The 51,402-nt window shown below is 46.6% G+C and carries 48 protein-coding genes and 1 pseudogene; 36 read left to right on the top strand and 13 right to left on the bottom strand.

Going from position 1 to position 51,402, the window contains the following annotated elements; all coding sequences use genetic code 11:
- Positions 1-479 (top strand): annotated as a pseudogene (locus ACUVJL_RS03355) (hypothetical protein); the annotation flags it as partial.
- Positions 480-630: 151 nt separating this feature from the next.
- On the top strand, positions 631-3,189 hold the full coding sequence (gene glgP, locus ACUVJL_RS03350; RefSeq protein WP_445244551.1) for an alpha-glucan family phosphorylase: 2,559 nt from the start codon (positions 631-633) through the stop codon (positions 3,187-3,189).
- A gap of 106 nt (positions 3,190-3,295) precedes the next feature.
- Here glgP and ACUVJL_RS03345 read toward each other — a convergent pair whose 3' ends face one another.
- Together ACUVJL_RS03345 and ACUVJL_RS03340 are read right to left on the bottom strand one after the other, a co-directional pair.
- Complete coding sequence (locus tag ACUVJL_RS03345; RefSeq protein ID WP_445244546.1) at positions 3,296-4,159, bottom strand: DUF429 domain-containing protein; 864 nt, start codon at positions 4,157-4,159, stop codon at positions 3,296-3,298.
- Positions 4,160-4,280: 121 nt separating this feature from the next.
- Complete coding sequence (locus ACUVJL_RS03340) at positions 4,281-4,466, bottom strand: ribbon-helix-helix domain-containing protein (protein ID WP_445244545.1); 186 nt, start codon at positions 4,464-4,466, stop codon at positions 4,281-4,283.
- A 39-nt stretch (positions 4,467-4,505) separates the two neighbouring features.
- Between ACUVJL_RS03340 and ACUVJL_RS03335 the strand changes: the two genes are divergently transcribed.
- On the top strand, positions 4,506-5,150 hold the full coding sequence (locus tag ACUVJL_RS03335; RefSeq protein ID WP_445244544.1) for a hypothetical protein: 645 nt from the start codon (positions 4,506-4,508) through the stop codon (positions 5,148-5,150).
- Positions 5,151-5,277: 127 nt separating this feature from the next.
- Here ACUVJL_RS03335 and ACUVJL_RS03330 read toward each other — a convergent pair whose 3' ends face one another.
- Positions 5,278-6,243: a hypothetical protein gene (locus ACUVJL_RS03330; RefSeq protein ID WP_445244543.1), complete on the bottom strand. Its 966-nt coding sequence runs from the start codon at positions 6,241-6,243 to the stop codon at positions 5,278-5,280.
- 83 nt (positions 6,244-6,326) lie between these two features.
- On the opposite strand from ACUVJL_RS03330, the gene ACUVJL_RS03325 reads away from it, so the two are divergent.
- The 6 genes from ACUVJL_RS03325 to ACUVJL_RS03300 all read left to right on the top strand — a co-directional run bounded on the left by ACUVJL_RS03325 (position 6,327) and on the right by ACUVJL_RS03300 (position 11,886).
- The gene (locus ACUVJL_RS03325; protein WP_445244542.1) at positions 6,327-6,929 is read left to right on the top strand and encodes a hypothetical protein; all 603 of its coding nucleotides are present in this window, start codon (positions 6,327-6,329) and stop codon (positions 6,927-6,929) included.
- 320 nt (positions 6,930-7,249) lie between these two features.
- Positions 7,250-7,768: a hypothetical protein gene (locus tag ACUVJL_RS03320; RefSeq protein ID WP_445244541.1), complete on the top strand. Its 519-nt coding sequence runs from the start codon at positions 7,250-7,252 to the stop codon at positions 7,766-7,768.
- Positions 7,769-7,831: 63 nt separating this feature from the next.
- Positions 7,832-8,080: a hypothetical protein gene (locus ACUVJL_RS03315; protein ID WP_445244540.1), complete on the top strand. Its 249-nt coding sequence runs from the start codon at positions 7,832-7,834 to the stop codon at positions 8,078-8,080.
- A 13-nt stretch (positions 8,081-8,093) separates the two neighbouring features.
- The gene (locus ACUVJL_RS03310; protein WP_445244539.1) at positions 8,094-8,486 is read left to right on the top strand and encodes a type II toxin-antitoxin system VapC family toxin; all 393 of its coding nucleotides are present in this window, start codon (positions 8,094-8,096) and stop codon (positions 8,484-8,486) included.
- A gap of 21 nt (positions 8,487-8,507) precedes the next feature.
- Positions 8,508-11,363, top strand: coding sequence for a CHAT domain-containing protein (locus tag ACUVJL_RS03305; protein ID WP_445244538.1), 2,856 nt, complete (start codon positions 8,508-8,510; stop codon positions 11,361-11,363).
- Between the two features lie 181 nt (positions 11,364-11,544).
- A complete protein-coding gene (locus ACUVJL_RS03300; protein WP_445244537.1) occupies positions 11,545-11,886 on the top strand; it encodes a XisI protein in 342 nt (113 codons plus the stop codon).
- A 280-nt stretch (positions 11,887-12,166) separates the two neighbouring features.
- On the opposite strand, the gene ACUVJL_RS03295 is transcribed toward ACUVJL_RS03300, so the two are convergent.
- Positions 12,167-12,754 (bottom strand): hypothetical protein, encoded by a 588-nt coding sequence (locus ACUVJL_RS03295; protein WP_445244536.1) that lies wholly within the window; start codon positions 12,752-12,754, stop codon positions 12,167-12,169.
- A gap of 291 nt (positions 12,755-13,045) precedes the next feature.
- Here ACUVJL_RS03295 and ACUVJL_RS03290 point away from each other — a divergent pair, with 291 nt between their 5' ends.
- Positions 13,046-14,599 (top strand): phytoene desaturase family protein, encoded by a 1,554-nt coding sequence (locus tag ACUVJL_RS03290; protein ID WP_445244550.1) that lies wholly within the window; start codon positions 13,046-13,048, stop codon positions 14,597-14,599.
- 727 nt (positions 14,600-15,326) lie between these two features.
- Positions 15,327-17,153 (top strand): Rqc2 family fibronectin-binding protein, encoded by a 1,827-nt coding sequence (locus ACUVJL_RS03285; protein WP_445244535.1) that lies wholly within the window; start codon positions 15,327-15,329, stop codon positions 17,151-17,153.
- Positions 17,154-17,539: 386 nt separating this feature from the next.
- Here the strand turns inward: ACUVJL_RS03285 and ACUVJL_RS03280 are convergent, their stop codons facing one another.
- Together ACUVJL_RS03280 and ACUVJL_RS03275 are read right to left on the bottom strand one after the other, a co-directional pair.
- A complete protein-coding gene (locus ACUVJL_RS03280; RefSeq protein ID WP_445244534.1) occupies positions 17,540-19,627 on the bottom strand; it encodes an iron uptake porin in 2,088 nt (695 codons plus the stop codon).
- Positions 19,628-19,719: 92 nt separating this feature from the next.
- Complete coding sequence (locus ACUVJL_RS03275) at positions 19,720-19,887, bottom strand: hypothetical protein (protein WP_445244533.1); 168 nt, start codon at positions 19,885-19,887, stop codon at positions 19,720-19,722.
- Positions 19,888-20,050: 163 nt separating this feature from the next.
- On the opposite strand from ACUVJL_RS03275, the gene ACUVJL_RS03270 reads away from it, so the two are divergent.
- From ACUVJL_RS03270 to ACUVJL_RS03235, 8 genes are all read left to right on the top strand, one after another.
- Entirely contained in the window at positions 20,051-21,247 is a 1,197-nt protein-coding gene (locus ACUVJL_RS03270) for a glycosyltransferase (RefSeq protein ID WP_445244549.1), read from the top strand.
- A 290-nt stretch (positions 21,248-21,537) separates the two neighbouring features.
- Positions 21,538-22,269, top strand: coding sequence for a sugar transferase (locus ACUVJL_RS03265; RefSeq protein ID WP_445244532.1), 732 nt, complete (start codon positions 21,538-21,540; stop codon positions 22,267-22,269).
- Between the two features lie 226 nt (positions 22,270-22,495).
- Complete coding sequence (gene gmd, locus ACUVJL_RS03260) at positions 22,496-23,527, top strand: GDP-mannose 4,6-dehydratase (protein ID WP_445244531.1); 1,032 nt, start codon at positions 22,496-22,498, stop codon at positions 23,525-23,527.
- Positions 23,528-24,365: 838 nt separating this feature from the next.
- Positions 24,366-25,310: a GDP-L-fucose synthase family protein gene (locus ACUVJL_RS03255; RefSeq protein ID WP_445244530.1), complete on the top strand. Its 945-nt coding sequence runs from the start codon at positions 24,366-24,368 to the stop codon at positions 25,308-25,310.
- Positions 25,311-25,644: 334 nt separating this feature from the next.
- Positions 25,645-26,139 (top strand): DUF4365 domain-containing protein, encoded by a 495-nt coding sequence (locus ACUVJL_RS03250; protein ID WP_445244529.1) that lies wholly within the window; start codon positions 25,645-25,647, stop codon positions 26,137-26,139.
- Entirely contained in the window at positions 26,136-26,681 is a 546-nt protein-coding gene (locus ACUVJL_RS03245) for a hypothetical protein (protein WP_445244528.1), read from the top strand. Before ACUVJL_RS03250 ends, ACUVJL_RS03245 begins: the two co-directional genes overlap by 4 nt.
- A gap of 321 nt (positions 26,682-27,002) precedes the next feature.
- Entirely contained in the window at positions 27,003-27,614 is a 612-nt protein-coding gene (locus ACUVJL_RS03240) for a Uma2 family endonuclease (protein ID WP_445244527.1), read from the top strand.
- Positions 27,615-27,648: 34 nt separating this feature from the next.
- Positions 27,649-27,906, top strand: a complete 258-nt coding sequence (locus ACUVJL_RS03235; RefSeq protein ID WP_445244526.1) for a hypothetical protein — start codon at positions 27,649-27,651, stop codon at positions 27,904-27,906.
- A 176-nt stretch (positions 27,907-28,082) separates the two neighbouring features.
- On the opposite strand, the gene ACUVJL_RS03230 is transcribed toward ACUVJL_RS03235, so the two are convergent.
- Together ACUVJL_RS03230 and ACUVJL_RS03225 are read right to left on the bottom strand one after the other, a co-directional pair.
- The gene (locus tag ACUVJL_RS03230) at positions 28,083-28,430 is read right to left on the bottom strand and encodes a hypothetical protein (protein WP_445244525.1); all 348 of its coding nucleotides are present in this window, start codon (positions 28,428-28,430) and stop codon (positions 28,083-28,085) included.
- The gene (locus tag ACUVJL_RS03225) at positions 28,427-28,882 is read right to left on the bottom strand and encodes a type IV pilin protein (protein ID WP_445244524.1); all 456 of its coding nucleotides are present in this window, start codon (positions 28,880-28,882) and stop codon (positions 28,427-28,429) included. The genes ACUVJL_RS03230 and ACUVJL_RS03225 overlap by 4 nt, the downstream gene beginning before the upstream one ends.
- Positions 28,883-29,092: 210 nt before the next feature.
- Here ACUVJL_RS03225 and ACUVJL_RS03220 point away from each other — a divergent pair, with 210 nt between their 5' ends.
- From ACUVJL_RS03220 to ACUVJL_RS03210, 3 genes are all read left to right on the top strand, one after another.
- Positions 29,093-30,490 carry an NB-ARC domain-containing protein gene (locus ACUVJL_RS03220; RefSeq protein WP_445244523.1) on the top strand — a complete coding sequence of 466 codons (1,398 nt, stop codon included), beginning with the start codon at positions 29,093-29,095 and terminating at the stop codon, positions 30,488-30,490.
- A 312-nt stretch (positions 30,491-30,802) separates the two neighbouring features.
- The gene (locus tag ACUVJL_RS03215) at positions 30,803-31,477 is read left to right on the top strand and encodes a 5-formyltetrahydrofolate cyclo-ligase (protein ID WP_445244522.1); all 675 of its coding nucleotides are present in this window, start codon (positions 30,803-30,805) and stop codon (positions 31,475-31,477) included.
- Positions 31,478-31,586: 109 nt separating this feature from the next.
- Complete coding sequence (locus tag ACUVJL_RS03210) at positions 31,587-32,366, top strand: fumarylacetoacetate hydrolase family protein (protein ID WP_445244521.1); 780 nt, start codon at positions 31,587-31,589, stop codon at positions 32,364-32,366.
- A 38-nt stretch (positions 32,367-32,404) separates the two neighbouring features.
- Here ACUVJL_RS03210 and ACUVJL_RS03205 read toward each other — a convergent pair whose 3' ends face one another.
- Together ACUVJL_RS03205 and ACUVJL_RS03200 are read right to left on the bottom strand one after the other, a co-directional pair.
- Positions 32,405-32,878 carry a Tic20 family protein gene (locus tag ACUVJL_RS03205; RefSeq protein WP_445244520.1) on the bottom strand — a complete coding sequence of 158 codons (474 nt, stop codon included), beginning with the start codon at positions 32,876-32,878 and terminating at the stop codon, positions 32,405-32,407.
- A gap of 142 nt (positions 32,879-33,020) precedes the next feature.
- Complete coding sequence (locus ACUVJL_RS03200) at positions 33,021-33,218, bottom strand: hypothetical protein (RefSeq protein WP_190739976.1); 198 nt, start codon at positions 33,216-33,218, stop codon at positions 33,021-33,023.
- 168 nt (positions 33,219-33,386) lie between these two features.
- Here ACUVJL_RS03200 and glyA point away from each other — a divergent pair, with 168 nt between their 5' ends.
- The 8 genes from glyA to ACUVJL_RS03160 all read left to right on the top strand — a co-directional run bounded on the left by glyA (position 33,387) and on the right by ACUVJL_RS03160 (position 44,230).
- Positions 33,387-34,670: a serine hydroxymethyltransferase gene (glyA, locus tag ACUVJL_RS03195; protein ID WP_445244519.1), complete on the top strand. Its 1,284-nt coding sequence runs from the start codon at positions 33,387-33,389 to the stop codon at positions 34,668-34,670.
- 455 nt (positions 34,671-35,125) lie between these two features.
- Positions 35,126-36,181, top strand: a complete 1,056-nt coding sequence (locus ACUVJL_RS03190) for a glycosyltransferase family 4 protein (RefSeq protein WP_445244518.1) — start codon at positions 35,126-35,128, stop codon at positions 36,179-36,181.
- 168 nt (positions 36,182-36,349) lie between these two features.
- A complete protein-coding gene (locus ACUVJL_RS03185; RefSeq protein WP_445244517.1) occupies positions 36,350-37,603 on the top strand; it encodes a competence/damage-inducible protein A in 1,254 nt (417 codons plus the stop codon).
- A gap of 298 nt (positions 37,604-37,901) precedes the next feature.
- Positions 37,902-38,039, top strand: a complete 138-nt coding sequence (locus ACUVJL_RS03180) for a hypothetical protein (protein WP_445244516.1) — start codon at positions 37,902-37,904, stop codon at positions 38,037-38,039.
- Between the two features lie 112 nt (positions 38,040-38,151).
- Positions 38,152-38,592, top strand: a complete 441-nt coding sequence (aroQ, locus tag ACUVJL_RS03175) for a type II 3-dehydroquinate dehydratase (RefSeq protein WP_445244515.1) — start codon at positions 38,152-38,154, stop codon at positions 38,590-38,592.
- 190 nt (positions 38,593-38,782) lie between these two features.
- Positions 38,783-39,931, top strand: coding sequence for an ADP-ribosylglycohydrolase family protein (locus ACUVJL_RS03170; protein WP_445244514.1), 1,149 nt, complete (start codon positions 38,783-38,785; stop codon positions 39,929-39,931).
- 408 nt (positions 39,932-40,339) lie between these two features.
- On the top strand, positions 40,340-41,452 hold the full coding sequence (locus tag ACUVJL_RS03165) for an RNA-guided endonuclease InsQ/TnpB family protein (RefSeq protein ID WP_445244513.1): 1,113 nt from the start codon (positions 40,340-40,342) through the stop codon (positions 41,450-41,452).
- A gap of 246 nt (positions 41,453-41,698) precedes the next feature.
- Positions 41,699-44,230 carry an HD family phosphohydrolase gene (locus tag ACUVJL_RS03160; protein WP_445244548.1) on the top strand — a complete coding sequence of 844 codons (2,532 nt, stop codon included), beginning with the start codon at positions 41,699-41,701 and terminating at the stop codon, positions 44,228-44,230.
- A 54-nt stretch (positions 44,231-44,284) separates the two neighbouring features.
- Here the strand turns inward: ACUVJL_RS03160 and ACUVJL_RS03155 are convergent, their stop codons facing one another.
- Both ACUVJL_RS03155 and ACUVJL_RS03150 read right to left on the bottom strand, forming a co-directional pair.
- Positions 44,285-44,761, bottom strand: coding sequence for a nuclear transport factor 2 family protein (locus tag ACUVJL_RS03155; protein ID WP_445244512.1), 477 nt, complete (start codon positions 44,759-44,761; stop codon positions 44,285-44,287).
- Positions 44,762-44,851: 90 nt separating this feature from the next.
- Complete coding sequence (locus ACUVJL_RS03150) at positions 44,852-45,769, bottom strand: carbohydrate ABC transporter permease (RefSeq protein ID WP_445244511.1); 918 nt, start codon at positions 45,767-45,769, stop codon at positions 44,852-44,854.
- Between the two features lie 15 nt (positions 45,770-45,784).
- On the opposite strand from ACUVJL_RS03150, the gene rpsF reads away from it, so the two are divergent.
- From rpsF to argJ, 6 genes are all read left to right on the top strand, one after another.
- Complete coding sequence (gene rpsF, locus ACUVJL_RS03145) at positions 45,785-46,120, top strand: 30S ribosomal protein S6 (RefSeq protein WP_015176119.1); 336 nt, start codon at positions 45,785-45,787, stop codon at positions 46,118-46,120.
- Between the two features lie 538 nt (positions 46,121-46,658).
- Positions 46,659-48,191, top strand: coding sequence for a right-handed parallel beta-helix repeat-containing protein (locus tag ACUVJL_RS03140; protein ID WP_445244510.1), 1,533 nt, complete (start codon positions 46,659-46,661; stop codon positions 48,189-48,191).
- Positions 48,192-48,673: 482 nt separating this feature from the next.
- Positions 48,674-48,802 carry a hypothetical protein gene (locus ACUVJL_RS03135; RefSeq protein WP_445244509.1) on the top strand — a complete coding sequence of 43 codons (129 nt, stop codon included), beginning with the start codon at positions 48,674-48,676 and terminating at the stop codon, positions 48,800-48,802.
- A 104-nt stretch (positions 48,803-48,906) separates the two neighbouring features.
- On the top strand, positions 48,907-49,101 hold the full coding sequence (locus ACUVJL_RS03130; protein ID WP_445244508.1) for a hypothetical protein: 195 nt from the start codon (positions 48,907-48,909) through the stop codon (positions 49,099-49,101).
- A 60-nt stretch (positions 49,102-49,161) separates the two neighbouring features.
- The gene (locus ACUVJL_RS03125; protein ID WP_333303770.1) at positions 49,162-49,302 is read left to right on the top strand and encodes a hypothetical protein; all 141 of its coding nucleotides are present in this window, start codon (positions 49,162-49,164) and stop codon (positions 49,300-49,302) included.
- A gap of 312 nt (positions 49,303-49,614) precedes the next feature.
- Entirely contained in the window at positions 49,615-50,856 is a 1,242-nt protein-coding gene (argJ, locus tag ACUVJL_RS03120; RefSeq protein ID WP_445244547.1) for a bifunctional ornithine acetyltransferase/N-acetylglutamate synthase, read from the top strand.
- Positions 50,857-50,936: 80 nt separating this feature from the next.
- On the opposite strand, the gene ACUVJL_RS03115 is transcribed toward argJ, so the two are convergent.
- Positions 50,937-51,101 carry a hypothetical protein gene (locus ACUVJL_RS03115; RefSeq protein ID WP_445244507.1) on the bottom strand — a complete coding sequence of 55 codons (165 nt, stop codon included), beginning with the start codon at positions 51,099-51,101 and terminating at the stop codon, positions 50,937-50,939.
- Positions 51,102-51,402 lie beyond the last annotated feature (301 nt).

The following is a 51,402-nucleotide window of genomic DNA, read 5'->3' as shown; positions in this document are numbered from 1 at the left end:
TTGTGGGATGGGCGTCCCGCCCGTCCTTTTTGGACGGGCGGGACGCCCATCCCACAATAACAATTAAAATTGTAAGTTATTTAATTCGCGATCCTTACGACTGCGTGAGGTTGCAACTAGGAGGGCAATTCCTGCGAACGTTACACGTAAAAAGTCGTGCGACCACCGCCGAAACCCGCATAGGTCCCGCCGCAGCAGCCGTCGCACGAGCAGCCACTGTAGGAAAACTCGTTGCCGCACTCAAGACAGATCGCCGTCGAGTCGTGATGGTCTGGTGGCGAGGCCTTCTTGCGACAGTTATCGCAGCCGAAAACGGCCAGTTGGCTCACATCGAAGGACCTGCGCTTCCGTTTCGTCTGCTTGATGGCATCGTCCTACTTTCCGTGGGAAAAGCCGTTTTAGGGGCGATTCCCTACGGGATAGCTCCGCTTCACGGCATTTGCACAGGGCCACCGCAGTTAAAAGCTGAGCTGGGGTAGGGACACGGCACGGCTTCGTTCCGATACAGATGGTCGATACAGTCGATCGCGATCGCCCCCGCTGATTAAAACTTAAAATAGTGTGCAGAATAACGGACTTGCGGCTAAAGACAGAGGAAAATATCGCTACTCCAACATAAAAGCTTTGTCTATGCAGCCGATTCGCACATTTAACGTTTCCCCGTCCCTACCTCCAATCCTCGAACCTCTGCGCAAGCTGGCCTACAACTTGCACTGGGACTGGAACGTCGATACCAAAGACCTCTTCCGCCGCCTCGATCGAGACCTCTGGGACTCGAGCAACCAAAACCCGGTGCTGATGCTCGGAACCATATCTCAAGAGCGACTGCAAGAAATGGCAGAAGACGAAGGCTTCATTGCCCAAATGAACCGAGCCGCCCAGCAGTTAGACGATTATCTCAAAAATCGCGATTGGTACCGCAAACAGCGCGGCACCGAGCTGCAGGAATGCTACGCTTACTTTTCGATGGAATTCGGCTTAGTTAAAGCCCTACCCATCTATTCCGGCGGTTTGGGCGTGCTCGCAGGGGACCACCTCAAATCAGCTAGCGATTTGGGATTGCCCTTAGTCGGCGTTGGTTTGCTTTACCAAGAAGGCTATTTCTCGCAGTATCTCAACGCCGACGGGTGGCAGCAAGAACGCTATCCGCTCAACGATTTCTACAATATGCCGCTGCACCCAGAACGCAATCCCGACGGTTCGGAATTGCGGATTGAGGTAGACTATCCCGGCCGCAAGGTGTACGCCCGGATTTGGCGGGTACAAGTGGGAACGGTTCCTTTGTACCTGATGGATACAAATATTGAACCTAACAGTCGCTACGACCAAGATATTAGCGACCAACTGTACGGCGGTGACAAAACCCTGCGGATGCACCAAGAAATCATGCTGGGCATCGGCGGGGTGAAAATGCTCAAGGCCTTGGGGCTGACAGTTACGGCTTATCACATGAATGAAGGCCACGCGGCTTTCATGGCTTTGGAACGCATACGGATGCTGATGGAGGAATATCACCTGAGTTTTGTGGAAGCGGAACAGGTGGTGATATCCAGCAGTATGTTTACGACTCACACGCCGGTGCCTGCTGGGTTTGACTTGTTCGAGCCGGATATGGTGATGCACTATCTCGGTCAGTATCCCAAGATGTTTGGCTTGTCGCAAGATCAGTTTTTGGGATTGGGCCGGGAGAATACTAGCGATTTGTCCGCACCTCTGAATATGGCAATTTTGGCAATTAAAATGTCGAGTTTTGTCAACGGGGTGGCGGCTTTGCACGGTGTGGTGTCGCGCCCGATGTTTCAGGGGTTGTGGCCGGGTTTGCCCCAGGAAGAAGTGCCGATTACTTCGATTACCAACGGGGTGCACGCTCGCAGTTGTGTGGCGAAGTCTACTCAGGAGTTGTACGATCGATACCTCGGCCCAGACTGGGAAATGACCGGTAAGGAAGATCGACTCTGGGACAGGCTGTCGTCGATTCCTGATGAGGAATTGTGGCGGAATCACGAACGCTGTCGCTCGGAGTTGGTGGTGTTCGCGCGGGAGTGGCTCGAAAAGACTTTGCGCGAGCGCGGTGCGGCCCAAACGGAAATCGATCGGGCGCGGGAGGCTCTTAATCCGAAGGTGCTGACGATCGGGTTTGCCCGCCGCTTTGCTACTTACAAGCGGGCTACACTGTTTTTGCGCGATGTCGAGCGAATTATGCGGATCATGCGGGACAGCCACCGTCCGGTGCAGTTTGTGATTGCTGGGAAGGCTCACCCGATGGATATTCCGGGTAAGGAATTGATTCGGGATATCGTTCACTTCATCCGCGAACACGACACGATGAGCTCGATGGTCTTTTTGCCAAACTACGACATTAACGTCGCTCGGATGATGGTGTCGGGCTGCGATGTGTGGCTGAATACGCCGCGCCGCCCCCGGGAAGCTTCCGGGACTTCGGGGATGAAAGCTTCGATGAATGGTTTACCGAATCTCAGCATCCTCGACGGATGGTGGGATGAGGCTGATTATGTTCGTACCGGTTGGCCGATCGGACATGGCGAGTTTTACGAAGATACTAAGTATCAGGATGATGTCGAGGCGAATGCTTTGTACGACTTGATGGAAAAGGAAGTTGTACCGCTGTTTTACAACCGGGATGCTGATGGCATTCCCCGCGGTTGGACGGAGAAAATGAAGGATTCGATTCGCTTGAACTGTCCTTTATTCAATACTGCTCGGATGGTGAAGGATTACGCGCGGCGGGCTTATTTCCCGGTGAGCGATCGCTTCCACACCATGACTTCGGATAATTGTGCTCCGGCGAAGGAGTTGTCTCACTGGAAGAAGCACGTTCTCGCGAAGTGGCACGATATTAAGATTGAGGCTGTTGATATTTCCCAGGATAAGGAAGTTAAGGTCAATGAGTCGATCGGTGTTAAATCTCGGATTAATCTGATGGGATTGACGCCTGCAGACGTGCAAGTCGAACTTTATCAAGGTTCGGTTGATGCTAACGGAAATATTGTCGGCGGTGTGCCGGTGGTGATGGAGTATTTGGGAGAAGATTCTCACAATGCTAGCCTTTATACGGCTGACATTACTTATACTTCTAGCGGTTTGCAAGGTTTGTCGTTGCGGGTTTTGCCCAAGCACGATAATCTCAGCAGTCCTTATGAAGCTGGCGTAATTCTCTGGGCACATTAGTCAGTTGGCAGTTGGCAGTTGGCAGTTGGCAGTTGACTGTTGACTGTTGACTGTTTGTTGTCAGGCCCAATGCTCAATGCCCGATTCTGCCATTGTTCCTGTCTCCTTATTTCCCTTGGGGAATGACTATGTAGCCGGTTGTGCGATCGCCCAATACCAAATTCCGCTCTCTTCCCCAGTACCACCAGTGCGCGCCGATATAAGCGCACAGCAAGGCATCTAGCTTGTCTTCTAAGGCTTTGAGGGTGGCGAGGCTGGTGGGGATTTCGGGGAGGTTTGAACTGCTCACAGGCAAGATGCCTGTGCCACTGCTCACAGGCAAGATGCCTGTGTCACAGTTCACAGGCAAGATGCCTGTGCCACCACTGCTCACAGGCAAGATGCCTGTGCCACTGCTCACAGGCAAGATGCCTGTGCCACAAGACAGATTTAGAGAGGGTTCGAGGCTCGGTAAAATATCTACAATATACTGGCAGAGTTTCATCAATTCTAGTTGACGCTCGGCCAGTTTTCCTTTTTTGTATTTGATGATTCTGTCTAATTTAAATAAGTTTATTGTGGCTGGATGGGGATAGACTTCTATTTGATATCTGCCTAGTTTTTGAGTTTCTATTATCGGTGCGTGGGCAAATCCTCTGGCTTCTAAACTGAGGCCAAATTCTACGGTTTTTTGGGCGAAGGGGCGGGAAAGGTTGGCGGGATAGCAGCCGGCGTGGTAGCGCCCGAAGTGTTTATGGGTGAGTTTGTCTGCTTCGCGCATTCCGGTTGGATTGGCGATGATTGTGGGGGCGTCTACGGCGACGATTGCTGGTTCGGTTGGGGAGATTTGGGTGTCGAGCCAGGTGAGAATGTCGTTAAGGGATTGTTGGCGATCGCACTCTATTAATTCTAATTGGTTATTTTGCCAATTCAAACAGCACAAGCCGCTTGCTCCTGAGCTCCAACCTAAGTCTATGCCGATAAATTTCATTTAGTATTATTGAACCGCGAAGACGCGAAGGACACGAAGGAAGAATCAGGAAGAAGAAGAAGCAACAAGTAGATACTCTTCTACCGGGAAGAAAGTAAAAGATCGATCGCACAAACTGCACTCAACTTTTATCTTGTTTCTCATCGGATGGTGGGGACTGTTTTTGCATTTGTTTTTGGCGTTCTCTCACCGCTTGTTCCACAATGAATGCCACTAAGCTGCTGACTGAACGGCGTTCATCATTTGCCCACTCCTCAAGTAGGTCATAAATTCCATCAGCGATAGAGGTTGAAAAGCGTTTGGTCATCAGAAATTCAATATTTTTTTATTTAGGCCGATCGTAATTGTGCTGTATCTAGACCATTCTGTCGAATGTGCTGCATATTTTTTAGTAAATATGCAGCACATGGGATATACTCTTAGAGAGTCAAAAGCCAGCGCTGAACTTTCGTCGGGCCCGCGCTGGCTGATGGCTCCCCACATATACAAGGAGACAATTTCTATGGTAAAGCCTGTGAGCGACGGCAGCGAATATAACCGCGGCTATCAACAAGCTTTGAATGATTTTGGCATCACGCAACTGCTGTCGGGTATCCGCAGCTACTCTGATGAGGATTTTGATGCCGATCGCGCGCGCATGACTGGGCCAGAGCTCGAAAGCTTTGCGGTGTTTCTGATTCTGCGCGTGGGGGCGAATCTGAAAGGAAGTACGATCGCCCGCTACCTCAACACTCTCAGAAAAGCAAATTCTCCGACGATCGCCGATCGCCCTGCGATCGAACTCAACTCAAATTCGCGAGGGAAAACACCTGAAAAGTCAAAGGCGGGCGATCGCACTTCTTGGGCGATCGTCCGAATTTTACCGAATGCTGAGCACTATACAATTGCCCGTTTTGTCAACCGCCAAGATGCGGACGATCGGCGGAGGGCTTTGTGTCGGTTTATTCCTGATGGAGTGTTTGAGGTTGTTTGGGTGCGATCGGCTGTTTAAAGATACCAGGATAGGACTTACGCGCTGGTAGTCAGAAACCGGGTTTTTTACGAAAATCTTTGGTTGTAGCCAACAGATGAGGTAAAAACCCGGTTTCTTTGGTTTTGGCGATCGACCCGCGCCGACTTTATTTCGACGGTTGAGAAGGTTCGGGACTTACAATTAACAATTGATCGCCGGATTGACTTTGTTGAATGGCAATCACTGGCGGGCGAGCTTTAGGTTTTTTTTGCTGTTCTTTTGTTAAAGCAGGAAACAGATAAATCCAGTTTCCTCTCTCCAAAAGTAACCGCCAAACTAAAGGTTCTTTAGACTTCTCCAACAACTGTTCTGGGGTATTTTTCTTGCCTTCCTCGGTTGACTGGATTTTCTGGAGTTTTTCTTTGGATATCTTGGTATGATTGTAGTCTGTTTGACTCAAATCTGCAAATAAACCTAAATCGCCAATCGCCTTAAATCCTTTGCCGGCCGATCGAAGCGTGTCGTCATCTAGTTTTCTGCCTAATGAAATGTTGTCTTGTTTGGCGATTAAGGCAACTGCGGGTAAAGACGAATTTTCCCCGGCATCGCGTCGGGCATCGGCAATACCTTGGTGGTATGCTGACCAAAACAACACTAGCAATACCCAACCGACGATGATAATTTCGTCAACGAGCGATCGCAATAATTTGATTGAGTTCAATCTATTGATATTAAATCGCTGCCAAGATTTCAGGAAGCCATGAAGCAACCCTAATCTTCTTCTGCGAGCAGAGAAACGCCAACGTCTAGCTATGCGATTAATTTTAACAGCAACTGTCTTGTTTATACTATTAACCAGCCACAAACTGAGGTAAATCGCCAGGGCTGTCAGCAGAAGGGCGATCGTACTTTTGACGATAGTCCAGCCATCACCTAAAAATACCTGAAGCGGTACTAGGAAAAACGATTCTACTGGTAAATCGAGGGTAATTACATTTAGCTGAAAGCAGTAAAAATAAGACCAGCGATAAATCCAGCCTGTGAAAAACAAAGCGACACCAAGCAAGCCAACAACGCTGGCAAAGTGGCCTAAAATATTAGATTCGGGAGTAGGTTGGGGAGAAGCAGTCACGGAATCACCTTCAAGGGATGTGGAGTACAACTTTAGGACATTAGCACGGGTAACGCTTATCCTTGAAGGGGGTTTAGGGGACGATGAAACGCAAAGCACTTTCATTTCTAGTTGTAGCACTTTTTACGGTAACAGCGGGTATGGCAGCACAAGTTAATGCGGCCAGTCAGGAAGTTCAGAAGCAGAATTTGCCATCCGTACAAGCACAGGCTAACGCTAGCTGGCCGATACCCCTAGCGTTGCCGACGCAAGCGGAAATTGTGATGAAAGGGGGCGGAAAAAGAGATGGTCTAGTTGTGCAGATTGATGAGAAAGAGCAAAAAGTATTGATACAGCTAGGACAGGAAAAGCGACCGATCCCGTTGGGTCAAATTGATAAAATCGTGTTTCCCAAAAGTGCGGACGCTTATCGCCAGAATGGAGGGCCGATTCTTCGGGGCTATCGCACTCCAGCGAAAGGCCGTCCCGAGACTTGGCGCGGTATTCCCATGAACGCTTTTCGCTTGCTAGATCCGAATAAAGGTCAAGCGGATGTGAAGCTAGAGTCTGTTCTTTCTCCTGACAAGTTGGACAGTATCAGGTCAGTTATGGTTGGAGATGGGAAAAATAAACGACAATTTGTCGTGGATGAAATGCAGTTTGATGTGCAGAAAAAAACGATGACAATTGCAGCGACTCCGTATTGAGTCCGTCGGGGGTTTAAACCTTTGCATCATCGCAAAAGTCCGTCGGGGGTTAAAACCCCCGCCTCATAGCGAAAGTCCTCTTAAGAGGACTGAAGAGTAGAATTTGGGGGGCCAGAAACCGGGTTTTTTTACGAAAATATTTCGTTGTAGCCCGCAGATTCGCTAAAAAACCCGGTTTCTTTAGTCGGAGTGCGTAATTCCTGTCTATTTCAATTCAAATCTTGCATCCTTCTCGATCTTGCAGTCCTCTTTAGAGGACTTAAGCTTTGAGGCAGGGGTTTTAACCCTTGCCGGACTGTTGCAACAAATGTAAAATATTAGTGGCACTAGAATTAAAATCCCAACTCTATTTACTAAAACCGATGGAAACCATAAATCTTAAAGAAGAAGTCCGCAGCTTAATCGATAAATTACCTGAAAACTTTACTTGGTCTGACCTGATAGCTGCAATTTATCTCAGAAAAAGGATGCCATCTCAATCAATTCACGTTAAAGATATCACAGAAACAGTTGAAGCAGAAACTTTGCAGGAAGTTGAAGAATCTTCGCCTACACCTAGCCGATTTGGGAGCGATCGAGGACTAATTACAATTTCTGATGACTTTGATGAACCGCTGGAGTTATTGCCATCACCGTTAGTCGATCGCTTGCTTGAAAAAGCTAAAGAATTGACTAAAGTATCTGCTGAATTAACTGAAATCATTGCTAATCTTGAGAAAGAACGCCAGATTGAGCAACCTCAAAATTTTTGGGAAGCAATCCAAAAGTTTCGTCAAGATAATAATCTAGAAGCAGCAGGAATTGAGCCAGAAGTTTTTGAGGGACTCAGGGATAAATAGTAGATATTGGCGAGGCTCATAGTGATACAATTTGTAAAAGTTGGTTAAGAAGGACATATAACTATGCAAATCAAAGGCATAAAACGGGGTAATATTATCGAAATTTCAGAAAACCTGAACATTCCTGATGGTTCAGAAGTTCTGATAGAGGTGCCGGAATCTCCGCGAATAAGCAATGAGGAAAGGCTGAAACGTCTACATCAAGTATTTGGACTTTGGAAATACGAGACTGAACTGGGGGAAATTTTTGCCGAAATTGACCGAGAGCGGCATAGTTATTTAGGCAGAGAAATAGACTTTTTTAACGATTAGTAGGAAATAAACTGTGTATTTGTTGGATACTAATATTTGTGTAGCACTGATGCAGGGCAATCCCGCTACTATTGTTGAATTTGATGCTAAGTCTTTGGAGTGTTACCTACCGACAATTGTATTGGCTGAACTCTATAAGGGAGTTTATTGTTCGCGGCAAATTGAAAGAAATTTGAGCGCTCTAAATCTATTTGTTAGGGAAATGGAAATTTTACCGTTTGACGGAGATGCGGCGGTAGAGTTTGGGATAATTCAAGGCGAGTTAAGACGGATCGGCAGACCTACTGGGGAATTAGATGCTTTAATTGCGGCGGTTGCTAGAGCACGTGGAGATATTTTGGTGACTCACAATACTCGTGATTTTATCAATATTCCAGGGTTGCAATTAGAGGATTGGTTAATTTGATGAGGAAAAGTAGGTAAGATTATGAAACGATTTATTAGCAGTGTTTTGGTTTTGGGTGTGTGTCTGACTCCTCTGACTGTGCCGGTGATGGTTCAACCTAGTTGGGGGCAAAGTCAAAATTCGCAGGTTGAAGAAGTACAGAGACTTATACAGCAAGCAAGGCAACAGGAAAGGCAAGGACAACCCCGACAAGCAATAGAGACATTTCAACAGGCTTTTACTATTGCAAGAGAACTTCTTGATGGAAATAAGGCAATAATTATACTTCTTGGAATTGGCAGCAGTTACCACCAGCTTAGTCAGTATCACCAAGCTTTGGATTACCATAACCAGGCTCTTTCGATAGCAAGACAAATCAAAGATCGCTTTGGAGAAGCTGCTGCTCTCAATAATATCGGTTTAGTCTCTGATAGCATCGGAAAACCGCAAGAAGCTTTGCAATACTACAACCAAGCTTTATCGATTATGCAGGAATTAAAAAACCGCGCAGGGGAAGCTAATATTCTAAATAATATCGGTGCAGTCTATAAAAGTATTGGACAGCCGCAAGAAGCTTTGAAATACATTAACCAAGCTTTACCCATTATCCAGGAAGTGGGCGATCGTGCAGGAGAAGCTTCTCTATTAAATGGTCTTGGTACAGTTTATGGCAGTATCGGACAACAACAAGAAGCTTTGAAAAACTATAACAAAGCTTTACTCATTACGCGGGAAGTGAGGGCTCATGGGGAGGAAGCTAATACTTTGGGTAATATGGGTGCAGCCTACGGCGAAATGTCCCAGCCGCAAGAGGCATTAAACTACTTTAACCAAGCTTTATTAATTTGGCAAGAGATAGGTAATCGTAGTAGAGAATCTAATATTTTGCGTAATATTGGTGCAGTTTACGACAGGGTAAGACAGCCACAAGAGGCTTTAAAATACTATAATAAAGCTTTACTAATCTACCGGGAAATAAGCGAGCAGGCGGGTGAAGCTATTACTCTAAATCATCTCGGTCTAATCTATGACAGAATTGGACAGCCGCAAGAAGCATTGAACTACTATAACCAAGCTTTACGGATGCTGCGGGAAATGGGATATCGCGCTGAGGAAGCAGATACTCTCAATAATATCGGTGCAGTCTACGACAGCATTTCTCAGCCCCAAGAGGCATTAAAATACTTCAACCAAGCTTTGCCAATTATGCGGGAAATGGGGGCTCGCTCTCGGGAAGCTACTACTTTGAGTAATATTGGTGCAGTCTACAACAGCATTTCTCAGCCCCAAGAGGCATTAAAATACTACAACCAAGCTTTGCCAATTACGCGGGAAGTGGGCGATCGCGCGGGGGAAGCTACTACGTTGAGTAATGTTGGTGCAGTGTACCGAGATACGAAACAACCGACTCAAGCGATCAAATATTGGGAGCAATCCGTCAATATTACCTTAGAAATACGAAGTGGTTTGCAGCAAGAAAATCGCCAAAAGTTTTTAGAAGCTGAAAGGGGACCAGCAAAAGCCCTCACCTCCCTACTCATCGATCAAAACCAAGCCGATCGCGCTTTCCAATGGATCAACATCACCACCACAGCCGATCTCGCCGACTACACCCGCTTAATTGACGCCAAAGTAGCCAACCCCCAAGCACAAAAAACCCTTGACGAGTGGAATCAAAAAAATCTACAACTCCAATACCTCCGCCGCCAACTCCAAGACAAATTCTCAGAAAATCTCTCCCGACAAATGCGGGAATTAGACACAGAAGTCAACCGCAAAGCAGAAGAAATCTCCCGCCAATTCCCAGAAGTCGCCGAACTCTTTGAAACCACACCCAAAGACATCGCCCAACTGAAAGCAAGTATCGCACCAGATACCGTTGTCATTCAACCCGTCTTGCTGACAAATGTCAAAAATGTCCCCAACACCGTCGCCCTATTTGTCTTGACAAAAGACAGTTTAAGTGTTAAAAAAATTCCCCTCGACCCCGCAGAATTCGACAAACTCCTCACCGAACACCGCGAACAAATATCAAGCGAACTCACTTCAGATTACAGAGAAACGGGTGGCAAACTATACGATATCTTGATTCGCCCTCTCGAAGACCAAATACAGGCATTATCTCCCAAACAATTGAGCATCATCGCCACAGGAAAATTGCGTTACATCCCTTTTGAAACCCTTTGGGACACGAAAAATCGCCAATTCCTCATCCAGAAATATCCCGTCAACTATCTCACCCGCCTTTCCACAAGGTCAATTCCCAATTCTACTTTACAAGCCGGAGTTTTAGCATTAGGAAATCCAGTCACTCGTGACCCTTACAATTTACCAGATTCACCACAGGAAGTTCAGACCATCACCCAAATTTTTCCCGGTAGTTTATCCTATATCGGCAATGCTGCCACCCTCGACCAATTCAAAACTCAAGCACCTCGGTTTCCCTTTTTGCACTTATCAACTCACGGATGTTTCCAACCAGAAGGCTGCTGCTTGCCTAACTCTCCAAATTGTAGGAAACCCGACCGAGTGGATTTACAGCCGAATACTATTCTTTTTGCCGATCGCGAATTCAATATTGCCGATGCCGCGTTATTAGGATTGCAAAACACCAGACTCCTCACCTTAAGCGCGTGTCAAACTGCTATGCAAGCGAATTCTAACGGTGAAGAAATATCGGGAGTTGCCTATGTATTTGAGCGTGCGGGTGCCCAAGCCGTAATGGCGAGTTTGTGGAGTGTTTCTGATTCAGCTACTAAAGATTTGATGGTTGAATTTTATCAAAATATCAATAAGGGGATGAGTAAAAATGAAGCATTGCGGCAAGCTAAGTTGAGTCAAATTGGTCGCCATCCGTTTTATTGGTCGCCGTTTATTTTAATTGGCGATGCGCGGTAGTCACCCGGCGGTTGAAACCGATGGGGAGTCGGGAGTCGGGCGTCGGAAGTGGGGGAATGTGGAATTATTGACCTTGACTTTATCATTCCCCTGCAACGGGAAACGAGATCACTCAGGAAGCTATCAGACAGTATCAAGTGAAGTTAATCGTCTATGAACCGATTCAGGAGGTAATCATCGAATGGAAAGAATAGACCAGTACCGCCAATTTATCCGCAAACTCTTAACCTCTCATGCCAATCTTGATAATAATTCAGAGTTGGATGTTGAATGTCAGCTTTTGTTCGATACAGAACAAGACCATTACCAAATTTTAGATGTGGGCTGGGAGGGATACAAGCGGATTTATAACTGTTTCATTCACTTAGTAGATATCAAAGATGGTAAAATCTGGATTCAACGCAACATGACCGAAGCCGATCTCGGTCAAGAATTAGTGGAGATGGGAGTACCCAAAGAGGACATTGTTTTAGGGCTGCATCCACCTTACAAGCGTCCCTATACTGGCTATGGAGTTGCTTAGGAAATGCGTAGGGTGCGTCAGATCGTAAAAACCTGTTGAAATCGAAACAATCGATGTCTGACGCACCTTACAAGGTTATTTAACTGTTTAACTATTAGCTCTGATCCCCCCTAACCCCCCTTAATAAGGGGGGGACAAGAGTATTCAAAGTCTCCGTTAAGAAGGGGGGACAAGAGCATTCAAAGTCCCCCTTCTTAAGGGGGATTTAGGGGGATCTAGACTTCGATACAAACGAGAGATACAGAATAAATACTGTTGTCTCCCGATCGCACATTTTCACCTAAACTCTCCCCCACAAAGCCAAGCCGCCGCCCCTTCCCCTAGCCGCAATTATCCCATCTTCTACCAGAAAATATGCAAAAAATGCCTGCTTCCCCACACTCAAAATAAAAAATTCCGCCTCCCGCGCTTCTCCACCGCGAATAAATCCTTGATACACAGTTTTACCCAACAATTTCACCGTAATTCTGGTAAAATCAAAAGCTAAAATATTTTTATTAACCAAAAACTTAGTCGGCCCCGAAAGAGTTAGTACGATCGCCCCAACTTGCACCGAATTCTCCACCCTGCCGATTTCGCTATTCTCTTCCCCTTCAGGAACAGGTTCGGCCGAATAAGCAATTTGAATTTTCGCCACCCACTGAGGGATGTAACGTCCCGCACCCAACACAATCCCCGCTTTTTGTCGATTCTTTTTCGTGCCGGTGATAAAGCAGAGTTGCCAGTTGCCGATTAATTGCTCGAAAGCATAGCGAATTTTATTTTTTTTCGCGTTTTTCTCAGCTTCTAGGAGGGCGGCGACTACAGCGTTGGAAGATGGTTTAGAATTAGATTTTGCAGCTTGTTCTAGAATAGATATATTTTCCATTTAATAATATAGAGATTTGTATTTTAAGGGTGGTAGCTGAGTCTAGATCCCCCTAAATCCCCCTTAAAAAGGGGGACTTTGAAGGCTTCTGAACCCGCCATTTTTAACAAGGACTTTGACTGCTTCTTGTCCCCCCCTTATTAAGGGGGGCTAGGGGGGATCGACCCTACAGTCAACTGCTTGCTTCTTCCCCTTGTGTTTTGGAGGGCTAGGGACGATCGCATCTGTTAAATGCCTAAGTCCTAAAGCTGCAAGACATTGATAATATTAGCTGAAGTAGCGGAGAAAAACATGGTTGCGATCGCCCCCACAGACACAGAAATCATCATCATCGGCAGCGGGATAGGCGGCTTGACTTGCGCTGCAATGCTCGCCCGCTATGGCTTTGAGGTTGTGGTTTGCGAAAGCCATTCGATCGCGGGCGGGGCCGCACACGGTTTTGAACGCGGCGGATTTAGCTTCGACTCCGGGCCCTCCCTGTACTCAGGATTATCCTACAGCCCCTCTGCCAACCCGCTGCGGCAAGTTTTGGATGCGATCGGCGAAAAACTCCCCTGCATCACCTACGATACCTGGGGTTGCTGTTTGCCAGAAGGCGATTTCGACACATCCGTTGGTGCGAGTCAATTTGCCCAAGTGCTCGCACAACTGCGCGGCGCCGAAGCAGTCGCCGAATGGCGGCAACTCCAGCGCATCATGGAACCCTACGCCAAAGCTGCCACAGCCTTACCCTCCCTGGCTTTGCGCTTCGATTTGGGCAGTGTTTTTACCCTCGGCCAATTTGCGCCGGCTTTCCTGCAAACTGCTGGCGAGGCGATCGCACTTGCAGGCCCTTTCAGCAAAATAATGGACAAAAATGTCAAAGATCCCTTTGTCCGAAATTGGCTGAATTTGTTGTGCTTCCTACTGTCTGGACTTCCCGCCGACGGAACGATCGCAGCCGAAGTCGCATTCATGTTCGCCGACTGGTATCGCCCCAATGCAGTTTTAGACTATCCGATCGGCGGTAGTGCAGCTTTGGTAAATGCCCTGGTACGCGGTTTAGAGCGCCACGGAGGGCAGTTGCTGCTAAATTCCCACGTTGCAGAAGTTTTGGTGGAAAACAACCGGGCTGCAGGCGTGCGGCTGCGATCGGGCAAAATTATTCGATCGCACAAAGCCGTCGTCTCCAACGCATCCGTTTGGGATACCCTGAAACTGTTGCCTGAAACCTCAGTCCCGCAAAGGTTTCGGCAACAGCGGCAGGCGACGCCCGAGTGCGACAGCTTCATGCACCTGCATCTGGGAATTGATGCTGCCGGAGTGCGATCGGACTTAGCTTGTCACTACATCTTCGTCAAAGACTGGTCCATGGGCGTTTCAGCCCCTCAGAACGTCGTTCTAGTCTCGATTCCCTCCCTCCTCGACCCCCACCTCGCGCCTCCGGGAAAGCACGTCATTCACGCATATACCCCCGGAAACGAGCCTTACGATTTGTGGCAAAAGCTCGATCGCACCAGCGAAGAGTACAAGCTACAAAAACAAGCGCGCGCCGAGGTAATGTGGTTCGCCTTAGAGAGAATTATCCCCGATATTCGATCGCGCTGCGAAGTCACCTTAGTTGGGACACCCCTCACCCACGAACGGTTTTTGCGCCGCCATCGCGGTTCCTACGGGCCCGGGATTCGGGCGGGTAGCGGCTTGTTTCCCGGGCCGACAACACCTTTAGCGGGGCTGTTTTGCTGCGGAGATTCGACATTTCCGGGAATTGGTTTGCCCGCTGTTGCTGCTAGCGGGGCGATCGCCGCCAATACGATCGCACCTTTGTACAAACATTTGGAATTGATTCGGGAAGTTATTAGTTAGTTGTTATATAGCCTTTCTCAGTAACATGAGGTGTTCATAGGGCATAGGGCATTGGGCATTGGGCATTGGGCATTGGGCATTGGGCATTGGGCATTGGGCATTGGGCATAGGCATAGGACTCGCCCCCATACCTCACCACGCGATCGAACCGCTATATCGATTCCGGTTGCACCGTCCGTGCTTGTTGACTGTTGACTAATGACTAATGACTAATGACTAATGACTAATGACTAATGACTAATGATTAATGATATCATTTCGCCGCAGCCGGAATTGATATTATTAGACATCTCCCATAATTATTGTGGAACAGGCACCGTTCCTGTTCAAAACCTGCTTTTTAGGAGATGTTGATTAGTTATTTGTTATATCAAATCCGTTAGCATCATCCTGTATTCATCTCTCTGTTCTCGAACTCTGCGTTCTCTGCGTACTCTGCGGTTTAATCATTCCAATGCAACCGGAATTAATATTATTTGTTAACGGAATTAGGGAAGCGCTTTCCTAGCGTAGGACGCGAAGCAAGAGTAAACAAGAATTGTAAATACAGCAGTTCTCAATAAAGTGAGGTATGCCCTATGCCCACGGAGGCCTATGCCCTATGCCCTATGCCCTATGCCCGCTTATCAAGCGTACACCTCATGTTCCTGAGAAAGGCTATAGTTAGTAAAATGTGACCGATATCTGTCAGCATAGAAATAGATAGTTCGATCGCAAAGAGGCCACCGTGCAACCCGTAGACTTTACAACTTTAACCGCAGCTTGCAGCGAACTGCGAGCCCAATGGCTGCCAGCGCGCTTAGAACAAGTCTACCAGCGCGATCGCTTCACCGTGTCCCTAGCCCTCCGCACCATGAAAGGGCGTGGCTGGATAGACCTTTCCTGGCATCCTGTGGCCGCCCGCATCTGCGTCGGCGACCCCCCGCCCCGGATTCCCGACACCTTCACCTTCAGCGAACAACTGCGGCATCAACTCAGCGGTTTAGCCTTAGTTTCCATCGCCCCTGTTTCATCCTGGGAAAGAGTCATCGACTTGCAATTCGCCAAACGCCCCGGAGAACCCGCCCTCTGGCACCTGTACGCCGAAATCATGGGCAAGTACAGCAACGTCATCCTCACCGCCCAAGACAACCTCGTTGTCACCTGCGCCCACCAAGTCAGCGCCAAACAATCCACCGTCCGTCCCATCCAAACCGGGCAACCCTACGAAATGCCCCCGTCTTTGACCGATGCAGTGCCTAGTCTGAGCGAATCTCAAAACCGCTGGCAAGAACGAATTAGCCTGGTTCCTGGACAATTACACCGCAATCTGTTAAAGAATTACCGAGGGTTGAGTAAAGCCTTAATTTTTTCAATGATTCGATCGGCTTCCTTAGATCCCGAACAATCCACCGACAGCCTCAATCCCGACCAATGGCAGCAACTATTCCAGCGCTGGCTATACTGGCTGCAATGCCTAGAAAACTCCAAATTTCACCCGAGTTTTACCCCCGAAGGCTACACCGTCATCGATTGGCCCCCACCAGAAAATCACAATGTAGGGGCGATGCCCCCGTACCTGCCCTCTGATTCTTCCCCTCTTGCTTCTTCCTCCTTCCTGACATCCGTTAAATCCGTTACAGAATCCGTTGCCGAACTTGCTTCTTCCGTTCAAGAATTACTTAACAGCTACTACACAGGCCAAATCAATCAAGAAGTATTCGCCCAACTGCGGCATCAGCTTACCCAAAAACTCAACAACGTCCTGGCAAAACTGCGCCTCAAAGCCAACACATTTAAAGAACGCTTGCAGCAATCCGCAGACGCAGACACCCACAAATCCCAAGCCGACTTGCTGATGGCTTCTTTGCAGCATTGGGAACCAGGAATGAAATCAATTTCTCTCCCCGACTTTGAAACCGAGAAACCAGTTATCATTCCCCTAAACCCGGAAAAAAACGCCGTTCAAAACGCTCAAGCAATCTACAAAAAACACCAAAAACTTAAAAGAGCCCGCATTGCAGTAGAACCTTTGTTAGCCGCCGTACAGGAAGAAATCGACTATTTAGAACAAGTAGAAGTCGCACTTTCAGTATTGGAAACCTACCGCAACACCCAAGATTTGCAAACCCTCGCCGAAATCCGCGAAGAACTGATCCAGCAAAAATATCTAGACGTACCAGATTACCGCAGTACAGACAAAAATGCTGCGATCGAATTTCACCGCTACCAAACCCCCAGCGGCTTTGAATTATTAATCGGGCGCAACAACCGCCAAAACGACCAACTGACTTTTCGCACCGCCAACGACTACGACTTGTGGTTCCACACCCTAGAGATTCCCGGAAGCCACGCTTTGCTGCGTCTCAAACCCGGTACTGTGGCTGAAGAAACCGATTTGCAATTTGCCGCCGACATGACTGCTTACTACAGTCGCGCCCGCCACAGCGAACAAGTCCCCGTGGTTTATACAGAACCGAAATATGTATACAAGCCCAAAGGCGCGAAACCTGGTATGGTTGTATACAAGCAGGAGCGGATTGTCTGGGGTAGACCGCAGCAAGCCCCGGCATAAATTATACAAAGTTAGTAAAATGGTTGATCGGCAATCGAAACTTGGTTTTTAGGCACAATAATCGGTTTGGTAGCCATAAACCTACGCAGAAACCGGGTTTTTGAAACTTTGTTGGATTATACAAAGTAACCGAGACTGCGATCGCCCCCTCACAATTATATTCGCCGGTAATGTAAAGTTTTATTAAAAAATTTTAATTTTTGTTGTTAAAATACCGCTTAAGAGAGATGATATTTCTTTGAGAGCCCGGTGCAAAGAAACGTGCAACTTGGGTTTCCTCCCTCACTGTGAGAAAAACACTGTGGGAACACAACGGATTTAACTATTTGTGCAGACCAGCTTTTGCTAAAGCTGGTCGTTTCTGTTGAAACCTTAAACCCAAGCCCCTAGAAAGTAAACGTCGTTCTGACCACCCCAATCAGCAAATCAGAATTATTCTTATTGTGGTCGGGAGCAGTCAGCAAAATCAGACCAGGAGTGATAGAAATATTGTCGCTCAACTTAAACTGATAGAAACCTTCAACGTGCAGCGAAGTATCCTTATCTTCCGGCAAAGTCCGATTAGTAGAACTCGTTACCCGCGGCTCCATACCTACCAAAATCCCCGCCACATTTCCTTCTTTCAACAAATCGGGAAAAGCCAAAGTAACTGCCCAGTTCCAGATTTTTTGGTCACCCCGCTGCACAGAACCCGTAGGAGTAGCCAAGTTCGATAAAATGCGCTGATTAGTGTAACCCGCCCAACCGCCAATTGCAAATCCCCGGTTCAACCGCCACGAAGCTTGCGCGCCGTAGGAATTGCTAGAAACTGGCAGATTGCTATCGCTGTCGAGCCCGAAGGAACCGAGACGCCCCGGGAAATTAGAAGCATTGCTGCCGGTATTCGTGACGAAATTGTAGGAATTAACGTAAGTTAAACCTAAAACCATGCTGTCGCTCGGTTTGAAAGTCAACTGAGCCAAACCGCCGTAAGAACCGTTGAACAAACCGTTACCCTGCGTCGGGTTCGCAGCATTGCCGACCAAATATCCCAAACTCAGTTCGAGTTTGTCCCCAAACTGATGTCGCATAGCGATGCCAGAACCACCAATCAAATAGTAAATCGGGTTGCGAGTACCGAAGTTAGAAAGAGCGCCGTAGCTGCCGTCTCCGTCAAAGTAAGGGTTGCCAGTGTTAGCAAAATCATCAGCAGCGCCGGCGTTGGCTTCTAGAATTACAGTAGTGCTTTTGCCCAGAGGGAATTGGTAAAGCAGCGCATCTAAACCTACAGTATTGCTAGCCTCCGCAAAAGGCCCAGCATTAAACCGCAATTCCCCTTCAGCAGTTTTCGTATTATTAGTAGAAAACGAACCCAAATTTAAAACTTGCAATCGAGTTCTCAGCAAATCTTTTCCAGAAAAACTCGTGTCAAAATTGAGACGAACCCTGCTGCCAAAAGCCGTCGTTTTATCAGCTTCGCGCCCCTCGGCATCATCTCCCCTGGCGATACCCGTCAAACCAAATATCACTTCGCCGTTGAGTTTAGTCGTAGTTGAAAACTGATTTGCTTCTAATTCAGAGGCGCGCGCTTCCAAAACATCGACGCGGCCGCGCAAAGTTGCCAATTCCGCCGCAAATTCTTCTTGCAACCTTTGCATAGAAGCTAAATCTTCTCGCATCACCCGAGTTCTCGAACCTTGAATAAACTGGCTCACCTTATCCAAACACGCATTTAAACCCGCTGCAAACTCGTAGCGAGTCATCGCCCGGTTGCCGCGGAAAGTGCCGTCAGGATAGCCAGCTATGCACCCGTAGCGCTCTACTAGAGACTGCAAAGCTTGGAAGGCCCAATCGGTCGGTCGAACGTCGGAAAGTTGCGAAACAGAGGTTACTTGGCCAACCGCATCTTCGCTGCCGCTGCCTTCTGTGCTGTATTCGTTGATTTGTTCTAAAACATTTGACTCTGCTTGAGGTTGGGCACTTGGAGCACTCGATTGGGAAATCTCCTCGGGTTGTGCGGCCGCTTTTTCTGCGTTTAAATTAGTCGGTGCTACGGCGGGTTGCGTTTCGCTTAAGTTTGCGGGCGCGACTGCGGGGATTTGCTCCGCGACAGGTTGTTCGACACTTAAATTTGCGGGCGCGACTGCAGGTTTGGTTTCGCTTAAATCTGCTGCAACTGCGTTGGACGGTGCTTTTGCCTGTTCGGCAACTGGGGCAATCGGCTCGTTAACGAAGCCCTCGTAAAGGTTCGCACTTTCTTTCTCAATAGTTTCAACAGTCAAGTTGCTAGCTAGTGACACTGGTTCGGCAGTCTCAGGCTTTGCCGTCTCAGGCTTTGCCGCCTCGGTTGCAGCACCTGCTAATTGCAGATTAGCTTGAGCTGCCGCAGCAATTTCTACAGGTTGCTCTGCTGCTAGCGCGGTCGAAGATACGACCAAACTTGCTGCCAATACTGCGGGACTAAGTAAAAGTCCCTTCCACAAAAATTTGGACATTTTTTCCTCACACCACATTGAGCCCCGCGCCCGTTCCGAAGATTTAGGCGCTCGCAAATCACCTTCAGTATTCCGCCTAATAGTATTTCTTGTCAACAATTGGGGAAATCACTGCCCGAGAGTGCAGTTTTGCTGTCGCTGATTTCACAAAAACCCCGTTTATTCCCAAAATCCTTGGTTTGACTCACATCTTGCACCATTCTCAAGAACAGGCAAGATGCCTGTTCCACAAAGAGTGAATTTTCTTGTGGAACAGGCATCTTGCCTGTTCCTAAACAAGTAATTGAGAATGGTGCAACATCTCAGTTTGAAGATACCTACATAGAAACCTGGTTGATGGCCCGATATTGCGTAAGTGATTCCTCAGTAAGACTAATATTGACAGAACAGGCGCTAACAAATCGTTCGATCGGCTACATACAAGTGAAAAAACTCAAATACGCCCTAGTTCACGAATGGTTGACGCCCTTAGCTACTGGCGGTTCCGAACTCGTAGTGCAGGAAATCCTCAAACACGTAGACGAGGCAGATGTCTATGCCCTCATCGACTTTGAATCAGCCAATCCCGAAAGCTATCTTTTCGGGCGACAGATTGGCACAACATTTTTGCAGCACTTTCCCAAGGCCCGCAGTGGCGTCCAAAAATATTTGCCTTTTCTGCCGATGGCGATCGAACAACTAGATCTGCGAGAATACGATATCATCCTCTCATCCTCCCACGCCGTCGCCAAAGGCATCCTCAGCAGTCCCCAGCAACTGCACGTCTGCTACTGCCACACACCCATGCGCTACGCTTGGGACTTAACTTTTGACTATTTGCGCAGCAGCAAAGCCGGACGGGGCATCCCGGGGCTGCTGACGCGATATTTGTTGCATCGACTGCGACAGTGGGACGTAATTTCCGCCAACCGCGTTGATTATTTCATCGCCAACTCCCAACACACGGCGCGCCGAATTTGGCGGTGCTACCGGCGGCGGGCCGAGGTGATTTATCCGCCGGTAGATATCGAGAGATTTTCCTTGATGCGGCAAAAACAAGACTTTTACGTCACAGTTTGCCGATTGGTAAGTTACAAAAACGTTAGTGCGATCGTCCAAGCATTCAATCAACTCGGGCATACTCTAATTGTCATCGGCACCGGGCCAGAATTAGAAATGATTCGGCTTCTCGCCAAACCCAACGTGCAAGTGCTCGGCTGGCAGCCCGCCTCCATAGTTGAAAAGTACATGGCAGAGGCGAAAGCCTTTGTCTATGCAGCTTGCGAAGATTTTGGCATAGCTTTAGTAGAAGCTCAAGCTTGCGGAACACCGATAATTTCCTATGCAGCAGGGGGCGCTTTGGAGACAGTGCTCGACATTCGGCAACACCCAGAGACAGGGACAGGTTTATTTTTTTCCTCCCAAACCGCAGCAGCATTAGTCGAAGCTGTCGAAGAATTTGAGCAGTTGCAAGACAAATTTGAACCAGAAAGCTGCAGGTTGCGCGCTCAACAGTTTGCCCCCGAAGTCTTTGGGCAGCGCTATCTAGCTTTTGTCGAACGCTGCTATCAGGAATTTCAATCCCGCGATTTTTTTACCGCGTCTGGGAGTGGAGAGAGTGTCCGAGGGTCCGAGTGGTAGAAGGCCACCAGGCCACAAGGCCACAAAGGAAAAATCTTTCTTTTGCATAAGTGCCTTCAGAAGCCCTCTGCATAAGTGCCTTGTCCCCTCTTGACGCTTGACGGCTTCCATCGGACTTCTTTCTTCAGAAGCCTTATGCCTTAAGCTTCCGCTGGCTTCAACATAGCTGCATTCTGCCGAATCAAGTATTCAGAATGCAGAAAATTGAGTATTGGAAACATAATTGAGAGAACAAAGCGTCTTGAGGCTTTATGATCAGGACTGTGTGTGGTGTGAAGTGAAGGAGTAAGATGACTGCCGACAGCCAACTAATCTCCGGCAAGGTAATTCGAGCGATCGCAAGACGCGGTTTTGGGCCTGTCCTGCAAGGAGATAGACTCATAAGTCGTTCTCTACAGAGCCTCGACGGAGAACTTTTCAAGCGGTTATTTGACATCCTGTTTTCCTTATCGGTTCTGATCCTGTTTGCTCCCGTTTACCTGCTTTTGGCTTTCTTGATCGCCTTAAGCTCGTCCGGGCCTATTTTTTACGTACAGGAACGAGTAGGCAAAAACCGTAAAAGGTTTTATTGCCTTAAATTCAGAACGATGGTGGAAAATGCGGACGACATATTGCTGGAAATCATGGAAAATTCTCCGCATTTGCGTCAAGAGTTTGAGGACAATTTCAAACTAAAACAAGACCCTCGAATTACCGGGATTGGAAGATTTTTACGAATGACCAGTTTAGACGAGTTTCCCCAGTTTTGGAATGTTTTAAAAGGAGATATGAGCGTCGTCGGGCCGAGACCTTTAGTTGAAGAAGAACTGCCGAGATACGGCCGTCACATCAACAAAATTCTTACCATAAGACCTGGAATTACAGGCTTGTGGCAAGTGTCCGGTCGCAACGACATTCCCTATCCCCGCCGAGTCCAAATCGACCTCTATTACGCAAATGACAAAAACCTTTGGATGGATATGTGGATTCTTTTCAAAACAATTGGAGTTGTGATTTTTCCCAAAAATAACGGCGCATATTAAATTTGGTCCGCAGTCAGCAATCAGTAGTTAGTTTTGTTTGTTACTGGCCACTGATGCTGACTACTGACAGCAAGCGACCAACTCTTTGTCAAAACTAAACAGTTCCTTGGTACCCATCGAAGAATTGTGAGTTAACGTAGAGTTTGAGAATAGACCTGGCAGGCAACAACAGCCTCTGCCCGGAAACTCCGAAGTGAATTAAAACAGCCTGTCAAAGGAAAATCAGATGACGCAACGCAAGCGAGCGCTAATAACAGGTATTACAGGTCAAGACGGATCCTACTTGAGCGAATTACTGTTAGAGAAAGGATATGAAGTTCACGGCATTATCCGGCGCAGTTCTAGTTTCAATACCGATCGAATTGACCACATTTATGTCGATCCTCACAGCGAGGGCGCGCAGTTGTTTCTGCACTACGGCGACTTAACCGACGGCACTACTCTGCGCCGGATATTGGAAGAAGTTGAGCCGGTAGAAATTTATAACTTAGGGGCTCAATCTCACGTTCGAGTCAGTTTTGACTCGCCGGAATATACGGTTGACACAGTAGGCATGGGAGTATTGCGCCTGCTAGAAGCAATTCGGGACTATCAGCGCCGCACCGGCATAGAAGTGCGGTTCTATCAAGCAGGTTCTTCGGAAATGTACGGTTTGGTGCAGGAAGTTCCGCAGAAGGAAACAACTCCTTTTTATCCCAGAAGTCCCTACGCCTGCGCCAAAGTTTATGGTCACTGGCAAACAGTAAATTATCGCGAATCTTACGGACTTTTTGCCTGCAACGGCATCTTGTTCAATCACGAATCTCCCCGCCGCGGCGAAACTTTTGTAACTCGCAAAATTACTCGCGCCCTTGCCAGAATAGTTGCCGGCAAGCAGAAAAAGATTTACTTGGGCAATCTCGAGTCTAAGCGGGACTGGGGCTATGCTAAAGACTACGTGCGGGCGATGTGGCTGATGCTGCAACAAGACAAGCCTGACGATTATGTCATTGCTACTAACGAGACCCATTCCATTAAGGAATTTCTCGATTTGGCTTTTACTTACGTCAATTTAGATTGGCAAAAATATGTGGAGTTTGACGAACGCTACTTGCGTCCTGCCGAAGTGGAACTGTTGATTGGCGATTCGACTAAGGCGCGCCAGCAATTAAATTGGGAACCTTCTGTAACTTTTCAGGAGTTAGTACATTTAATGGTAGATGCTGACATGAAAGCTTTAGACCAGCAAGCTCGGGGTTCGGGCAACGGATTTGATTAAGTCGCTAAGCAAAGCCGTCAGCGCGAACAATTTCTAGGGGTAGTACCCCGTGTCTACCCCCGCGAAAGGCTCGCACCGGGGGATTGCCCCTACACAGAGTTCATAAATGATCAGAGGATTGTTACAGATACATTTAAGCCGGTAAATCTAGGAATTCTCCCAAATTTACTGTGTAGGGCCGATCGGGTCTTGCCCTAAGCTCGACCCATCGGGAGGTATCTCTCAAAGCTTTCAACAAAATATTGAAAGCGCTATTCAACACATTGTCTTTCGGGTGACTATTGCGTTACGTTTACTACAAAACTTCTGTAAGAAGCCTGATGCTTCAACGCTAGTTTTAAACGGTAGCTTATGTAAACACACCTATTACTACCTGATTATTGAGGGAATTTACAAGAATTCATATTCTCTACGGGTTCAGCTAACTAGGTGGCGACAAATAAACATTACATGGGAGGGCGGGTGAACTCACTGCTCTACTCGCTTGTATCTGGCGACTTGTATCTAGCGATCTGAACCGGCACCCGCCCCAACAAGATACTATGGTTTTTTTTCGCTCATCTAATCATGAGCGTGCTGGGCATTCAAAGAACCAGCTTAATTGAGCGCCAAATTTTCGGGTGTGCGGACTAACAAAAACATTAAAATGATAGTTGAGGACTCGCGGCTCATAAATCTAACTTTCGGGTGTGCAGGGATCACATTCTCCCTATCTGCGGCAGCTAAAACAGATTTGTGGGCAAGCGGGTTCTGTAGCTGAAAGCTTTTTTTGCTAAAGCAACAACTTTAGAATTGAAATTGTCGATCGACCCTTATTCAAAATCCCGAGGCTAAAATTATGACCAGCTTGGATTTAAGCAGCAAACGCATTCTAGTCACGGGCGGCGCCGGTTTCTTGGGCCGTCAGGTAATCGATCAGTTAGTGAAAGCAGGGGCCGATGCTGATAAAATTTCGGTGACTCGATCGCGCGACTGCGACCTCCGCGTCATGGAAAACTGCAAGCGCGCCGCCGGCCAACAAGATATGATCATTCACCTCGCCGCCCACGTCGGCGGCATCGGCTTAAACCAACTCAAACCCGCTGAATTATTTTACGATAATTTGATGATGGGCGTGCAACTAATCCACGCCGCCTACGAAGCAGGAGTCGAAAAATTTGTCTGCGTCGGCACGATTTGCGCTTATCCCAACTTCACCCCAGTTCCTTTCAAAGAAGACGACCTGTGGAACGGCTATCCAGAGGTAACTAACGCACCTTACGGAATTGCCAAAAAAGCCTTATTAGTGCAACTGCAATCCTACCGCCAGCAGTACGGATTCAACGGTATCTACTTGCTACCAGTAAATCTGTACGGCCCGGAAGATAACTTTGACCCGAAAAGTTCCCACGTCATCCCCGCATTAATTCGCAAAGTCCACGAAGCCCAAGAAAGGGGAGACAAAACACTGCCAGTTTGGGGCGACGGCAGCCCTAGCCGCGAGTTTTTGTATTCCACAGATGCCGCGCGGGGAATTGTGATGGCGGCTCAATCTTACAGTGAATCTGACCCGGTTAATTTGGGAACCAATAGCGAAGTTAAAATTCGCGATTTAGTGGAAATGATTTGCGAATTGATGGGATTTGAGGGAGAAATTGTTTGGGAAACAGACAAACCGAACGGTCAGCCGCGCCGCTGTTTGGATACGCAAAGGGCTAAGGAAAGGTTTGGTTTTGTTGCGGAGGTGCAGTTTAAGGATGGGTTGAAAAATACGATTGATTGGTATCGAAAACACGCAGCGTAAGTGTGAAAAACCCGGTTTCTTGAAGAAACCGGGTTTTTTTAGGAATAATACCAAATCCTGGTGAGAAACTTCATTTATAATAGTCGGCAGTTGAAACCTCTCCTACACAAACGAAGTCTCTCTATAAGTGACTAAGAAAGTATACAAATTAAGGTTAAAATTCACTGATAATATTCGGCGATTGAAACCGCTACTACACAAACTAATTCCTAGCATAGAGGGACTAATAAATCATATCAATCGAGCGGCATCAGGGGCGAGTTCTCCGGTCAAAATTACTTTTGCAACAGGTTTATTGTAAAATAAATTATTTTCGCAACAGGTTTATTGTAGGATGGAACTGAACCAGCAGAAAGAACTTTTTAGCAAAGCTTATGTACGTGCCGTTGCAGCAGTAGGGGGTTTTTCTGTCAGTCAGCCAGAGGTAGATGACGACAGCATTGATTTGAAGATCGTGGCAAGGGGCGGTGAGGGAATAGTTTTTTCCCCTGAGCTTAACTTACAGTTAAAATGTACCTCAAGGGATGTACTCGACGGGCAGTTCATCCGATATCCGGTGAGGATAAAAAACTACAGGGATTTGATAATCAATTCCCAGGTACCGCGCCTGTTAGTTGTAGTTTTAGTGCCGGAAAATTTAGAAAACTGGTTGCAGCAGTCTGAAGACGAAATGTGCATGAGGTATTGTGCCTACTGGGTGTCGCTGCGGGGACAGCCAGAAAGACTCAATACAGCGAATGTAACAGTTGAGTTACCCCGCTCTAATCAGTTCACTGTAGAGGCTCTTAAGTCTATTATGCAGCGTCTTAGTCAAGGAGGTTTACCGTGAAAGTAACTGTAAAAGACAATGAAATTTTCCAAACTATAGATCCAAATGTGCTAGGGGCACACTTAGAGACCAATGGCTGGCAAAAAGTTGCTTTAGTGTATGAAAATACTTGGATTTGGCACAAAAAGGATGATGCTGGTGAGCTTTTTGAAATCAAGCAGCCTTTGAGACAAGAATTTGATGCCCCTCAGCTTATGGGTGAAGCTTTCAAGACGCTAGAAGTTGTAGAAAATCGTTCTCAATTAGATATTCTCAGCGATTTAATCACTTCATTGCCTAATGTTGCAATCCAAGGATGGATTAATAAAGTGCACGGGGAAGAATCGGCGATCGGCAAAATTACATTAATGGGGTTTGTGGTGGGGAAGCTGAGAAAGATTAATCTGGAATTGAGCGGATCTGATTATCACTTGGCTGTCAAGGCTTATGAAGAGCGATCGCCCGTAACCTGTTTGGGCGATTTAATTAAAGAAAATGACTGTTTTGTGTTAAAAAATCCGCGCGATTTTGTGCTGCTGACTGAGGCCGAATTAATCAAATAGTTGGGGAAATTATTGTTTTGGTATAATTGGAAGCAAAAATTAATTTGCCGATAGTATCAAAGGAAAACAGGTTGTGCAAATTTTAAAATTAGGTGCTTCGGGTTCCGATGTTGTTAAACTTCAAAAACGGTTGCTGGAATTGGGGCTGTGTAGGTATGATATATAGCATTTCTCAGTTGAGTGAACTACAGATATAGGGTAGGGACACGGCACTGCCGTGTCCTGTATTTCAGCCGTGTCCTGTATTTCCTAGAATTGAAAAGTGCTATAATAAGAGTACCTCGACTGAAATCATCGAAAACTGAAATTCACAGAAAGCCCATGATTGCCGATCGCACGCACAATTATATCTCGCCGGAAGAGTATCTGAAGTTAGAAGAACTCAGTCCGCTCAAACATGAGTATATTCAGGGCGAAGTCTATGCAATGGCAGGTGCAAATGACGCTCATGTAACTGTTACTGTCAACTTAGTTACCTTGTTGAGAAACCATGTTCGGGGTAGTGGCTGTCGTGTTTATATGTCTGACATGAAAGCTAGGATTGAATCTAAGAATATTTACTACTATCCTGACGTGATGGTAACGTGCGATGAACGGGACAAGGCCTTTCAATCTTTTAAAAGATATCCTTGTTTAATTGTCGAGGTTTTGTCAAATGGTACTGAAGGATTCGATCGGGGCGATAAGTTTGCTGACTATCAAGAATTAGAAACGCTTCAAGAGTATGTGTTAATTAGCCAAAAACGTGAGCGGGTAGAGTGTTTTCGCCGTAATGCTGAAGGCTTGTGGGTTTTGTATTCCTATACTCAAGGAAGCGAACTTCACTTGGCTAGTGTAGATTTTCGCACAGGTATTGATGCTATTTATGAGGATGTAATTTTTACTAAGGAAGATTCAGAAGCAGAATTTGATGAACTTCGATCTAGGGGATAAATAATTAAAATCATCAAAAAAACTAATAATTACCATGTTATCCCCCGCACAAAACCTCGTCGAACAAATCAATGATTGGGAATTTATCGAGTTGTGGGTAGATCCGATTGTTTTCCCGCCTCGAATTCTGATGTTAGTGGGTGGCAAAAATAGTAAGTGTTGTATTTACGAGCCATCGGCGAATTATAAACCGCTGTTTTTAAGTTCAAGTTACGATGAGGCTCACTCGTGGCTACTGGAAGATGAATATGAGCGAGTTGATGGTAGGCTTTTAGCCTCGGAAATAGTTTGAGACTGTGATATTATGAAGGCGATCGCACCTCAGTGAAGGAAGGGCGATCGCTTGACGGGATGAGGGAAAAGAAAGGGCGATCGTACTTTAGGAATCGAAGGGCGATCGCTCTTGATTTTCTTACTTATTCCTCACAAACCCCTAGTCATCTCTGGGATGGCGTGAGACAAAAACTCTTAATTGACGCGACACCGCCATGAATACGGGCTTTGCCAATTAGTTGTTTCAGCAAATGCTCTACTATTATTGTATTGACTTCTACAAGCCCGCGTCATATCGACTGAAGATTCCCACAAAGTCGGCCAGTTCAATGGAGTGGCGTAGACACGACAACGCCATGAGTAAGCGTTTGGATTATTTCCCACTAATACAGCGCCGAAATAGGCGACAAGAGTTTGTTGTTGGCAGGCTCTTGCCATATTAATACCGCCAAGCACTCCTGCTTGTGCATTGCTTGGTAAAGACAGAGAAAAAATACTTGATGCGAGAACAGCAGCAGTGAGATTTGGTAATTTTTTAATCATGGCTTGACAGATGCAACTTGGTCGCAAGTTGTTGAAACTACTTGATTTGTATTGGTATAAACCAAAGCTTGTGCATAGGAAGAATCACCTTCCTTTCTCGAAGTTGCTACACAGCATATAACAGCTTGAACTAACTCCTCTGGATTTTGAGATTTGTACAAAGTAGCATTGACTGTGTATTTGTTGTTTGTGCTAAAAACTTGTTCTTCTAATTGTGCATTTTCTTCTCCTGCAATATTTCCATATCCTTCATAAGATGCTTGTTGTACTCGCAAGCAACTTGCTGTGTATATTTTGGGCTCAACCTGCTTGGCTTTTTGGATTTGCCACAAATATATAGGCAGAGCAATTGCCGATAAAATGCCAATTATTGCGATAACAACAAGCAGTTCAACTAAGGTAAATCCCTCGCTGAATTTATTGTGCAATTCAGGCTCTTTAGTATTAACCATTTTGGCAAAACTATGGTTCGCATTTAAATTGCTAGGGGTTTGATTATGTATTATCCGTTATTTTTTTGTTTTGTAAAATCATAAAATATCACTATTTATTAAAATTTTTAGTTAAAATAATGTCAGAAAATGTCAGAAAATGTCACTGACAGCAGAAAATGTCATAAAAAATATGATAAAATAGCCAAGACCTCCATACATACTTAACCAATGGACGTTAAAGAAGTCTTGAGATTTGCCGACGAAATGGTTTTCGCCAAAACAGGAGAGCACTTGGACGATCTGCAAAAAGCTATCCTGCGGGGTGTATGGGAAGGTCAAAAATACTCTCAAATCGCAAAAACATCATATTGTAGTGAAGGTCACGTCAGAAATATCGCCTCAAAATTATGGAAGCGTTTATCAAATGTATTAGGTGAAGAAGTTACTCCATCGAATTTACGCTCGGCACTTGAGAGACGACAATTATTCATCGTATCATCAAATTTTGGCAATGATTTTCTACACATTGGTAACGTCAATGTTTGTACAGATACCCAATCTTCAGAAGTTCCAAAAGATCGATCGCCCTCAACCCCCACCTCAGACACATCCCAACCCCAAACCCGACTAGACTTAGCAGACGCACCTCATATTTCATCATTGTCCGATCGCACATCCGAACTCGCCACCCTGGAAAAATGGATCGTCCAAGAAAAGTGCACCCTTGCAACAATATCAGGACTCAGCGGTATCGGCAAAACCGCACTTTCCCTCCACCTCATCCCACAAATTCAGCATAACTTTGAATACGTCATCTGGCGAAGTCTCCGCCACTCCCCACCCTTAGAAACAACCCTAAAAAATCTCCTAGAATTTCTTTTAAATCAACCCGAAATCGAAATCCCTAGCAGCATCCCCGAGCGACTTTCCCTGTTAATGGAGTTTCTGCGAAAAAACCGCTGTCTTATTATCCTCGACGACGTGCAAACCATTCTCAGCAGCGGACAATTAGCAGGAAATTACCGCCCAGAATGCGAAAATTATAGCATTTTATTCAGACAAATCGGAGAAACAACCCACAACAGTTGTTTAATCCTCAATAGTTGGGAACCACCCAGAGAAATTACCGCTTTAAAAGGAAAAAAATCACCAGTTCGCACCTTGAAACTCAAAGGCATAGGTGCAGCAGCAGCCGAAATTTTCCGACAAAAAAGTTTACTCAATCCCGAACAATGGGAAAACTTAATTAACGCCTACCGAGGCAATCCATTGTGGTTAAAAATAGTCGCCACCACCATTCAAGAAATATTCCGAGGTAGGGTTGCAGAATTTTTGAAATATGATATGCTATTCTTAGGGGAAGAATTGGCAGCAACATTGCACCCGCAGATAAATCGTTTGTCAGAATTAGAAAAAAAACTCATCAGTCGCCTCAGCCGCGAAGCAAATTCAGTTTCAATAGAGCAATTGCTACAAGATGCCGATTTATCGCCCTCGGAGTTATTCAACGGGCTGCAATCTTTGGGGAGGCGATCGTTAGTTGAAATAGAAGAACAGGAGAATGAAAGTTTATTCAATCTTTGTCCTGTGGTGAGACAATATGTAATATCAAATCCAGTTTGTTGATACTTTCCGACAGTCCGGCAGGGGTTTCAACCCCTGCCTAAAAGCTAAAGTCGGTTAAAATTGAGATGTTGCACCATTCTCAATTACTTGTTTAGGAACAGGCAAGATGCCTGTTCCACAAGAAAATTCACTCTTTGTGGAACAGGCATCTTGCCTGTTCTTGAGAATGGTGCAAGATGTGAGTTAAAACCGACTACAGAATGTGATGAAAAGGCAATTAATTGTAGTCCTCTAAAAGAGGACTTTCGCTGTGAGACAGGGGTTGAAAACCCCTGTCGGACTGGAAGTCAAACGAGAGATTTGATCGCAAATATGAATACTGCTGAACCTTCATTAACTAAAACCGAATTAAGAAAATCGCTCCTCAACACCCGCAAATCCCTATCAGCACAAGAATGGAGACAAAAAAGCGCGAGACTCTGCAACCGCCTGCAAAACTCACTCATATTCACCCAAGCAAAAACAATCCTCGCCTACTTCAGTAGCCGCCAAGAACCCGATTTAAGTCCCCTATTTACATCTTCTGTGGAGGAGGCATCTTGGCTGCTCAATTCTGGAGACAGGCAAGATGCCTGTCCCACAAATGCCATTCCCACCCCTAAAAAATGGGGATTTCCCCGCTGTGTCGGCAAAGAGCTATCCTGGCACATCTGGCAGCCCGGAGATGGTTTACATACTGGAGCTTATGGCATACTCGAACCCCTGCCGGATGCTCCTAAAATAGACCACTCAGAAGTAGATTTAATGCTCGTACCCGCAGTAGGCTGCGATGTTCGCGGCTATCGCTTGGGCTACGGCGGCGGCTATTACGACAGAATGTTCAGTTTAGCTGAGTGGGAATCAAAAATTGCGATCGGCACAATCTTTGAATTTGCCTTGGTCGCCCAACTACCAGTTGACTCCTGGGACAAACCGCTGCACGGAATTTGCACAGAAATCGATTTGACAATCCTACAGCAAAAATCAAGAAGGTCGATCGAGCAATAAATTTTCAGTAATTTTCCCAAGATCCATGTTTATATATATTCTATTTAGGACTTGCGCAAGTCTTTTTGAATCTAGAATCTAAAACCTAAAATCTAAAATGGTATAACCTATGGCCCAGCGCTACGTTCGAGTTAAAACAACACAAGGACACATCCATTACGGTTTACTGCAACTTAGCCACAGCGTTCAAGTATTTGATGCACCTCCGTGGTTAAAAGGACAACCAACTGATGTGGAACTTTCACCAGATACTTACCAAATTCTCGCCCCGTGCTCTCCCTCAAAAATTGTAGCCGTAGGCAAAAATTATGTCGATCACGCCGCCGAGATGGGAACCCCAGTACCTGCTGAACCCCTACTGTTTTTCAAGCCTCCGAGTGCTGTCATCCCCCCAGGTGGAGCGATTCGCTATCCGCAGCAGTCGGAAAGGGTAGACTACGAAGGAGAATTGGCCCTGGTAATTGGCGAACATTGTACCAACTGCACTCCCGAACAAGCACACAGCAAAATTTGGGGCTATACTATCGCCAATGACGTAACAGCCAGAGATTTGCAAAAGCGGGACAACCAGTGGGCGAGGGCCAAAGGGTTCGATACATTTTGTCCCTTGGGGCCTTGGATTGTCCGCGAATTGAGTCCCGCTGCACAATTGCAGACTTTTGTCAATGAGAGCGAGCGACCCGTACAGTCATCCCAGATCGATCGCATGGTATTTTCCCCAGACTTTCTCGTCTCCTACATCAGTCAAATAATGACCCTAATTCCCGGCGATGTGATACTGACTGGAACGCCGCAAGGAGTAGGGCCGCTACAAATAGGCGATCGAGTCCGCATTGAAATTGAAGGCATCGGCAGTCTTGAAAATACAGTAGTTATTGGTAATTGGTAATTATCACCAACAACTATCAACTGTCAACTGCCAATTGACTAACGAACCTGCATATAAACAGCATCCGAAAGCGGAGGAATCTCTGCATAGCGTCCCAAAAGCGACTGAACGACTGCATATACAAATGCAGAAAAAGCGCCCAAAAACACCATGTTATACAGAGTTTCCGTAATAAATGCGACTTGTAAGCCGTTAGAAAAAATCGGCAAAACCAGACGGCACAGGATCAAAACAATGTCTAAAAGAATCGCCTGCATCGCATTAAAACGAATGAAGTGACTGATGTTTTCGTTTCTAACTACTCCTAAATACAGGGCAAAGAAGATAATCAAGCTAGCTAATGGCAAACTATAAATCTGAAGCAAAGGAGCTAGCGGGACAAAAAACAGTTGCAAGACAGGAAACTGGGCAAACAGAAACCTGCCAAACGACAGCCCGTCAATCAGCGGGAGCAAATAAGGCAAAGAAGCAAAAATCCGGTCTGGAACAGTTGTAGATCCGCGCCAAGTCATAATGAACTCTCCTGAGTCGATCGATTAACTATCAATTCCATTAAACTCAGGATAACGCAGCAGCAGGGTTTGTGTTCCGACTCGCCCGGAACTTGCTTTTAACTCAGCGGGGAGCAGCCTCAACTACCCGATGCAGGCTTTGTTATTTAATATTAGCGATAGTGAAGCCCATTTGACACTCGTACCGATCGGGCAAATTTTCCGTAGGTTTAGCAACTGGATGGCCGCACCGAAGCTCTCCACCGCTCCAGCGCGGTTGACCAGTGCGATCGGCCAGCAAACAACTTTGGCAAACACACTGAGGGGCAAGCATCTGATTTTCCATTAAAATGACTAACATTTGATACCTCCGGCAGGTTTCACACCAGTAATTTCATTGTATGTCAGCAGTTGGAGACAAACGGCTTACCCTGAACACAATGTAATATTTATGTCAATGGTGCGAAATCCGTAGTACGGTATAAGATCCCCAATTCCCAATCCCAAATTTTTCAAGAGGTTGATTATTGTGACGGACAGTAACTTAGAATTCCTTTCCAAAACCGATCCGCTAATTGCCGATTTAATCGGGCAAGAGCTCCAGCGGCAGCGAGACCACCTAGAACTCATCGCCAGCGAAAACTTTACCTCGTCTGCAGTAATGGCAGCTCAAGGCTCAGTCCTCACCAATAAATACGCCGAAGGACTGCCAGCAAAACGGTACTACGGCGGCTGCGAATTTATTGACGGCATCGAGCAAATAGCGATCGACCGCGCCAAACAGCTATTTGGAGCCGCTCACGCCAACGTCCAGCCCCACTCCGGCGCTCAAGCCAACTTTGCAGTATTTTTGAGCTTGCTGGAACCCGGAGACGGAATAATGGGCATGGATTTGTCCCACGGCGGACACTTGACCCACGGTTCGCCGGTCAACGTATCCGGCAAATGGTTCAAAGCTTTTCACTACGGCGTCAGCCCAGAAACAGAACAGCTCGACTACGACGAAATTTTGGCACGGGCAAAAGAAAACCGACCGAAATTGCTAATTTGTGGCTATTCAGCATATTCGCGAATTATCGACTTTGAGAAGTTTAGAGCGATCGCCGACGAAATCGGAGCCTACCTGCTCGCCGATATCGCCCACATCGCCGGGTTAGTCGCCACAGGGCACCACCCCAACCCCCTCCCTCACTGTCACGCAGTCACCACCACCACTCACAAAACCCTGCGGGGCCCCCGTGGCGGCTTGATTTTGACCAATGACCCGGAACTTGGCAAAAAGTTCGACAAAGCAGTTTTCCCCGGCACTCAAGGTGGCCCCTTAGAACACGTCATTGCGGGCAAAGCAGTAGCTTTCGGCGAAGCATTAAAGCCTGAATTTAAAACTTATTCGGGTCAAGTAATTGAAAATGCGCGCGCTTTAGCGGAACAGTTGCAGCAACGGGGTTTAAAACTCGTTTCCGGCGGCACGGACAATCACTTAATGCTAGTTGATTTGCGATCCGTAAACATGACAGGCAAGCGAGCCGACCAATTAGTCAGCGGTGTGAATATTACTGCTAATAAAAATACCGTGCCTTTCGATCCCGCATCGCCCTTTGTCACCAGCGGTTTGAGACTCGGTTCGCCGGCGATGACCACCAGGGGTATGGGAACACCAGAATTTACCGAGATTGGCAATATTATCGCCGATCGACTACTAAATCCCGATGATGAAAGCGTCGCAGCCGAATGCCGGCGACGAGTAGCGGCGCTGTGCGATCGCTTCCCGTTATATCCGCACTTGTACTTGAAAGTGCCGGCATTAGCTTAATTTTCCTGATCGGCAATAGGGAATTAGTAGTTGGAAGTGTACGGGTAAAAGGGTAAAAGAGCAGCAAAAGATTGAGAGTTGTCGGGAGCGATATTGACAAGCGGTTTTTACCAAAAATATCGATTGCCCGGACGGTTTTTAGTAAAGATATTTGTCGGGCGGGGCTGGTTTGACTAACGGTATTTGTCGGTTGCGAAAAATACCGCTAGGGCTGCGCCCCCTCGCCAAATATAGACTCTTTTGATCGCGAAAGAGTCTATATTTCAAATCGTTAATTCGAGAGTTATGAGTTAAAAACCTCACAATTCGCGCCACGGCAACTGCCACTCCGCCAAATCAGGGCCTCCCAAACCCCCAGTCACTCTTCAAGATGTTTCCTTGTTATAAGCCATCTGAAATGTAGTAGACTCTGCCTAACAGCCTAATTGCCCCGCACTATTTAAAATAGATTTCGGATGCCGCACCAGTATCTGTACCACGTACTAGCTTTTCTGGTTTCTGCGCTCGTCGTCCTCTGGAGTACGCCAATAGTCAAAAAAATTGGTCTCAAAAGCGGGCGAGTCGATCGACCAGGCGAGCGAAAAGTCCACCAGCGCCCGATGGTGCGCTTGGGAGGAGTGTCCATCTTTCTCGGCACCCTCAGTGCCCTGTTATTTGTCTGGCTCTCAGGAGGGTTCATCGATGCTAGCGGACAAGTTCTCAATCCCAAAGACGAATACGAAATTTGGGGAGTCACCCTCGGCGGCATCGGATTTTTCCTCATCGGTTTAGCAGACGACCTATTTTCGCTCTCGGCCTTAAAACGTTTGCTCATGCAAGTTGGCGTATCCAGCATCGCTTGGATGGCAGGCGTACAAATTGAGTTTCTCACAGTTCCCTCACTGGGAATGACAGATATTGGCTGGCTGAGCTTGCCAATTACCGTGATTTGGCTCGTCGGCATGGCCAACGCCATCAACTGGATTGACGGTTTGGACGGTTTAGCTGCCGGAGTTTCAGGGATTGCAGCAGTTGTGATGCTGATTGTCAGTCTGTCGATGCACCAACCGGCGGCGGCCCTGATTGCAGCGGCTTTAGCTGGCGGGGCCTTGGGATTTCTGCGCTACAACTTCAATCCGGCTCAAATCTTTATGGGAGATGGCGGGGCTTATTTTATCGGGTTTACTCTCGCTGGAGTGGGAGTAATTGGGTTAGTTAAAACTACCGCTGTTACTTCTGTGTTGCTGCCATATTTAATTTTAGCTGTACCGATTTTAGATATGTCGGCGGTGATTCTCGATCGACTTCGCAACGGCAAGTCACCGTTTATTGCTGACAAGCGCCATCTCCACCACCGGCTTCTACAAGCCGGAGTATCCCATCGATTTGCGGTTTTATTTATTTACTCGCTGACACTGTGGGTGGGAAGTTTAGCCCTAGCTTTTTCGCTTCCGAGCGGCATAATTTACGCTATGGGTGCAACAAGTTTGCTGGGATACGCTAGCTGGAAATTTTGGAGACACGCTAGGTGAAGGAAGAAGGAAGAAGGAAGAAGGAATAAGGAATAAGAAAGAAGGAAGAAGGAAGAAGGAAGAAAAATACTTTCTAATGCCCCATGCCCAATTCCTTCTTCCCAATTCCCCAATTCCCCAATTCCCAAATCTAAAATCCCAAATCTAAAATCTAAAATCTAAAATTGAATGGTTGCTGAAATTATTTGTGTTGGCACTGAATTGCTGTTAGGCGATATTCTTAATAGCAATGCCCAGTTTTTAGCGAAAGAATTAGCGAGTTTGGGAATCCCTCACTACTATCAAACAGTGGTGGGGGACAATCCAGAACGCATCAAACAAGTGTTAGAAATAGCCGTCAGCCGATCGCAACTTTTAATCTTCACCGGAGGCCTCGGCCCCACACCGGACGACCTCACAGTCGAAACCATAGCCGATTTTTTTGGGGTTCCTTTAATAGAAAAGCCGGAAATTATCGCAGATATCGAATACAAATTTGCCCAGCGGGGACGCACCATGAGTCCCAGCAACCGCAAACAAGCTTTAATTCCAGAAAGTGCGGACATTCTGCCGAACCGCACCGGTTCTGCACCGGGCATTATTTGGCAACCGGTTCCCAACGCGACAGTGATGACATTTCCCGGAGTACCGGCGGAAATGCACTTGATGTGGCGAGAAACGGCCGTTCCTTACCTGCAAAATAACGGCTGGTGCAGCGAAACTATTTACAGCCGCACGCTGAAATTTTGGGGTATTGCTGAGTCGGCACTGGCAGAAAAGGTAGATAGTTTTCTGAATTTAACTAATCCTACTGTTGCTCCTTACGCCAATCACGGCGAGGTGAAACTCAGGATTTCGGCCCGCGCGGAGTCGAAGGCTGCTGCTAAGAATTTAATCGAGCCGATCGAACAACAGTTGCTGCAGATTGCTGGCCTTGACTGTTACGGTGCCGATACCGATACCCTCGCCTCGACTGTCGGTAAATTGCTGCTGTTGGCTGGCGAAACTCTTAGCGTGGCTGAATCCTGCACGGGAGGAGGGTTGGGAGCGATGCTGACCGGTGTTGCCGGGAGTTCGAGGTACTTTTTGGGCGGGATTATTTCTTACGACGATCGGGTTAAGGAAGGATTATTAGGTGTTAATCCCCAAGATTTAGCCGAATTTGGGGCAGTCAGCCACCAAGTGGCAAAACAAATGGCTGCGGGAGTGCGCGCTAGTCTCAATACCAATTGGGGATTGAGCATTACAGGCATCGCCGGGCCCGGAGGCGGTACAGACGCTAAACCTGTGGGACTGGTTTATATCGGTTTGGCGGGCGACGGCGAGACAGAAAGTTTTGAATACCGCTTTGGCGAGGCCCGAGGCCGCGATTGGATTCGGAATCTCAGTAGCTGTACGGCGCTCGATCGACTCCGGCGTAAATTATTGTTGGCAAAAGCGTAGAAAATATCCAGCGCTTTGTCAATTGTCAACAGTCAGCCGTAACCTTAAGCTTTATTTAACACTCTGTACTCCGAGATAGTTCCGCAATTTTCCGCTTGCCTCTTGATTATCTGTAAAGATTCGTTATGATAATAAGATAGGACTGATCGGCAAATATACTGACTCTCTCCATTGCTCAAAATAACCAGCAAGCGAGAAAGCAAGTTTGACCTTTGGTTTCAAAGTCGTGCTTGCTTATTTTCAGAGATTTAGCCGTCGGTTTAGCAATCTAGACTATAAAAAAGGAGCTATCCGTTCAATGGAAGACATTGAAAAGGTGCTGGAACAAATTAAAGAATGGGTTCGCAAGCTGATAGAAGGACTGCTGAATCCCGAAGCTCAACCTGAACTCGAACCGATTCCTATTCCTGTCAACCCACCGAGGAATCGCCGGTAGTCAGGACGGGATTTGAAGTTTGAGGTGTGAGGTTTGAGGTTTGAGGTTGCAGACTGGTTCTAAATCACAAGTCAAAACTCTCAGAATTTTTGTGGCGCTGGAATTTTAAAAATTGTTAAATATCCTGGTACTTCACGGCCCTAATCTGAATCTATTGGGTCAGCGAGAACCTGGGGTTTATGGTTCTGCGACTTTAAATGATATCAACAAATTGCTAGAACGAGAAGCGCAAGCCCTCGAGGTGAAAGTCTCAATTCAGCAGTCTAATCATGAAGGCGTCTTGGTGGATGCAATTCACTCGATGTCAGGGCAGCACCAAGGCTTATTGATTAATGCTGGAGCTTATACTCATACAAGTGTGGCAATTAGAGACGCGATCGCCGCTGTGAATATCCCTGCCGTAGAAGTTCATCTGAGCAATATTTACCGGCGGGAAGCTTTTCGGCATCACTCGTTTATCGCAGCGGTGGCGATCGGGCAAATCAGCGGTTTTGGATCAGAAAGTTACCGGCTGGGGCTGCAAGCTCTAGTTACTTACCTGATTGAAAATTAAAAATTCACTGATTGTTCAGAGGAGGGCAGGTTTTAGATGGAAAACCAGCCCTTATATGTTTTGGTGTAATTCAAATTAATCAGAAGGGTTAGGCAAAGAGGGAAACCAGGAATAATTATAAATTGCAAATTATCAATTACAAATTACAAATTACAAATTATCAATTAGTAAGAACTTGAGTTAAATTAAAATGCGGCATTCCCTGTTGAGCAAGTTTCAAGGAACCATCCTGGGGGCAGTTTTAGGAGACTCTATAGGTCTGCAATACCAGAGGCAACTCGTGGGTATTCCCCCCGAAATAGGAGACTTGCCGCCGATTTTACAACTGACGAAACACCAACAATTGACACAGAGTGGGGCAAGATTGGCGTTGAATTCTCCCCAGAGCAAAATCCCAACTGGCAAAAAATCATCCGAATGTGGCAGACTTGCGGTGGCGTGCGCTCAAAGTTTAATTCGGGGTAGGGGTTTAGATTTAAAAGATTGGCGCGATACTTGGGAAGCATTTGCCAATTCCGAAATCAATCATCCGCTTCGCAGTGAGTTTCAAAGCCTGCTTAACCCTTCTGAAGCTGCCGTTGCTGCGCTGCCATCCGCGATGTTTTTTCACGAAAATAAAGCCAAGCTGCGAGAAAAAATCATGCTGGCGATAGAGGTTTGGCCTAAGGAAAACAAGCCAGAATGGGAGACAGCAATTTTAGCAGTAGGATATGCGATCGCCAGAACTCTCAAAGGTAAACTTGACCCCGCGACAGCAATCGAGCAAACAATTGCTTACCTGAAAACAGATAATGCCTTAACAGAGCTGCTGCTGGAAGTGCAAATACTACTACAACGGGGAGCCGATTTAGAAACAGCCACCACTCATTTGTGCAAAAGGGCCACAGAAGTGCGAGAAAGACAGGGCGAGGGCGAGAAAAAATTACAAACCGAGTCAATTGTCAACCCAGGAAATTTGATTCCCATTGCCTTAGCTTTCTACTGCTTCTTGAACACCCCAGAAGACTTGCGCTTGTCAGTGCTGCGGGCGGCTCGCTGTGGCATAGCCGGACAACTCACCTGCGCTTTGACGGGAGCTTTGTCTGGAGCTTACAACGGCGCTGCTGCGATACCTGTAGAATGGCGACAGGTATCTTCGGCTACGGTTGAACCGGGGCAGTTGGTCTGTGCCCGAGAATCCTCGCTTTGGGGAACGGGCAGCGATGCAAAAATTGTAGAGTTAGCAAATAACCTGTTTGCTGTTTGGGCGGGAGTTTACAAACCCGATGCCGGCCTCGATTCTGCAGCGCTAGCCCGATCGGTGGCTGCACCTTATGTCATTAGACCTCGTAAAATATAAATTTTTGAGCTTTTAACAGGGAGGCGAAACCATAAATTAGCAATCAGAAATTAGCAATTAGCAATTAACAAGTTAAAAACGAAAGCCGAAGGACAGCGACAATTAAAGATTAAAAAGTAAAAAATTAAATCGGACGCGCTGGCCCCAAAAAACCGGGTTTCTACGAGAATATGGGGTTGGGAAACGAAGAATCGAGGGAGAAACCGGGTTTTTAGCCGCAGCGCGCGATTTCTGTTCAAGATGGACAAGGGAAGCAAAGAAGCTACTTGCGTTGTTGGCCACAGTCAGGAAACCCAACTGCTGGCGATACTTACGCAAAGTAGCGTGGGGGGTGAGAAGCTGTAACCAAAATCCTATTCACATCTACTCATTTCATAAGAAATGAGTAGATGTGAATCAGTATATAGTGTGACTCAAAGCGATCAAGAGGTAACAATGCTGTTAGGCTTCAAAACAGAATTGAAACTGAATAACAGGCAGCGCACTATGCTTGCCAAGCACTGTGGAGTAGCACGCCATGCTTGGAATTGGGGATTGTGGCTAACCAAAAACATTCTTGAGTATAACAAATCCCATCCCGATGAAAAACTCAAGTTTCCCACAGCTATTGACCTGCACAAACTATTAGTAACCCTGGTGAAATCAGAAAATCCGTGGTATTACGAGTGCAGTAAATCTACACCGCAACAGGCATTAATGGCTTTGCGCCAAGCTTGGAAGCGGTGCTTTAACAAGACTGCGGGAGTACCGAAATTTAAGAAAAAAGGGCAGCGCGACTCTTTCACGTTAGAAGGAACAGTTAAAATTTTGGGTAACAACAAAATCCAAGTTCCTGTAATTGGCATTTTCAAGACTTACGAAAGGTTGCCACAAGTATTAACCAAGTCTTGTACAATATCCCGTCAAGCTTCCAGGTGGTTTATCAGTTTCAGATTTGACGTAGAACAGCAAGAGTCATGCCAAACAAGTATTGTGGGAGTTGACCTCGGCATTAAAGCATTAGCTACTCTTTCAACAGGTGAAGTGATTGTCGGAGCAAAATCCTACAAAAAGTACGCAGCCAAGTTGTCAAGAATGCAGTGGCTAAATCGCCATAAAACTATCGGCTCACGCAATTGGAAAAAGGCACAGCTTAAGATAGCGAGATTGCACATAAAAATAGCTAACATTCGCAAAAATACGTTGCATAAGTTAACGACATTGCTTGCCAAAAACCACGGCACAGTAGTGATCGAAGACCTCAATGTGTCCGGGATGATGGCTAATCATAAACTCGCTGCCTCTATTGCTGATATGGGTTTCTTTGAATTCCGACGCCAATTGACCTACAAGTGCAAGTTATATGGCTCAAAACTTGTAGTAGTTGACCGATGGTTTCCATCCAGCAAAACTTGCTCTAATTGCTCCACCAAAAAAGAAACACTCGGACTTTCTGAGCGAGTGTTTGAATGCGGTCATTGCGGTTTTGTTATTGACCGTGATTTAAATGCAGCGATTAATTTGTCAAAAACCGTCAGTTAGACGGGGCTCGTGCCTGTGGACTGGTTAGTGCCGACACCGCCAGAATGAAGCAGGAAGTAAGTTTCACAATACTCAGGAGTAGATTTGTCTAGTTATGAGAGTTATGAGTAGGTCTTATGTAACGGTTGAATATTCAGCCACGGTTGTTCGGATAAACTCAATCAAGATGCAGAGTCAGAATTTCTGACAAAGCTGCTGGATAACAGTGATATATCTTCAACACAAATGAATACGCTCTCCTCATTGATGCGGCAGATTGAGCAGCTAGGCGCTGCGCGCTCACTGCGCCAACACATTGCTAAAGTGCAAAATGGCGGCAGCAAACCAGATACCTCACGCGCTGGCGGGTCTCACCTGAGCCGTTTGTCGCGCCAGAAATGGGTTCTGCCCGAGACTTTTACGAGATTTACAAGTAAAACCTCAAAATCAAGCCTCAAAAATCAAGCTCGTTCCCCTATGTTGGTGCTCGTAGCGGTAGTTTCCCTAAGCAGCACTCTGGGCCACCGTTTCTACAACCAGCCGAAACTGGATGTGGGGACGAAAGCTCCTCAGACGATTAAGGCTCCTGCTAGTGCTAGCATCCCGGATTACAAAACTACTGAAGAACAGCGGAAAGCAGCGCGGATCGGGGCTGTAGCGATATTAATGCTCGATCGTGCAGTTGATCGACAAATTTATCAAGAATTACAACAATTTTTGCAGCAGGGAAGCGAGCTGCGGGAGGCGGTAGGCCCGTTTCCGTTTGCGAGTCCCTCGGCCCTCTCAAATGCGGCTCAGGTTTACTTGCGGCGCTGTCCTGAGTGGGAGTGGCGATCGATTTTGGCGCAAGCGGGGGACCACAGGGCAACGGACGAGCGGTTGAATTTGGATTCCCCCGCAATTGCTGCGCAGACTGACAACAAGTCTCAGCAGGATGCTGTCGCTCAACTGCAAGCTTACAGCCGTGAGGTTCCGGCAGCCGACTTTCAAAGCCTGACAGACAGTATTTCCTCGGCTCGCCGACGCTATCTCAATGCTGTGGAGGCCCTGGGACAACCGTCGGTTTCCGGGCTCGGACAGATTTACGATACTTCGCTGTTTGATTTGTCGGATGCAGCTTGGCAGAAAACCCAAAGGGGTATGAGTCGGGCGGCAAAAAGGATGGTGGCTCAAGGTATCCCACAGGGCTTGCCAAAAGAGATTTTGAAAGAAGCTGTGAAGCTGCAAGTGGCAGATGAAGTGCCGTTAGAGTCCCAAGCTTTGGCGATTGAGGGTTTAACAGCGATTTTGCACCCAAATCTGGTGAGAGATCCCGAGGAAACCAAACAGCTAGCTGAATTAGCGGCGCAAAACGTCAAACCGGTGATGATCGCAGTAGAGCAGGGCGACATAATTGTTGCAGAAGGAAAAGAAATCGCCCAGCAAGATTTCGTGTTGCTCGACTATTTTGGTTTGAGCCGGCGGGGGGTGAATTGGCTGGGGCTGGCGGGTTTTGTTTGTTTAGTCGCGGGGGCAATTGCGATCGTACTGCTGGTGGAAAGGCACTACCGCTTGCGCCGGAGAGATCATTTGCTATTGCTGCTGCTGACTTTGAGCGCGCCGGTGCTGGTGAGTTTGGGGCTACCTTGGACGAGTTTGCCCGCGATCGGGATTTTAGCGGGCGGCTTCTACGGTTCGGCGGTGGGAGTGACTGTGGTGGGGCTGCTGTCGGCCCTGCTGCCCGTTGGTTTAAATGTGGAGTTGATTCATTTGGTGGCTAGCGGGGCGGGGGGATTGCTGGGCGCTTTTATGGCCGGGCGGCTGCGATCGCGCGAGGAATTGGCTCTTTTGGGCGTGGGGGTCGGCTTGACTCAGGGCACGGTTTATCTGGTGGGGACTCTGATTGCCAGCGCGGCTACCGGTGCGATTTGGTACGTGGTACTCGGTACGGTGGGCGCACAAAGTTTGGCCGGTTTGGCTTGGAGCGTTGTGGCGATCGGCATCAGCCCTTATTTGGAACACGTTTTTGACTTGATTACGCCGATCCGGCTGGCGGAACTTGCCAATCCCAACCGCCCGCTGTTGAAGAAATTGGCTGCGGAGGCTCCGGGGACTTTTCAGCACACGCTGTTTGTGGCTAGTTTGGCGGAGGCTGCGGCCCGGGAGATCGGCTGCAATGTTGAGCTGGTCAGAACTGGCACATTATACCACGATATTGGAAAAATGCACGACCCGCTCGGATTTTGTGAAAATCAAATGGGCGGGGCCAACAAACACGATGAAATTAATAACCCTTGGACGAGCGCGGACATTATTAAAAAGCACGTTACCGAGGGGTTGGTGATGGCGCGGAAGCATCGATTGCCGAAGGCAATTCAGGCGTTTATTCCCGAGCACCAAGGTACAATGTTGATTGCTTATTTCTATCACCAAGCGCAGCAAATTGCTGCAAAAGAACGAGAAGATTTAAAGATTGCTTTGCCAGATGCTGATCATTCAAAGTTAATAATCCCAAGTCGCCAAGTGAGGGAGGAGGATTTTCGCTATGACGGGCCGATTCCCCAGTCGCGGGAAACGGGGATTCTGATGCTGGCGGATTCTTGCGAGGCTGCTTTGCGATCGCTCAAGGATGCTACTCATGAAGAGGCTTTGAATATGGTTAATCGGATTTTGAGGGCTCGCTGGCAGGATAATCAATTGCTCGATTCGGGTTTGACTCGGGAAGATATGTCTCTAATCGCGGAGATTTTTGTGAGGGTTTGGGAACAGTTCAATCACAAGCGGATTGCTTATCCTAGCGCAGTTTTTACTCCCAGGTAGGAGGAAATTTTGAGTTAGGAAAAATAGGAGGGCATTTCTGTTGTGGATTAGATTTTATGGCGATGTATCCCGCAAAGCGCCATGCACTTGAGTATTGCCGCTGACAATTACCACAGTTTGCTTGATTCCTGTGATTAGCCAATGTCTGTCTGTTTGAATCAAGGAGTGACAATAGTTACCTCCTGTATCCAGCCGATTCTGTCCAGGTTCGCGATCGGGGTCAAGTCGATAAATGCGGTACACAGACTTACATTGGGCAGCATCCCTTTTAATAGTTACCTCGTGATTTGTGCTGACGTGCAGCGTTCGCAAACCGGCAAGACCTTCTACTCGCTGTTTTATGTATTCTTCTGCGGTTACTCGTCGGGGAGTTTCACCTCGAAATTCTGAATAGTCGATATCTATTTCCTCTGCTAGATGCGATCGCAATTTTTGCCAGTCTTGGGCATCGATCGCATTGGCAAAGGCTACGATCGTATCTACGACCGCAGCGCGATCGATAATCCAGCGGATGTTTGGCAGTTCGTACATAAAAAATAAACTTTGTGAGTTGTCAGTTTAAAAGATTTTAATTTTTAACCGCCGATGAACGCGGATAAACGCCGATTTTTTGTGTTGATTCTATCCTTTGACTCCGGCGGCGGTTTCTGTTGGCACAATGTATTTTTGCAAGAGCAAAAATAGTCCTAAAACTGGAACAATAGAAATAATGGAACCCGCCGCAACTAAACGCCAATCTAAGGAAAATGTCCCGGCTAAATTGGCTACGCCTAAAGGTAAAGTGTAATATTCCGGCCTGTCTAAAACTAGCAGCGGCCACAGAAAGTCGCTCCAAGAACCGATAAATACGAAAATTCCTAAAGTGACTAAAGCTGGCTTAATTGCGGGAATCATGACGTGCCACCAAATGCCTAATTCTGTACAGCCGTCGATGCGGGCGGCTTCTTCTAGTTCTTTGGGAACTGCTAGGAATGCTTGTCGTAATAAAAATATGCCGAAGGCTGAGGCTAGTCCGGGAAAGATTACGCCTAAATAACTATTTTTTAGTCCGAGTTGTACTGTCAATATGTATAGGGGAATCATGACTATTTGGAAGGGAATCATGATTGTGGAAATGATTGTGATTAAGATGGCTTCGCGGCCGCGAAAGTTGAGTCTGGCTAAGGGGTAAGCGGCGAGGGCACAAAAGAGGACGTTGATGGTAACTGTGAGGCCGGCAATCAGGGTGCTGTTGAACAGGTAGCGGGCGAAGGGGTTGGTTTGCCAAACTTTGATGAAGTTTTCGAGGGTTGGCTGTTGCGGCCACAGTTGCGGGGGAAATTGAAAGATGTTTTCGGTGGGGGATTTGAGGGAGGTACTCAGAAGCCACAGCAGGGGAAACAGCATTAAAAGTGCGATCGCGCTCATGAGGCTGTACGTCCACAGGGTTCTCCACCGCGAGGGAGTGTTGTTTGGGGAATTTGGTTTTTTGGTTTTGAGATTGTTCATTGTTGGGATATGATAATAAGTCCTTGCTTCGTGAGAAGCCTTGTTGTCCATAAGGGGATTATTGCCATGAAACCGTTTATTTACGAAACTATGTACATTCTGCGCCCTGATTTGGGTGAGGAAATGACAGACCAGGCGATCGCTAAATATCAAACTATTTTGCGCGATCAAGGTGCTGAAAACATCGAAACTCAGCACCGCGGCAAGCGCCGTTTGGCTTACGAAATCGGCAAGCACCGGGACGGAGTATACGTTCAAATGAACTATACAGCTCCGGGCGCTGCAATTTTTACCCTGGAGCGCGCGATGCGTCTGAGCGAAGAAGTGATTCGCTATTTGACGATCAAGCAAGATGTGCCAGATGCACCTGAAGCGGAAGCGGAAGCTGAAGTCGCCGAGTAGCATTCGTGTCAACTTAACGTCTTATGTAGTACCAGTCTACTGTTTGACGATTAGGGCCGCTTATTCCTCGGCCCCGGCACGCCTTTGTTAAGGGCTACCCTGTACACACAACTTGAAAAACTAACGTCAGAGCCTTTAGCTCCCCCTGGCATCCTCATGAAAAAGACGCTAGGGGGATCTCTGGAATTGTGGAACATAGTTTTTTAAGGGCGGGACTTGATGTTAATTGAAATTATAAGTAGGTAAGGGGGATTAAACCGAGCTATGTAACAATATGTAAACAGGGCTAACTTAGCCACGCTTAGGGCTAAGGAGACTTTACAATCCTTAACATAATTGTGTTTTACAGCGGCTAAGCTGTTGTGCATTTAAATTGTATGTTGAGGGCGGGCTAGGAGAGCCCACCCCACAAGAGGAAAAATTTATTTTACCATGCAACTTAAATGCGGATTAGCTTACCTACTTACTAGATTTACAAAATTACGAAAGTGCTTTAATGTTTAAACAGTGAGGATTAAATGTTACCTAAAAAAACTTCATGATGAGAAAAACCGTTCATAGGTTCATCACGTTAGTATTAGCAGGATTCCTATTGGCGATTAGTCGCGTGTGCTGGACATCGCGAACTTTAGCACAAATCCATCCTCATGTTTTTTATGTTGCACCAAATGGTAGTGATACAAATAACGGTTCACTTGAGCATCCTTGGTCAACAATTAATCACGCAGCGTTGGTATTAAAAGCGGGTGAAACAGTTTATATTCGGGCTGGAACTTATCGCCTCACTGAACAAATTCAAGCTAAAAATTCAGGGACAGAAAAGGCTTGGATTACTTATCGAGCCTATCCTGAAGAACTGGTTATTATTGATGCGGATGCAGTTAAAGTAGAGCCTCCCTCTGCTAATAAATCCCATTATCCTCATGATCAAGGTGCATTTTTGTTACAAAATGTTAGTTATATTAAAGTCGAAGATTTAGAAGTTATTAATTCTCATAATTCTGGTATTACAGTTAGAAATAGCCATTTTGTTAACCTTTATAATAATAAAACACAAAATACGTTTTCCCCAGGTATTGGTGTTTGGTGGGGCGATCACTATAAAGTAATGGGAAATACGGTTATTAATGCAAACGACCTAAAGATGGCTGACTTTTTAAATGATTTCCCAGAAGCTCCCCATGAAGCAATTTCAATCGGTGGGGTTGAAAATTTTGAAGTGGCTTATAACTTAGTTAAGGATGGGAAAAAAGAAGGGATTGATGTTAAAGAAAAGAGTAAATATGGAACCGTCCATCATAACTATATTCACCACATGGCACGACAAGGATTATATGTTGATAGTTGGTTTGGAGTCTTAGAAGATGTTGAGGTCTTTAATAATGTTGTTCATGATTGTAAGGGGGCAGGATTTGCTTTAGCAGTAGAAGGAGGTTCAGAAGCAAAAAATATTCGATTTCACCATAACTTAATTTATGATAACTGGGGAACCGGAATTCTCTTTGCCCGATGGGGAAATGATGGGTTACGGCATAATATTAAAATTTATAATAATACGGTTCATCATAATGGTTATGGTAAACCGAACCCAGGAGAAAGCTTTTTTTGGATTACTGGAGGGTTATATTTATTTTCTGATAATGTTCAAAATGTTGAAATCAAGAATAATATTTTTAGCAAGAATAGGGGATTTCAAATCGGTTATAGCGATCGCTATTTGGCGGCTAACTCTGACATCGAAAAGATTTTTAGTCAAAAAGATATTGAGATTAGCCACAACTTAATCTTTGGAGAAAATAACACCACCCGTCCGATTTATGCTGGATGGCTTCCTGATAACTATGCGAATATCTATGGAACGAGTGGAACTGCTGCGGTCAGAGAAGAACCTCAATTTGTTAATCCTGAGGAAGGGAATTTTTACTTAAAATCTCCGGTCAGTAACCCAACCCCATTAACTGCTAATTCTCAAACATCTCAGATGAGAGTCGGAGCTTTTTCCAATGGAGAAAAACCCCATTTTTGGTGGCAGGGTAAGTTCCCTCCTCAATTTCCTGATTTACCCCAATAAACCCTTCATTAAAATAAGTTGTGTCTGTAATAATTAATTGTTAATAGTTGTATTAAGTATAGCCTTTCTCAGTAACATGAGGTACTCTCGCGGGCATAGGGCATAGGGCATAGGCCTCCGTGGGCATGGGCCAGGACTTGCCCCCATACCTCACCATGCTTGAGAACCGCTATACCTAAACAAAATTAATTACACAACTCAATAATAATGATTTAAGTAGGTAAGCGGGATTAAACCGAGCTATGTAACAATATGTAAACAGGGTTAAGTTAGCCACAATTATGTTAAGGATACTTTACAATCCTTAACATAATTGTGTTTGACTACCCCTACCTACTTAGCTACTTATTAAATTTACTGTTAACTCAGGAAAATTCGACTTTCTTGAGAGGCAAAATTCTGCATCTATAACTCTGAACCAAACTATAAAGTTATTTTTGCCACTAGCCATTACGTAGCCGCCAAAATGTGGCACTTAGAATATGAATATTGTCAAATTTTACCAACTGCTGCTTGGGGTTGGGCCTGAATCAACTAGCCTTGCGCCCGATCGCACTCCCTGCAACCTCGATCGAGATTCTCCCCCATCGCCCAATTGTAAAGTTTTGTGACATTTTTTATTTGGTAGCTTTAGATACAGAATTGTCTGTTATAGTTAGAGAAAGGAAGAAAAAACCAGCCCAACATTAATCTAAAGAATACGGAGGAACCGCATATGTCTACCGAAAATCAAGCTCGCTCTCTGATGATGCGCCACCACCACATGGTGAAGAACCGGCAGCAATCCATGCTCAACCGCACCGCCACCGAAGTCGGGATGGAAGATACCCACTACTGGGGTCACATTCAAGGCAAACCGCAGCCCAGCCTTCAAGCTAGTTACGATCGCAGCCACGCCACCATGAGCTAGGACAAGCTCAAATTGCCCAATTGCCTACGAATTTATTACCTATATTTGGAGAAACCAGTTATGTCAACTCAAGAACAAGCCCGCAACCTGATGATGCGCCACCAACACGTCGTCAAAAACCGTCAGGAATCCATGCTGAGCCGTGCGGCTGCTGAAGTTGGTTTAGATGCTGGTTCTCAAGCGAGTATCGATCGCAAATAACTCGTTTTTTCAACGGCGAGATAGTTGAATCGAGTCGGTTGTTTGCCAGCTAAAAATTAATAATGTCAGTGACAAAACCGTCGCGACTTCTTCGGGAGTTCTAACTCTCGATAGGAAGCCGCGATTAGTTTTATGGGAACGGGGAATGGGGAATAGGGAATGGGAAATGGGGCCCAAAAGAATGGGGAATCTAAAATCTAAAATCGTTCGACTGAGCGCTCACCCCGAAGTCTAAAATCTAAAATCTAAAATCTAAAATCTAAAATGGTATAATCCCCTTTCAGCAGATTGAAGGCTACTAGGGAGGTCATGATGTCGGACTGGAAAGAAATTGACGGCGGAGTTACAGCACCCAGAGGGTATCGAGCATCGGGAATTACAGCGGGTTTGAAGCCTTCAGGCTTGCCGGATTTAAGTTTAATTTTGTCAGAGGTGGACGCGATCGCCGCGGGAGTCTTCACCACATCCACTGTCCGGGCTGCTTGCGTGGACTACTGCCGCCAGCGTTTGCAAGCTAAATCTAGCGCGAAAGCAATTTTGTGCAATGCGGGACAAGCTAATGCTGCTACTGGCGAACAAGGTTGGGCAGATGCCCTCGAAAGTGCCAAATTGTTGGGAGAAGCGCTGAAGATTCCTCCAGAATCAATTCTTTTGGCCTCCACTGGCGTCATCGGACAGCGGATTAAAATGGAACCCCTGAGGGCGGGGATTCCGCGATTAGTTGCTGAGGCATCGGCCACGGGTTCCGATGCGGCTGCTAAGGCTATTTGTACGACTGATTTAGTGCCGAAAACGATCGCCCTGGAAACCATGTTTGGCGATCGGCCCGTGCGCATCGGTGGCATTTGCAAAGGTTCGGGAATGATTCACCCGAATATGGCAACAATGCTAGCATTTGTAACTTGCGATGCTGCAGTGTCGTCGCATTTGTGGCAAGAAATGGTGAGTCGGGCGGCTAACAGAAGTTTCAATCAAATTACTGTTGACGGAGATACCAGTACCAACGACTCGTTAATTGCTTTGGCGAACGGTCAATCCCGCACGCCCGCAATTACAGAAATGGGGGCGGATGCTGAAAAACTAGAGGCGATGCTGACAGAAGTTTGCGTGCATTTGGCAAAGGCGATCGCCCGTGACGGCGAAGGTGCAACTTGTTTGGTGGAAGTGCAAGTTAGCGGCGCGCTGGATGAAGTTTCTGCGAGTATAATTGCCAAAACAATTGTCGGTTCTTCTTTGGTGAAAGCTGCTATTTTCGGACGCGATCCGAATTGGGGGAGAATTGCGGCGGCGGCGGGGCGCGCTGGTGTACCTTTCGATCAAGAGAATTTGCGGATTCAATTAGGCGATTTTTTGATGATGGAAAACGGGCAACCGAAGGAGTTCGATCGCGCTGCTGCGAGTAATTATATGAAAGCGGCTGCTGAGGGGGAATATTTGAAGGCTGATACGGTTTTAATTCAGATTAGTGTCGGGAATGGCAGCGGTTTTGCGAAAGCTTGGGGATGCGATTTGAGTTACGACTACGTGAAGATTAATGCGGAGTATACGACTTAATTTTCATCCTCAAGTTTGCATATCGTTTGTAGTAAAGACTTTAGTCCTTAGATGCCCAAATCTGTAAGAAAGGACTGAAGTCATTTCTCGAAACCGAGATCGCTTGTATGACAGGACACGATCGCCGGCTGAAACCGAACCTGTTGCTCTGCTGCGATTAATTGATCGATCGTATAAATTATGCCGTCCAAGGAACCGTCGGAAAAACATCCAGAATGGGGATCTCGTTTAAAGGATTGAGCCATTCTCTAGCGCCCCAAGTTTGCGCCTCGACAATGCCGATTTGTTTTACGTTTTGACCCGTGCATAAAGCAGGCCGAACCCATTTACAGCAGATTCCACGTTGATGAAGTACACCAGTCAAGCGATCGAGCGCTGTAGGGAAACGGCTAGGCGCCGTGTCCTCTATCTTTGCTATGTACCTCACTTAGGATCGCGAATTAAATAACTTACAATTTTAATTGTTATTGTGGGATGGGCGTCCCGCCATCCTTTTTGGACGGGCGGGACGCCCATCCCACAAACTTGTGGAAGTTATTTAATTCT

The sequence above is a fragment of the Microcoleus sp. OTE_8_concoct_300 genome, assembly GCF_031383065.1.
Classification (GTDB): Bacteria; Cyanobacteriota; Cyanobacteriia; order Cyanobacteriales; family Microcoleaceae; genus Microcoleus.
Note: the sequence above shows the minus strand (reverse complement) of the source record. Positions and strands in the feature narration are given on the sequence as shown.

Coding starts and splice junctions, on each gene's coding strand:
- ACUVJL_RS03295 (WP_445244536.1), bottom strand. CDS start 12,754: ATGGAAAATATATCTATTCTAGAACAAGCTGCAAAATCTAATTCTAAA.
- ACUVJL_RS03250 (WP_445244529.1), top strand. CDS start 25,645: ATGGAACTGAACCAGCAGAAAGAACTTTTTAGCAAAGCTTATGTACGT.
- gmd (WP_445244531.1), top strand. CDS start 22,496: ATGACGCAACGCAAGCGAGCGCTAATAACAGGTATTACAGGTCAAGAC.
- ACUVJL_RS03205 (WP_445244520.1), bottom strand. CDS start 32,878: ATGACTTGGCGCGGATCTACAACTGTTCCAGACCGGATTTTTGCTTCT.
- ACUVJL_RS03155 (WP_445244512.1), bottom strand. CDS start 44,761: ATGTACGAACTGCCAAACATCCGCTGGATTATCGATCGCGCTGCGGTC.
- ACUVJL_RS03235 (WP_445244526.1), top strand. CDS start 27,649: ATGTTATCCCCCGCACAAAACCTCGTCGAACAAATCAATGATTGGGAA.
- ACUVJL_RS03305 (WP_445244538.1), top strand. CDS start 8,508: ATGAAACGATTTATTAGCAGTGTTTTGGTTTTGGGTGTGTGTCTGACT.
- ACUVJL_RS03180 (WP_445244516.1), top strand. CDS start 37,902: ATGGAAGACATTGAAAAGGTGCTGGAACAAATTAAAGAATGGGTTCGC.
- rpsF (WP_015176119.1), top strand. CDS start 45,785: ATGAAACCGTTTATTTACGAAACTATGTACATTCTGCGCCCTGATTTG.
- ACUVJL_RS03115 (WP_445244507.1), bottom strand. CDS start 51,101: ATGGCTCAATCCTTTAAACGAGATCCCCATTCTGGATGTTTTTCCGAC.
- ACUVJL_RS03215 (WP_445244522.1), top strand. CDS start 30,803: ATGAATACTGCTGAACCTTCATTAACTAAAACCGAATTAAGAAAATCG.
- ACUVJL_RS03185 (WP_445244517.1), top strand. CDS start 36,350: ATGGTTGCTGAAATTATTTGTGTTGGCACTGAATTGCTGTTAGGCGAT.
- ACUVJL_RS03315 (WP_445244540.1), top strand. CDS start 7,832: ATGCAAATCAAAGGCATAAAACGGGGTAATATTATCGAAATTTCAGAA.
- ACUVJL_RS03140 (WP_445244510.1), top strand. CDS start 46,659: ATGATGAGAAAAACCGTTCATAGGTTCATCACGTTAGTATTAGCAGGA.
- ACUVJL_RS03125 (WP_333303770.1), top strand. CDS start 49,162: ATGTCAACTCAAGAACAAGCCCGCAACCTGATGATGCGCCACCAACAC.
- ACUVJL_RS03325 (WP_445244542.1), top strand. CDS start 6,327: ATGAAACGCAAAGCACTTTCATTTCTAGTTGTAGCACTTTTTACGGTA.
- ACUVJL_RS03280 (WP_445244534.1), bottom strand. CDS start 19,627: ATGTCCAAATTTTTGTGGAAGGGACTTTTACTTAGTCCCGCAGTATTG.
- ACUVJL_RS03170 (WP_445244514.1), top strand. CDS start 38,783: ATGCGGCATTCCCTGTTGAGCAAGTTTCAAGGAACCATCCTGGGGGCA.
- ACUVJL_RS03200 (WP_190739976.1), bottom strand. CDS start 33,218: ATGTTAGTCATTTTAATGGAAAATCAGATGCTTGCCCCTCAGTGTGTT.
- ACUVJL_RS03275 (WP_445244533.1), bottom strand. CDS start 19,887: ATGCCTGTTCCACAAGAAAATTCACTCTTTGTGGAACAGGCATCTTGC.
- ACUVJL_RS03160 (WP_445244548.1), top strand. CDS start 41,699: ATGCGGCAGATTGAGCAGCTAGGCGCTGCGCGCTCACTGCGCCAACAC.
- ACUVJL_RS03230 (WP_445244525.1), bottom strand. CDS start 28,430: ATGATTAAAAAATTACCAAATCTCACTGCTGCTGTTCTCGCATCAAGT.
- ACUVJL_RS03340 (WP_445244545.1), bottom strand. CDS start 4,466: ATGACCAAACGCTTTTCAACCTCTATCGCTGATGGAATTTATGACCTA.
- ACUVJL_RS03300 (WP_445244537.1), top strand. CDS start 11,545: ATGGAAAGAATAGACCAGTACCGCCAATTTATCCGCAAACTCTTAACC.
- ACUVJL_RS03225 (WP_445244524.1), bottom strand. CDS start 28,882: ATGGTTAATACTAAAGAGCCTGAATTGCACAATAAATTCAGCGAGGGA.
- ACUVJL_RS03255 (WP_445244530.1), top strand. CDS start 24,366: ATGACCAGCTTGGATTTAAGCAGCAAACGCATTCTAGTCACGGGCGGC.
- ACUVJL_RS03345 (WP_445244546.1), bottom strand. CDS start 4,159: ATGAAATTTATCGGCATAGACTTAGGTTGGAGCTCAGGAGCAAGCGGC.
- ACUVJL_RS03150 (WP_445244511.1), bottom strand. CDS start 45,769: ATGGACAACAAGGCTTCTCACGAAGCAAGGACTTATTATCATATCCCA.
- ACUVJL_RS03210 (WP_445244521.1), top strand. CDS start 31,587: ATGGCCCAGCGCTACGTTCGAGTTAAAACAACACAAGGACACATCCAT.
- ACUVJL_RS03220 (WP_445244523.1), top strand. CDS start 29,093: ATGGACGTTAAAGAAGTCTTGAGATTTGCCGACGAAATGGTTTTCGCC.
- argJ (WP_445244547.1), top strand. CDS start 49,615: ATGTCGGACTGGAAAGAAATTGACGGCGGAGTTACAGCACCCAGAGGG.
- glgP (WP_445244551.1), top strand. CDS start 631: ATGCAGCCGATTCGCACATTTAACGTTTCCCCGTCCCTACCTCCAATC.
- ACUVJL_RS03190 (WP_445244518.1), top strand. CDS start 35,126: ATGCCGCACCAGTATCTGTACCACGTACTAGCTTTTCTGGTTTCTGCG.
- ACUVJL_RS03265 (WP_445244532.1), top strand. CDS start 21,538: ATGACTGCCGACAGCCAACTAATCTCCGGCAAGGTAATTCGAGCGATC.
- ACUVJL_RS03240 (WP_445244527.1), top strand. CDS start 27,003: ATGATTGCCGATCGCACGCACAATTATATCTCGCCGGAAGAGTATCTG.
- ACUVJL_RS03135 (WP_445244509.1), top strand. CDS start 48,674: ATGAATATTGTCAAATTTTACCAACTGCTGCTTGGGGTTGGGCCTGAA.
- ACUVJL_RS03130 (WP_445244508.1), top strand. CDS start 48,907: ATGTCTACCGAAAATCAAGCTCGCTCTCTGATGATGCGCCACCACCAC.
- ACUVJL_RS03290 (WP_445244550.1), top strand. CDS start 13,046: ATGGTTGCGATCGCCCCCACAGACACAGAAATCATCATCATCGGCAGC.